At 54.8% G+C, this 56,004-nt stretch carries 46 protein-coding genes and 2 tRNA genes (1 of these 48 running past the window's edge); 38 read left to right on the plus strand and 10 right to left on the minus strand.

What is annotated here, in order from left to right:
* From SMB34_RS18250 to queG, 10 genes are all read left to right on the plus strand, one after another.
* Positions 1–1,141, plus strand: partial view of an AsmA family protein gene (locus tag SMB34_RS18250; protein ID WP_037992210.1) — the 3' portion only. The gene continues 2,459 nt to the left of window position 1, outside the view; only the last 1,141 of its 3,600 coding nucleotides appear in the window; its start codon lies off the left edge, out of view; its stop codon occupies positions 1,139–1,141.
* Positions 1,142–1,311: 170 nt separating this feature from the next.
* Positions 1,312–2,841: an inorganic phosphate transporter gene (locus tag SMB34_RS18255; protein ID WP_007089681.1), complete on the plus strand. Its 1,530-nt coding sequence runs from the start codon at positions 1,312–1,314 to the stop codon at positions 2,839–2,841.
* 261 nt (positions 2,842–3,102) lie between these two features.
* A complete protein-coding gene (locus tag SMB34_RS18260; protein ID WP_037992212.1) occupies positions 3,103–3,648 on the plus strand; it encodes a queuosine precursor transporter in 546 nt (181 codons plus the stop codon).
* Between the two features lie 103 nt (positions 3,649–3,751).
* Positions 3,752–4,801 carry a tRNA preQ1(34) S-adenosylmethionine ribosyltransferase-isomerase QueA gene (gene queA, locus SMB34_RS18265; protein WP_037992213.1) on the plus strand — a complete coding sequence of 350 codons (1,050 nt, stop codon included), beginning with the start codon at positions 3,752–3,754 and terminating at the stop codon, positions 4,799–4,801.
* Positions 4,801–5,943: a tRNA guanosine(34) transglycosylase Tgt gene (gene tgt / locus SMB34_RS18270; RefSeq protein WP_037992215.1), complete on the plus strand. Its 1,143-nt coding sequence runs from the start codon at positions 4,801–4,803 to the stop codon at positions 5,941–5,943. Before queA ends, tgt begins: the two co-directional genes overlap by 1 nt.
* Before the next feature lie 4 nt (positions 5,944–5,947).
* Positions 5,948–6,415: a preQ(1) synthase gene (gene queF / locus SMB34_RS18275; protein ID WP_037992216.1), complete on the plus strand. Its 468-nt coding sequence runs from the start codon at positions 5,948–5,950 to the stop codon at positions 6,413–6,415.
* Positions 6,416–6,616: 201 nt separating this feature from the next.
* On the plus strand, positions 6,617–7,141 hold the full coding sequence (locus SMB34_RS18280) for an RNA polymerase sigma factor (RefSeq protein WP_037992217.1): 525 nt from the start codon (positions 6,617–6,619) through the stop codon (positions 7,139–7,141).
* A gap of 97 nt (positions 7,142–7,238) precedes the next feature.
* Complete coding sequence (locus SMB34_RS18285; protein WP_051682412.1) at positions 7,239–8,303, plus strand: FecR family protein; 1,065 nt, start codon at positions 7,239–7,241, stop codon at positions 8,301–8,303.
* 164 nt (positions 8,304–8,467) lie between these two features.
* Positions 8,468–10,945 carry a TonB-dependent siderophore receptor gene (locus SMB34_RS18290; RefSeq protein ID WP_051682416.1) on the plus strand — a complete coding sequence of 826 codons (2,478 nt, stop codon included), beginning with the start codon at positions 8,468–8,470 and terminating at the stop codon, positions 10,943–10,945.
* 112 nt (positions 10,946–11,057) lie between these two features.
* The gene (queG, locus tag SMB34_RS18295; protein ID WP_037992219.1) at positions 11,058–12,212 is read left to right on the plus strand and encodes a tRNA epoxyqueuosine(34) reductase QueG; all 1,155 of its coding nucleotides are present in this window, start codon (positions 11,058–11,060) and stop codon (positions 12,210–12,212) included.
* Between the two features lie 2 nt (positions 12,213–12,214).
* Here queG and SMB34_RS18300 read toward each other — a convergent pair whose 3' ends face one another.
* Positions 12,215–12,991: a phosphodiesterase gene (locus SMB34_RS18300; protein WP_037992220.1), complete on the minus strand. Its 777-nt coding sequence runs from the start codon at positions 12,989–12,991 to the stop codon at positions 12,215–12,217.
* 78 nt (positions 12,992–13,069) lie between these two features.
* Here SMB34_RS18300 and SMB34_RS18305 point away from each other — a divergent pair, with 78 nt between their 5' ends.
* Both SMB34_RS18305 and SMB34_RS18310 read left to right on the plus strand, forming a co-directional pair.
* A complete protein-coding gene (locus SMB34_RS18305; RefSeq protein ID WP_037992222.1) occupies positions 13,070–13,342 on the plus strand; it encodes a ribbon-helix-helix domain-containing protein in 273 nt (90 codons plus the stop codon).
* On the plus strand, positions 13,343–15,262 hold the full coding sequence (locus SMB34_RS18310; protein WP_037992223.1) for an asparagine synthetase B family protein: 1,920 nt from the start codon (positions 13,343–13,345) through the stop codon (positions 15,260–15,262).
* Positions 15,263–15,411: 149 nt separating this feature from the next.
* Here SMB34_RS18310 and SMB34_RS18315 read toward each other — a convergent pair whose 3' ends face one another.
* The gene (locus SMB34_RS18315) at positions 15,412–16,506 is read right to left on the minus strand and encodes a response regulator (protein WP_037992224.1); all 1,095 of its coding nucleotides are present in this window, start codon (positions 16,504–16,506) and stop codon (positions 15,412–15,414) included.
* Positions 16,507–16,782: 276 nt separating this feature from the next.
* On the opposite strand from SMB34_RS18315, the gene SMB34_RS18325 reads away from it, so the two are divergent.
* From SMB34_RS18325 to SMB34_RS18365, 9 genes are all read left to right on the plus strand, one after another.
* Positions 16,783–17,685, plus strand: coding sequence for a MurR/RpiR family transcriptional regulator (locus tag SMB34_RS18325; protein ID WP_037992227.1), 903 nt, complete (start codon positions 16,783–16,785; stop codon positions 17,683–17,685).
* Positions 17,682–19,043, plus strand: coding sequence for an aspartate aminotransferase family protein (locus SMB34_RS18330; protein ID WP_037992228.1), 1,362 nt, complete (start codon positions 17,682–17,684; stop codon positions 19,041–19,043). Before SMB34_RS18325 ends, SMB34_RS18330 begins: the two co-directional genes overlap by 4 nt.
* Positions 19,043–19,873 carry a beta-keto acid cleavage family enzyme gene (locus SMB34_RS18335; protein ID WP_037992229.1) on the plus strand — a complete coding sequence of 277 codons (831 nt, stop codon included), beginning with the start codon at positions 19,043–19,045 and terminating at the stop codon, positions 19,871–19,873. The genes SMB34_RS18330 and SMB34_RS18335 overlap by 1 nt, the downstream gene beginning before the upstream one ends.
* 207 nt (positions 19,874–20,080) lie before the next feature.
* Entirely contained in the window at positions 20,081–21,058 is a 978-nt protein-coding gene (locus SMB34_RS18340; RefSeq protein WP_037992231.1) for a TAXI family TRAP transporter solute-binding subunit, read from the plus strand.
* A gap of 208 nt (positions 21,059–21,266) precedes the next feature.
* Positions 21,267–23,858: a TRAP transporter permease gene (locus tag SMB34_RS18345; protein WP_037992283.1), complete on the plus strand. Its 2,592-nt coding sequence runs from the start codon at positions 21,267–21,269 to the stop codon at positions 23,856–23,858.
* 14 nt (positions 23,859–23,872) lie between these two features.
* Positions 23,873–24,301 carry a universal stress protein gene (locus SMB34_RS18350; RefSeq protein ID WP_037992232.1) on the plus strand — a complete coding sequence of 143 codons (429 nt, stop codon included), beginning with the start codon at positions 23,873–23,875 and terminating at the stop codon, positions 24,299–24,301.
* Between the two features lie 91 nt (positions 24,302–24,392).
* Positions 24,393–24,728, plus strand: coding sequence for a hypothetical protein (locus SMB34_RS21090; RefSeq protein ID WP_156962713.1), 336 nt, complete (start codon positions 24,393–24,395; stop codon positions 24,726–24,728).
* 317 nt (positions 24,729–25,045) lie between these two features.
* A complete protein-coding gene (locus tag SMB34_RS18360; protein WP_037992234.1) occupies positions 25,046–25,915 on the plus strand; it encodes a formylglycine-generating enzyme family protein in 870 nt (289 codons plus the stop codon).
* A gap of 139 nt (positions 25,916–26,054) precedes the next feature.
* Positions 26,055–26,795 carry a DUF6969 family protein gene (locus SMB34_RS18365; RefSeq protein ID WP_037992235.1) on the plus strand — a complete coding sequence of 247 codons (741 nt, stop codon included), beginning with the start codon at positions 26,055–26,057 and terminating at the stop codon, positions 26,793–26,795.
* A gap of 75 nt (positions 26,796–26,870) precedes the next feature.
* Here the strand turns inward: SMB34_RS18365 and SMB34_RS18370 are convergent, their stop codons facing one another.
* Positions 26,871–27,266, minus strand: coding sequence for a c-type cytochrome (locus SMB34_RS18370; protein ID WP_037992286.1), 396 nt, complete (start codon positions 27,264–27,266; stop codon positions 26,871–26,873).
* A 265-nt stretch (positions 27,267–27,531) separates the two neighbouring features.
* On the opposite strand from SMB34_RS18370, the gene spbR reads away from it, so the two are divergent.
* Positions 27,532–28,668, plus strand: a complete 1,137-nt coding sequence (spbR, locus tag SMB34_RS18375; protein ID WP_037992236.1) for a SpbR family protein — start codon at positions 27,532–27,534, stop codon at positions 28,666–28,668.
* Between the two features lie 132 nt (positions 28,669–28,800).
* Here spbR and SMB34_RS18380 read toward each other — a convergent pair whose 3' ends face one another.
* From SMB34_RS18380 to SMB34_RS18405, 6 genes are all read right to left on the minus strand, one after another.
* Entirely contained in the window at positions 28,801–30,192 is a 1,392-nt protein-coding gene (locus tag SMB34_RS18380; protein ID WP_037992238.1) for a TRAP transporter large permease, read from the minus strand.
* Between the two features lie 23 nt (positions 30,193–30,215).
* A complete protein-coding gene (locus tag SMB34_RS18385; RefSeq protein ID WP_007089655.1) occupies positions 30,216–30,806 on the minus strand; it encodes a TRAP transporter small permease subunit in 591 nt (196 codons plus the stop codon).
* A 114-nt stretch (positions 30,807–30,920) separates the two neighbouring features.
* On the minus strand, positions 30,921–31,982 hold the full coding sequence (locus tag SMB34_RS18390; protein ID WP_007089654.1) for a TRAP transporter substrate-binding protein: 1,062 nt from the start codon (positions 31,980–31,982) through the stop codon (positions 30,921–30,923).
* A gap of 674 nt (positions 31,983–32,656) precedes the next feature.
* Positions 32,657–32,733 (minus strand) — tRNA-Pro (locus SMB34_RS18395).
* Between the two features lie 204 nt (positions 32,734–32,937).
* A tRNA-Pro gene (locus SMB34_RS18400) sits at positions 32,938–33,014 on the minus strand.
* Between the two features lie 100 nt (positions 33,015–33,114).
* Positions 33,115–34,125: a polyprenyl synthetase family protein gene (locus SMB34_RS18405; protein ID WP_037992287.1), complete on the minus strand. Its 1,011-nt coding sequence runs from the start codon at positions 34,123–34,125 to the stop codon at positions 33,115–33,117.
* A 234-nt stretch (positions 34,126–34,359) separates the two neighbouring features.
* On the opposite strand from SMB34_RS18405, the gene SMB34_RS18410 reads away from it, so the two are divergent.
* From SMB34_RS18410 to ppdK, 9 genes are all read left to right on the plus strand, one after another.
* Positions 34,360–34,617, plus strand: a complete 258-nt coding sequence (locus SMB34_RS18410; RefSeq protein WP_037992240.1) for a putative signal transducing protein — start codon at positions 34,360–34,362, stop codon at positions 34,615–34,617.
* Between the two features lie 23 nt (positions 34,618–34,640).
* Positions 34,641–35,426, plus strand: a complete 786-nt coding sequence (locus tag SMB34_RS18415; protein ID WP_037992241.1) for a tRNA1(Val) (adenine(37)-N6)-methyltransferase — start codon at positions 34,641–34,643, stop codon at positions 35,424–35,426.
* A gap of 85 nt (positions 35,427–35,511) precedes the next feature.
* Complete coding sequence (locus SMB34_RS18420) at positions 35,512–35,745, plus strand: hypothetical protein (RefSeq protein ID WP_037992242.1); 234 nt, start codon at positions 35,512–35,514, stop codon at positions 35,743–35,745.
* A 139-nt stretch (positions 35,746–35,884) separates the two neighbouring features.
* Positions 35,885–37,027, plus strand: a complete 1,143-nt coding sequence (locus tag SMB34_RS18425) for a DNA cytosine methyltransferase (protein ID WP_037992243.1) — start codon at positions 35,885–35,887, stop codon at positions 37,025–37,027.
* Positions 37,024–39,990, plus strand: coding sequence for an ATP-binding protein (locus SMB34_RS18430; protein WP_037992245.1), 2,967 nt, complete (start codon positions 37,024–37,026; stop codon positions 39,988–39,990). Before SMB34_RS18425 ends, SMB34_RS18430 begins: the two co-directional genes overlap by 4 nt.
* Positions 39,983–41,839, plus strand: a complete 1,857-nt coding sequence (locus SMB34_RS18435; RefSeq protein WP_037992246.1) for a response regulator receiver domain — start codon at positions 39,983–39,985, stop codon at positions 41,837–41,839. Before SMB34_RS18430 ends, SMB34_RS18435 begins: the two co-directional genes overlap by 8 nt.
* A gap of 406 nt (positions 41,840–42,245) precedes the next feature.
* Entirely contained in the window at positions 42,246–43,136 is an 891-nt protein-coding gene (locus tag SMB34_RS18440) for a glycine--tRNA ligase subunit alpha (protein WP_007092414.1), read from the plus strand.
* A 3-nt stretch (positions 43,137–43,139) separates the two neighbouring features.
* On the plus strand, positions 43,140–45,203 hold the full coding sequence (glyS, locus tag SMB34_RS18445; RefSeq protein WP_037992247.1) for a glycine--tRNA ligase subunit beta: 2,064 nt from the start codon (positions 43,140–43,142) through the stop codon (positions 45,201–45,203).
* A 58-nt stretch (positions 45,204–45,261) separates the two neighbouring features.
* Complete coding sequence (gene ppdK, locus SMB34_RS18450; protein WP_037992248.1) at positions 45,262–47,925, plus strand: pyruvate, phosphate dikinase; 2,664 nt, start codon at positions 45,262–45,264, stop codon at positions 47,923–47,925.
* 85 nt (positions 47,926–48,010) lie between these two features.
* Here ppdK and ygfZ read toward each other — a convergent pair whose 3' ends face one another.
* Complete coding sequence (gene ygfZ, locus SMB34_RS18455; RefSeq protein ID WP_037992250.1) at positions 48,011–48,925, minus strand: CAF17-like 4Fe-4S cluster assembly/insertion protein YgfZ; 915 nt, start codon at positions 48,923–48,925, stop codon at positions 48,011–48,013.
* 148 nt (positions 48,926–49,073) lie between these two features.
* On the opposite strand from ygfZ, the gene SMB34_RS18460 reads away from it, so the two are divergent.
* The 7 genes from SMB34_RS18460 (at position 49,074) to SMB34_RS18490 (ending at position 55,972) form a co-directional block, all read left to right on the plus strand.
* Entirely contained in the window at positions 49,074–50,114 is a 1,041-nt protein-coding gene (locus SMB34_RS18460; RefSeq protein WP_037992251.1) for a glycosyltransferase, read from the plus strand.
* Between the two features lie 3 nt (positions 50,115–50,117).
* The gene (locus tag SMB34_RS18465; protein WP_037992252.1) at positions 50,118–51,062 is read left to right on the plus strand and encodes a glycosyltransferase family 9 protein; all 945 of its coding nucleotides are present in this window, start codon (positions 50,118–50,120) and stop codon (positions 51,060–51,062) included.
* 27 nt (positions 51,063–51,089) lie between these two features.
* Positions 51,090–52,022 carry a glycosyltransferase gene (locus SMB34_RS18470; protein WP_051682413.1) on the plus strand — a complete coding sequence of 311 codons (933 nt, stop codon included), beginning with the start codon at positions 51,090–51,092 and terminating at the stop codon, positions 52,020–52,022.
* Positions 52,023–52,151: 129 nt separating this feature from the next.
* The gene (locus SMB34_RS18475; RefSeq protein ID WP_007092421.1) at positions 52,152–52,427 is read left to right on the plus strand and encodes a hypothetical protein; all 276 of its coding nucleotides are present in this window, start codon (positions 52,152–52,154) and stop codon (positions 52,425–52,427) included.
* 56 nt (positions 52,428–52,483) lie between these two features.
* Positions 52,484–52,855 carry a YkvA family protein gene (locus SMB34_RS18480; RefSeq protein WP_037992254.1) on the plus strand — a complete coding sequence of 124 codons (372 nt, stop codon included), beginning with the start codon at positions 52,484–52,486 and terminating at the stop codon, positions 52,853–52,855.
* Between the two features lie 83 nt (positions 52,856–52,938).
* Entirely contained in the window at positions 52,939–53,937 is a 999-nt protein-coding gene (acuI, locus tag SMB34_RS18485) for an acrylyl-CoA reductase (NADPH) (protein WP_037992255.1), read from the plus strand.
* 76 nt (positions 53,938–54,013) lie between these two features.
* Positions 54,014–55,972: a response regulator gene (locus SMB34_RS18490; protein ID WP_139328265.1), complete on the plus strand. Its 1,959-nt coding sequence runs from the start codon at positions 54,014–54,016 to the stop codon at positions 55,970–55,972.
* Positions 55,973–56,004 lie beyond the last annotated feature (32 nt).

A 56,004-nucleotide genomic window follows, 5' to 3' on the forward strand; every position in this document is an offset into this window, starting at 1 on the left:
CGCGAAGTTCGGGATCGGTCCGTTTGAAACCAGGGGTGACGTTGATTTCGACGCCACCGGGGCGCAGCCGAAACTGGCCGTGGCCCTGTCGGGCGGGGTATTGAATGTTGATCCGTTCGTGCCTGCGGCAAAACGGGCCGGACTGATGCCCGAAGGCGGTAGCGGTGCGCGCCGGGCGGCTTTCAATATGCCGACCACGATGAAGGTTACGACTGTTGATGCCCGTGACGGCACGCCGTGGGATGATACGGTGATTGATGTGTCGGCCCTGCGGTCGATTGATGCCGATATCACGGTCGCACTTGATCAGCTTGATTTCGATACCTACAGCCTTGTGAAGCCGGACCTTAAGGCGACACTCGTGACCGGGCTTCTGACCATTCAGAAATTCACCGGCCTTCTGGGCGATGGTGATCTGTCGATTGATGGCACGTTTGATGCGCGTAATTCCGATACGCCGAAGCTGGCCCTTAAAGGCAATCTTGATGGTGCCGATATCGCCAAACTGGCCCCGATCCGGGTTGCCAATGACATGGTGATCGGCGGGGCGGCGACCAGGTTCGATGTGAATGCATCGGGCAATACATCGCGCAAGCTGGTCAGTGCGTTGAATGGCACGGCGAACCTTGTTCTGAATAATGTCCGGTTCAGCAATGCCGATAAACGGTCTGCTGATCCGAAGCTGAACATCCAGGCATTGTTGCAGCAGGGCCCGCAGGCGATGGTGGTTGAAGGGGTCGGTAACAACGATCTGGTTCAGACCCTTGAAGCCGACATTGCCATCACCAACGGGATTGCCAAAACCACCCGTGTGGAAGCGACATCGCGTGTGGGGACGGCGGATGCCGATGCGACCCTTGATCTGCCGAAATGGCAGATGGATACACAGGCCGATTTCGATTTTTCCGAGAAAATCGAAGAATTGCCGCCATTTAGTGTTTACGCCAAGGGCAATATCAGCAACCCGGCGATTACCGGCCGCATGGACAAGGTCGCGATCAAGGTTCTGGATAATATCCTTGATAAGGCACTGGGCGGGAGTGGTTCATCCGATAACGGATCGGGAAGTTCGGGCAAGGATGCGGCCAAGGATGCGGCCAAGGATGTTCTGAAAGGGCTTCTGAACCAGTTCGGTCGATAGCTTTTCACAACTGTTCCAAACGTAAAACGGCCCTGCAGTGCGGGGCCGTTTTGCTATTGGCGGGATGCGGTCGGGACATGGCTGTCATAAAAAGGCAAAAAAACCTTAACAAACCGGGTTTGCTTCGACATGATCCGCGCGTCGATTCCCTTTTTAAGTAACGGTTGATCATGGTCGCAAAGAAAACCGCTCTGGATAAGGATCTCAAATGGCAGCGCCGCATGGATGCGGGTGCCGGAGAGACTGCCTCCCTGAGTGCGAAGCTCGGACTTGCGCTTGTCTTTCTTTTGGCGTGCAGCGCCTTTGTCGCCTTTCACATGGGCGGCCTGCCGCAAAGCGGATTTCTGATCGCCGCTGCGGTGATCGGCGGTTACATGGCACTGAATATCGGTGCAAATGACGTGGCCAACAATGTTGGTCCGGCGGTTGGTTCAAAGGCGCTGACCATGGTTGGCGCCCTTTTGATTGCAGCCGTGTTTGAAGCAGCCGGGGCGATTATCGCCGGTGGCGATGTTGTCGGCACGATCAAGAACGGCATTATCGACCCGACCCAGATGCCCGATGCACAGACCTTTGTCTGGGCGATGATGGCGGCCCTTCTGGCGGCTGCCCTTTGGCTTAACCTTGCTACATGGCTGGGCGCGCCGGTATCGACCACCCATTCCATCGTTGGCGGTGTGATGGGGGCGGGGATGGCAGCCGTCGGCATTGGCGCGGTCAATTGGCCGACCATGGGCACGATTGCCGCAAGTTGGGTGATTTCACCGGTTCTGGGTGGCGTGATCGCAGCCGCGTTCCTTGCCTTTATCAAGTTCAAGATTCTGTATACCGAAAATTGCGTCGAAGCGGCTCGCAAATGGGTGCCGATTTTGGTCGGTGTGATGGTATCGGCCTTCACCATGTATCTGATGATGAAGGGGATCAAAAAGATCTGGGCTGCTGATACGTGGCAGGTCATTGTTATCGGTATCGCAGCCTTTTTCGTCACCCTGTTGCCGACCCGCAAGGCCGTGCTGCATGCGTCGCGTAACATGACCGGGCGGCGCAAGGAAATCGCATCGCTGTTTCGCATTCCGCTGGTCGTGTCCGCAGCCCTTCTGTCATTCGCGCATGGATCAAACGATGTGGCGAATGCCATTGGACCGTTGGCCGCCATCGTTTCGGGTGTTGATAGCGGCGAGATCGTGACATCGGCCCCGATCCCGATCTGGGTGATGGTGATTGGGGCGATTGGTATTTCTGCCGGTCTGATCCTGTTCGGGCCGAAACTGATCAAGACGGTCGGATCGAAAATCACCAAGCTTGATCCGATCCGGGCCTATACCGTGGCGCTGTCGGCGGCATTGACGGTGATTGTGGCATCCGCGCTGGGTCTTCCGGTCAGTTCGACCCATATTGCGGTCGGTGCGGTGTTTGGGGTCGGGTTTCTGCGTGAAACGCTAAGCCATCGTCGCCGGATGGATAGTGCGCCGATGCTGGTCGGTGCGGAACAGGAAAGTGACGAACAGAAACAGCATATCGAAGCCCTGCGCCAGCTTGACCCGGCACAGGCCGAAAAGGCCGAGAAGAAACTGCGCAAGCGGTTGCTGGTGCGGCGTCGGTATGCGGTGACGATTGCGACCGCGTGGGTGATCACGGTTCCGGCCGGGGCGTTCCTTGGCGCGTTGCTGTTTTTCACCATTCGCGGGATCATGCTTTAATTCCGTCGGAATTAGGCGCAGAATTGACGTTTCGCGGCACGGTGCTCCTCCTTTTCCCCGGAGCAGCTTGTGGCGATCTGCAGCGGCGGTCAGGCTTTGTCTGACCGCCGTTTTTCCTTGACGCCTGGGGCCTGCAAGCGTAATTACCCCAACCATAATTTGGATAAAACCCGTGCCGAATCGTCGCCCAATCAAAGTGGGCCGCGAGATTTCCTATGCGTGCGTTCTGCTTTTGGTCAGGATTTTGGTTAAGGAAAAACGATGAAAGCCATCATTATTGGCGTTCTGGCAATGGCCGTGACGGTTGTTGCATCGAACATTCTGGTTGAATATCCGCTGCCGGGCGTTTTGGCCGATTGGCTGACTTATGGGGCGTTTACCTATCCGGTGGCGTTTCTGGTGACCGATCTGACCAACCGCGCACGCGGGGCAGCGGCGGCACGCCTTGTCGTGCTGGCCGGGTTTGCGATTGCGGTTGTTCTGTCGTTGATCGTTGCCGATACGCGTATTGCGATTGCATCGGGCACGGCGTTTCTGATTGCGCAGATGCTTGACGTGACGGTGTTTGACAGGCTGCGCCGGGCGGTCTGGTGGAAAGCCCCGCTGATTTCATCGGGGATCGGGTCGGCAGTGGATACGGCCTTGTTCTTTTCCATCGCGTTTGTCGGTACCGGGCTTCCGTGGCATACATGGGCGATGGGCGATTTCAGCGCCAAGATCATCATGGCGCTGACCTGTCTGGCACCGTTCCGTTTGCTGATGGCAATCATTACCCCGCGCCTGAATATCGAACCGGCAAAAGGGTGATGCAGGGCTGATATTCCGACGCGATGCCTTGAGGTTTTGCAAAGGGGGGCGGTATAAGGCGCCCCTCTGATTTTTTCTGATAATTGCAGGTTTTGTTTTTCTGATGAAAGTCGATCTGTTCGATTTCGATCTGCCGCGTGAGTGCATTGCCGAACATCCGGCCAACCCGCGTGACAGTGCCCGCATGCTTGATCTGACGGGCGGGCAGACGCATGACCGCATCGTTCGTGAATTGCCCGAAATCCTGCGGCCCGGTGATCTTCTGATTTCCAATGATACCCGCGTGATCCCGGCGCGCCTGTTTGGCAAGCGCGGGGATGCGGGCATTGAAGTGACCCTGCACAAGCAGGAAGGTCTTGCGCAATGGCGCGCCTTTGCCAAACCGGCCAAGAAGCTGCGCGTTGGGGAAACCTTCAAGGTCGCCGATGATTTCGAAGCCGAGGTCATGGAAAAGAAAGACGGCGGCGAGGTGTTGCTGCGCTTTAACGTTGCCGGGGCTGATCTGATTGCCGCGCTTGAAAAATATGGCGTGATGCCGTTGCCACCCTATATCCGGCGCGACAAGGGTGGGGATCATCAGGACAGATCGGATTATCAGACGATTTTCGCCCAGCATGACGGCGCGGTGGCAGCCCCGACGGCAGGTTTGCATTTTACCCCGGAATTGCTGGCAGCGATTGATGCGCGCGGCATTGCGCGGCGCACGATCACGCTTCATGTCGGGGCGGGCACGTTTTTGCCGGTCAAGGTGGATGATACCGAAGACCACAAAATGCACGCCGAATGGGGCAGCATATCGCCCGAAATCGCCAGCCTGATCAATGAAACGCGCGCCAAGGGCGGGCGGGTTGTTGCGGTGGGCACCACGTCGCTTCGGTTGCTTGAAAGTGCAGCGCGCGAGGACGGGGTGGTTGAACCGTTCGAGAACGAGACCGACATCTTTATCACGCCGGGCTATAAATTCCGGGCAGTGGATATGCTGCTGACCAATTTCCATCTGCCACGGTCAACACTTTTCATGCTGGTATCGGCCTTTGCCGGGTTTGAGCGCATGAAGGCGGCCTATGGCCACGCGATTGAAAACAAGTACCGTTTCTATTCCTATGGCGATTGCAGCCTGCTTGAATGCGCCAGCAAGATTGAAAAAAGCTGATGACTGAATTCCGTTATGAACTTCTGGCGACCGACGGCAAGGCCCGTCTCGGCCGCATTCATACCGCCCACGGCGTGATCGATACCCCGGCCTTCATGCCGGTTGGCACGGCTGCCACGGTCAAGGGCATGTTGCCGGAAAATGTCGCCGATACGGGTGCGCAAATCCTTTTGGGCAATACATACCACCTGATGCTGCGCCCCGGTGCGGAACGCATTGCACGCCTTGGCGGTTTGCACAAATTCATGAATTGGGACAAGCCGATCCTGACCGATAGCGGCGGGTATCAGGTGATGTCGTTATCCAAGCTGCGCAAGATTACCGAAGACGGTGTTACGTTCAAAAGCCATATCGACGGGCGCAAATTTGCCCTGTCGCCGGAACGTTCGATGGAAATCCAGCATCTGCTGGGATCGACGATTACCATGGCGTTTGACGAATGCACCCCGTTCCCGGCGACCGAACAGCAGGCCGCAGATTCCATGCGCATGTCGATGCGCTGGGCCAAACGGTCCAAGGATGCGTTTGTCGAGCGCGAAGGCTATGCGCTTTATGGCATTCAGCAGGGCAGCGTTTTTGAAAATCTGCGGCGAGAAAGTTCCGAAAAGCTGGCCGAGCTTGATTTGCCGGGCCATTCGGTCGGCGGTCTTGCAGTTGGCGAGGGCCAGCAGATCATGTTTGATACGCTTGATTTCTGTGTCGATATGCTACCCGCCAACAAGCCCCGTTACCTGATGGGGGTTGGCAAGCCATCGGACCTTGTGGGCGCGGTGATGCGCGGGATTGACCAGTTTGATTGCGTTTTGCCGACCCGGTCGGGCCGCAATGCGCAGGCCTTTACCCATCGCGGCACGCTGAACCTTAAAAACGGGCGGCATCGCGATGATGACCGTCCGCTGGATGATCAATGCAATTGCCCGGCCTGCACCAAATATTCGCGCGCCTATCTGCATCACCTGATCAAGGCGGGGGAGATTTTGGGCGCGGTTCTGCTGACCTGGCATAACCTTGCCTATTATCAGGATCTGATGCGTGGCATGCGCGAGGCCATTGCCGCGGGCCGCATGGAACAGTTCGCCCGTGATTTTTATGCAGGCCAGGAAGGCGGGGATATTGATCCCGTGCCGATCATCGAGGATTAATCACATGGCTGATCAAACCATTTACGACAACCTGACTATGCTGGGCGGCACCACCGAACAGCCCGCCAGCCCGGATGAAGCGGTTCTTGAACGGGTGCAGAACCCGCAGGCCGGAACCGATTACTGCGTGCGGTTTGTCGCACCGGAATTCACATCGCTTTGCCCGATTACCGGTCAGCCGGATTTTGCCCATCTGGTGATTGACTATGTGCCGGGGGATTGGCTGGTGGAAAGCAAGTCGCTGAAGCTGTTTCTGACGTCGTTTCGCAATCATGGATCATTCCACGAGGATTGCACGGTCAAGGTCGGCAAACGGATTGCCGATATGATTGATCCGAAATGGCTCCGCATCGGCGGATACTGGTATCCGCGCGGCGGCATTCCGATTGACGTGTTTTACCAGACCGGCCCGGCCCCCGACGGGGTGTGGATCCCCGATCAGGGTGTTGCGCCCTATCGCGGGCGTGGCTAGTAGCTGGGCTCACCGGAATTGATGCGAAATCAAGGGCTGCTGTCGGGAAACCGGTGGCAGCCTTTTGTTTTGGGGCATTACCGGTATGTATAGTTATTAACAATGCGAATTATTCTCATTGTTTTGGGTTTTGGTTCTTGCTAATAGACGGGCGGGCAGGATGACCTGCGACACTTGGCAACGATATGTTTGGGCAAGGCCATGGCGCGCAACAGCGCATCGGTTCTGATCGCAAGCTTTCAGGAAAATTACGAACAGCTTTTCCGGTTTCTGACCCGAAAGCTGGGCGGGGACCATGAACGCGCAGCCGATGTGGTGCAGGATACCTATGTGCGGCTTGCCGATGCCCCCGATCAGGGCGACGTGATCGACAATCCGCGTGCCTATATCTATCGGGTGGCCGGGAACCTTGCAATTGACGGGATCAGGCGGGAAAAACGCATCACCGCCCATCACGATATGGACGAGGATACCAACGCGATCCACGATCCCAAACCCGGCCCGGAAAACATCGTGCTGGATCGCGAACAGATTTTACTGCTTGATAAAGCATTGGAAAAGCTGCCAGAAAAGCCACGTATGGCGTTGCTGATGTTTCGGGTCGACGGGTTGTCACACAGTGAAATTGCCGCGCGTCTTGGCGTATCAAACAGCATGGTCGCGAAATATATCGTGCGCGCCCTGCAACATTGCCGTGACGAGCTTCTGCGCGAGGGCGAAAAATAATGGCAAAAATCATTGTAGATTTGCCCATGCCCAAACGTCTTAACAATATGGGCCATGCATTGGTGGCCGTGCGGGACCATTTTCGGGGTATCGGGTTTTGAAGACCGGGTTATCGGATCAGCAACCAGCCAGCAGGCCATTGACCGCCGATCTTGGCGATCAGGCGATTGAATGGCTGGTGATGCTGCAATCAGGCGATGCCACGTCGCGCGATCATGCGGCCTTTGCCGACTGGTGCGCGCAAAGCCCCGATCACGCCCGTGCCGCGGCCGAGGCCCAAAGCCTTTTTGCCGCCATCGGTCAAACCAAAGTCGCGCAGCAATGGCAGGAAAATCCCGACATTCAGAACGAGATCGGCAGTTTCCGATCCCCCGCGCCGGGGGCCGCAGCGCCCCGCAGACAACGTAGGCTGCAACCGGCACGAAGCCGGGCAGTTTGGCTCCGGCCCGGACGCCTTGCCATTGCGGGGGCAATGATTTGCGCCTTGATGCTGGCGATCTTTGGCGGGTTGGAAGCAACCGGGCCGATTGCGCGCTGGACATCGGATTACAGCACGGCCATCGGGCAGCAGCGGGTGGTGACGCTGCCCGATGGATCGATTGCACACATGAACACTGCATCGGCCCTTTCCGTTGATTTTTCCGGCCCACGCCGCGAAATCCGCCTTGAAGCGGGCGAAGTGATTTTTGACGTGGCAAAGGATGCCGATCATCCGTTTATTGTTTCCGCCAATGGCGGGGCGGCGCGCGCGGTTGGCACGGTTTACGGGGTGCGGCTTGAGGACGGTGGGGCGAATGTCACCGTGCGCGAAGGCATTGTCGAAGTGACCCGTGGCGACAGTGAGCCGGTGCGGATCACCGTCGGGCAGCAGGCGCATTATGACACCGATGGTGGATTGAGAAAGATTACGGATGCCGATCTTGCGGCCTATGGCAGTTGGCAGCGCGGTAAGCTTATTTTCAATCAGCGGACGCTTTCGGATGTGATGGCGGAACTGCAACGCTACCAGCCGGGCAGGATCGTTGTGGCGCGCGATACGTTGCGCGACCTTAAGGTTACGGGTGTGTTCGAAACGACTGACCTTGATGCGGTTTTTGCCTCTATCGCGCAAACGACATCCGCACGCGTTACCCGGTTGCCGTTGCTGACGATCATCTATTGATCCTTCTGGCGAAGGCCACGGGTTCCGGGCTTTTTCCCGATCTGAAAATTTTTTGAATTTTTTACTGCAAATCACGTTAGCCGGTTTCGTCTCAGAAATAACAGCGAATGATTTCGGTTCTTAATTTCATTCGCATTGGGGTTTCTGACGAAAAGGCTTATGGAATGAATACAAACGTTTGTGTGGCCCGGCGGATGATGCTGATGGGCTGGAAACGCCGTCTTGCGGTAACCACGGTGATTTCCGGCGTTGTTGCTATTGCACCGTTTTGTGCGACGGCGGCCGATATTGCCGCGTCGCGCGACAATGCCGAAATCGCACAGGCGAGCGTGATTGATTTCAACATCCCGGCACAGGACCTTGATCGGGCTCTGACCAGCCTTGCCGATCAGGCAGGCGTGCGTCTGTTCTTTCCGTCCGGCGGAATTTCCGGTGTTCAGGCATCCGCCCTTCAGGGGGAAATGACGGTTGATCAGGCGCTGGGCCAGCTTCTGAGCGGGACGGGTTATACGTGGCGCTTTACCGAGGATAACACGGTCACGATTGAACAGATCGCCGCCAGTGGTGAAACGGTGCTTGATCCGGTGCGGGTCGAAGCCAATGCGGTCACCGAAACCGCAGATGGCCCGGTGGACGGCTATGTCGCGACCCGGTCGCGTGCGGCGACCAAAACCGGCACACCGATCCTTGAAACAGCGCAAAGCATTAGCGTGGTGACCAAGGAGCAGATGGAAGATCAGGGATCGCAGACGGTGATGCAGGCGATGCGCTATACCCCCGGTGCCTTCACCGGCCAGGTCGGTGCGTCAAACCGGTACGATTACATTATCCTGCGCGGCCTGGTGGATCGCAGCATCGATAATATCTATCTCGATGGCCTGAAAACCATGAGCGATGATTCGACCTATAGCTCGATGCAGATCGATCCCTATTTCGTCGAACGTGCCGATGTGGTCAAAGGACCGGCATCGGTGCTTTATGGTCGCAGTTCGCCCGGTGGTCTTGTGGCACTATCAAGCAAGAAACCGCAATTCGAACAGCAGGGCGAGGTCGAACTTTCCTATGGCAATCGCAATCAGCGCGGGGTCGGTTTTGATTTCACCGGTCCGCTGGACGAGGCAGGCAAGCTTGCCTATCGCGTTGTTGGCAAGGCGGACGCCTCCGACACCCAGTTCGAAGGTACTGAAGAAGAACGTTATGCCATTGCCCCGTCGCTGACCGCCAATATCAGCGATGATACGCGCCTGACCCTGTCGGGTTATTTCCAGAAAGACCCGGAAGGCGGCACCCATAATGGCCTGCCGTCCGAAGGCACGCTTTTCCCGCGTAACGGCCAGTATATCTCGAACACTTTCTTTGACGGTGATCCGGCATTGGAAAGTTATGAGCGTACCCAGAACATGGTTGGTTACGAGTTTGAACATGATTTCGACGATACCTGGACGGTGCGCCAGAACTTCCGCTTCCTTGATGCCGATGTGCATCTTGACCAGATTTACCAGACGGGCTGGAGCGGTACCTCGAACGAGTTGACGCGAACCTATGGTGGCGGGGATGAAAGCCTTCGCGCCTTTACGGTGGATAACCAGGCCGAAGCCAATTTTGCCACCGGTGGCGTTGATCATAAGGTTGTGATGGGTTTTGATTATCAGGACCGCAAAAGCGAAAACAAATGGCTGTTTACCGGGGCATCGAACATTGATGCCTTCAATCCGGTCTATGGCAGCCCCGGGGTTGCTTTGGGAACAATCACCAACAGCAACAGCCGGTCCCTTGAACAGGCCGGGCTTTATGCCGAAGATCAGCTGGCATATGAAAACTGGCGTTTCTCGCTGGGTCTTCGGCAGGATTGGCTGGAAACCAGCAACCTGAACCGTTTGACCAATGTTGAACAGGGTGAAGACCGCAGCAAGCTGACCAAACGTGCCGGGGTTCTTTATCTGTTTGATAACGGCATCGCGCCCTATTTCAATTATTCGGAATCCTTCAATCCCAGCCTGTCGAGTGACGCATCGGGCAAGCCGCTGGAGCCGACCGAAGGTACGCAATATGAAGTCGGCGTAAAATTCCAGCCTGAAGGCAGCAAAACGATGCTGAGTGCGGCGGCATTCCATATCGAACAGGAAAACGTTGCGGTTTATAACAACCTGACAACGGCATGGGAGCCGGTTGGAACGATTGAGTCCCAAGGTATTGAGCTTGAGGCACGCACCGAACTGACCGATAATCTTAGCGTGCTGGCCGGTTACACTTATACCGATGCGTCCTTTGATGCGCCGGGGTCAGTCAAGGATGGCAATCGCCCGCAGCAGGTGCCCGAACATATGGTGTCGCTTTGGGGGCATTACCGCTTTGATCAGGGGGCGCTTGACGGGCTCGGCATCGGGGCGGGTATCCGCTATGTCGGTGAAACGGCTGCGAATGAGGCCAACACCCTTATGGTTCCGGACTACACGCTGGTTGATGTCGTGCTGAACTATGATCTGGCGCAGGTTGGCATGAACAATGCCGATTTCCGGCTGAATGTGAATAACCTGATGGACGAGGAATATGTCGCGTCCTGTCTGATTACGCAGTGGTCGGATAACTGTTATTATGGCGAGGAACGCACAATTCTGGCGACGCTGCGATATCGCTTCTGATTTCGCCCGGTGTCGACTTAAAGGCCGCAGCCATGTGCTGCGGTCTTTTGCGTTTCGGCGACAAACCTATATAAGGCAGCACAGAGAGAGAAAACGACCCAGATGTTTTGCCATGACGGTTGCTGCTGCCATCACCCTTGAAAGCCTTCAGGCCAAAGCCCGTGAAATCGGCTTTGATGTCTGTGGCGTGGCGCGCCCGCAGATTGACGAACGCAATCAGGCGCGGCTCGATGAATTTGTCGCCGCTGCCGAATATGGCACCATGGACTGGATGAATGACCCGGAACGGCTGCCGCGCCGTCGCGATCCGAAAATGCTGTGGCCGGATGTCAAATCCGTCATTGTTCTGGGTTCCAACTATGGCCCTGCGGAAAATCCGCTAACCCTTCTGGATCATCCCGACCGGGCGATGATTTCGGTCTATGCCAGAAACCGCGACTATCACGATCTGATCAAGAAACGCCTCAAACAGCTTGCGCGCTGGATGATGGAACAGGCGCAGAAAGCGGGTGCTGATGGCGAACAGGTCAAGGTGTTTGTCGATACCGCTCCGGTGCTGGAAAAGCCGTTGGGGCAGGCCGCCGGGATTGGTTGGCAGGGGAAGCATACCAATCTTGTGTCGCGCGAATACGGCAGCTGGCTGTTTCTGGGCGAGGTTTTCACGACGCTTGAATTTGATCTGGCGGCGCCGGAAATCGATCATTGCGGGTCGTGCGACAAATGCCTTTCGGCCTGCCCGACCGATGCGTTTCCGGGGCCCTACAAACTTGATGCGCGCAAATGCATTTCGTATCTGACGATCGAGCATGACGGCTTGATCCCGCCCCAGTTTCGACGCGCCATGGGCAACCGGATTTATGGCTGTGACGATTGTCTGGCGGTATGCCCGTGGAACAAGTTTGCCAGCCGGACACAGGAAATGGCCTTTATCCCGCGCGCCGAACTGACCGCGCCAAGGCTTGCCGATTTCCTTGATCTGGATGACGAGACATTTCGCAGTTTCTTTACCGGATCGCCGATCAAGCGGATCGGGCGGGCGAAGTTTTTGCGCAATGTTCTGACGGCGGTGGGCAATAGCGGGGCGGTCAATCTTGTGCCACATGTCGAGAGCCTTTTGACCGACGAAAGCCCGCTTGTGCGCGGATCGGCGGTCTGGGCGCTGTCGCAATTGATGGATGGCAAGGCGTTTGACGCCCTGCGATCCCGTCATGAACGCATGGAAAGTGATCCGGTGGTGCTGGCGGAATGGGCGCGCCCCGCGCCGTGATCCTAGTCGAACGGCACTGTTTCATAATGATAGCGCACATTGCCCGACGGATCGGTCAGTACGATGCCGAACATCGGCTTTAACGGGGCGCGTTCAACCAGTTCTTCTTCCTTTTCATGGCGCATGTCGAGAGGCTCGCCCTTCTGGCTGCTGCCACCGACATTGAACGGAATACCCTGCCAGATGCCGTTGCAGGGACGGTGCAGGTGGCCAAGGAAGATGTGCCTGATCTGCGGATGGTCTTTGACGATGACGGCCAGTTCGACGTCTGCATCCATCCGGATCGAGTCAAGGAACGGCAGGCCCATATCAAGCGGCGGGTGATGCATGAACAGGAAGGTTGGCAGGTCTTGGTGGTCTGCCAGTTCGTGTTTCAGCCAGTCAAGCCGGGCGTCGCACAATGTGCCGTGATGGGCATCGGGGACGATGGTATCGAGCATCACAAAGCGGATGCCGCCGATTGTCTGACCATGATTGATAAAGCCGTTTTCATCGCGCGGCGTATCGGGAAAGGCGGCGAGCATCGGTTCGCGGATATCGTGATTGCCGGGGATCATGATGAACGGCATGGCAAGGGTCGCGAACAGTTCGACCGCGTGGTCATATTGTTCCGGGCGGCCATGATGGGTGATGTCGCCGGTAATCACGCAGATCGTTGCATCGCTATGATATTCATTGATTTCGGCAATGACGGCACGCAGCGTATCACCCGCATGTGGTGGGCGCGAAAGGTCATCACGGGCCAGCAGATGCGTATCGGAAAGATGTATGAATTTCATAGGGATGCCTTATCATGATCGGGTGACGCCACCGGCACGATGATCGAGTTGCCGAGGATTGGGAAGATATACAGGCCGATGAGCAGCGACGTTCGCAAAAGATCTGTGACAATTGCCGGACACCGGACGAGTTTCTCGCTTGAAGATGCATTCTGGTCCGAACTTCAGGGCATCGCAACACGGCGCGACATGGCAATTGCCGAACTGGTTGCCGAGGTTGACGAAGGCCGCGACGGCAACCTTTCAAGCGCCTTGCGGTTATATGTGCTGGCGGATTTGCAGGGGCGGTTGGGGCGGGATCGTGACCCTGATATGCCATCGGGTCACGAAGAAGCAACGGAAGATCAATAAATGTGTGGACTGGCAGGGGCGACAGCCAGCGGGGAGCAACCACGTGTTCACGCAGCACTGAATGCACTTGTCCATCGGGGGCCGGATGGTGAAGGGTGTTGGTCTGATCCCGCAGGTGGGGTAACGCTTGGCGTGCGTCGGCTGATCACGACCGATCCGGGGGCTGCGGCAAATCAGCCCCTGATTTCACCCGATGGCCGGTTTGTTCTGGCGTTTAACGGTTATATTGCCGGGCATCGGCGGCGTATTTTGTCTTTGCGTGAAAAAGGTTCCGTCGTTGAAAGCGACAGTGATGCGGCGCTGGTTCTGGCGGTTCTTGGCAATGCCCTGCGTGATGGTGGTGATCCTGCCAAACCGCTTGGCGATCTTTCCGGGCAGTATGCCTTTGCGCTTTGGGATTGCGCCTTGCGGCAGCTTTGGCTGGGGCGTGATCCGGTCGGGATAAAGCCGCTTTATTTTGCGGGGTACGGCAGTGGGAATGTGGCTTTCGTGTCGGAAATTGCCGCCCTGCGATGCATCGTACCGGCCATGCCGGACCAGAATGTTTTTCCGCATTATCTTGCACATCTGTTTGTCCCGGCACCGGCGACCGGCTTTGCCAATATCCGGCAGTTACGGCCGGGGGAGCTGATCTGCTGGCAGGATGGGACCTTTGACAGTCGGGTCATTCAGCCGACCGCCTGCCATCAAGTTCGCGGGGATAACATAGTGGCCGACCTGCGCGGGGCCATTCGCCAGTCCGTCGCGGATGCGATGGATGCGGATCGGGATGTTGGTCTGCTGTTGTCCGGTGGGATGGATAGCGGTGCAATTGCCGCGATGGCATCAGACGTTGCACGTGAACGCGGGCAAAAGCCGCCACCGGGATTTGTCATGCAGTTCCGCGATGCCGGGATGGATGAAACACCACGTGCGCGGCAATTGGCAAAACATCTGGGGACGGAGCTGCATGTCGTCGTGGCACCTGACGGGCCCGAAGAAATTCTGGCGCATCTGAATGATGGCCTGCGGGCTTTTGGGTCGCCCTTTGGCAATCCGTCGGTTGTTTTGATGCAGGCGCTTGGTGCGGCGGTATCAAGGCACGTGCCGATCTGTCTGGCAGGGGATGGCGGGGATGAGCTGTTTGGGGGCTATCCGCGCTATCAGGCGGCCGCGATATTCGGCGCGTGGCAGTCTGTTCCGGGTTTCATCCGACGAAAGATGGCAGGCAATATTGCCCGGTTGCTGCCGCGCGGGGGGGCGCGGTTTGTTCGGGGCGGGCAGGGCGACGCACAAAGGGCGTTTCAATACTGGAATGATCGTTGTGGATTGGCGGAATTGGGCGCGCGGTTAGTGGTACCCGAAGATTTGTCAGAAGGTGATTTGTGCGATCAGATGATGGCGTTTGACCGACGGGTGACATTGCCGGGCAATCAGCTTGCGATGTCGGACCGGTGTGGCATGGCGTACGGGCTGGAATGCCGGGTGCCATTGCTTGGCCATGAGGTGATGGCAATTGCCAAAAGTGTTTTGGCACAGGGGCATCTGCGTGGCGGGGCCAAGTCGTTATTGCGTGCGGCCATCGCGCCGATGATGCCGGATGGTCACCTGAGCTCAGCTAAAGTCGGGTTCAATCCGCCGGTGGCTGACTGGCTGGCGAAGCTTGGGGGGCTTTTGTGGGGGCGCGAGGCCCGGATTATCGAGATGCTGTTTGCCGATCTGCCGATACGGGATCGCACGCGGCAGGATTACTGGCGCAGGGCAACACGGCATGGCGAGCAGGATATGGCGCTTGGCCTTTGGGCGCTAATCGTATGGCGGATCTGGCAGATGCATCTTGCAACGGATCGCCGGGCAGAGATCATGCGTGCAAAAGGCAGCGTAGATGGATCGATAAAGGCAGTGGTTCAGGAAAAAACGGTGCCCAAGGCCGCGATATGAAAATCGTGCATTTGGTTTGGGCTGGGGGCTTGGACTGAGGTTTTTGACGAGGTTTGGGGCTCAGTCCTTAATTCTGCCTCAAGCCTAAGCTTGGCCCCGGCCTCGGCAATAGGTGTGCCCGGGGTGGCGAGAGTTGTCGTGGGGGCAGGCTATTGAGGCCCTTGCGGATTGCCCCAGCCGCGTGAACGGCGATAAAGATTAAGCGCGGTCAGGGCCGTTGGTGCCAGTTGCACCACCTGGCGTGACAGGGCAAGGATGCGGCCTTCGTCGATATCGTCTTCTTCAAAGAAATTCTGTGTGACCCCGCACAAATCGGAAAGCTGGCGCAAGCCAAAGGTGCCCGAGGTGCTTTTGAGCACATGGACTTCGTCCCGGACGGTTGCGAGGTCGTCATTTGACAGCGCGTTGTCAATTTTGACCAGACGGGTTTCGGTTTCATTGATGAAAAGGTCGATACCGCATGATGCGCCTTCGTCCCCGGCGTCGGCATAAAGCTGTTCGAGGGTGCGGATATCAAGCACCGGGCTTGAAGGCGGATCAAGGCGTTCCGGGCGGGTGATGCGTGCCCCCTTGGATCGCAATACCGGCGGCGGCGAAAGGCGCGGGGCGGAAGCCGCACCCTCCGGGGACCGGCTGATGAGGTCGCGGATGGTATCAAGCAGCTTGGCGCGCTGGATCGGTTTGTTGATAAATTCATCAACCCCGGACTGACGCGCAATGACGTTCCAGTCGCGCGACTGGTGAGCAGACAAGGCAATGATGGGGGTATGGGCAACCGGCCCCTGCATGTGGCGGATGCGGCGCGTCGTATGCAATCCGTCCATATCGGGCATTTCAACATCCATCAGGATCAGATCGGCCGTCACCCCGCGACGCAGCATGTTCAGCACGGTCTGCCCGTTGGTGGCCTCGACAATGCCGTATCCTTCGGCTTGCAGGATGCGGCGCGCGACCATGCGGTTGCTTTCGCTGTCATCGGCGATGATCACGGTACCGATTTTACTGTCATTGGCCGATGCCGGAAGGGCAATCGGGTGGGGATGCTCCGCCTGCGGCTTGACGAAGCAGACGGAAATCATTCCGCCATCGGCAAGCTCGGTCTCGGAAAACAGCAGGTCTTCCTCAGCAACGCCGGTAATCAGCTGTTCCCATGCCGGGTTCGCATAGATGATCCGTTCATTGCTGTCAAAAAGAGCGATGCCCGCACTTGTCTGTGCCAGTGCATCGATGATCTGATTATTCATTGGCCACCTTATCGATTCGGTGCCCAGTCCCACATCGCGAATGTAGATTTATATCTTTATATGAAACGTAAACGTTCCTGCCGCGAATTTGGTATTGTTACATCTTTTTCTTATAAGTCCATGGTTTTTACCAATTGCAGCCTTAAGGGGTACTGCGGCCATGAAACATTTTGCGAAACAAGCGTTTCATTAAGTCATGTAATTGAAACATTCGTTGCAAATCCGGTGGCGCTGTGGCGTAGTTTTCCGATCAATTGATCACAGGAACCCGGGAAAATGGGTGTTTACACCGATTTGCGCGAAAAGCTGATTTCCGATTATGCGACGCTGAGCCCGCAAATGCAGAAGGCGGCGCGCCATATCCTTGATCATCCCAATGATGTGGCCCTGCGTTCGATGCGCGCCCTTGCGCGGGCGGCCAATGTGCCGCCCAGTACGGTTACCCGCCTGATGGCAGCGATTGGTGTCGATACCTGGCAGCAGTTCCGCGACAGTTACCAGAACCGGTTGCTTGACCTGCCGGCAAGTTACGCACACCGGGCGCGCGCGTTGCAAAACAGCGAAGCCGATATCCATCGCGATGCACATCTGCTGGAAAGGATCGCGCAGGCCGAGATTGCCAATATCGGTCAGGCATTCGCACCGGAAATGTGCGAACGCATGAAGGATGCGTGTGAACATATTGCGCGCGCCCGTCAGGTTTTTGTCGTCGGGCGTGGTGCGGCCTATCCGGCGGCGTATCAGTTTGCCTATGCCTATCGGCTGTTTAACGAAAATGGTGTTCTGGTTGACGGGCATGCAGGGGCATTCGGGGATCAGTTGCGCGGGATTGGCCCGCGGGACGTTCTGATTGCCGTCGGGGCACGGCCCTATATTCGCGATACGGTGCGCGCGGTCGCGTTTGCCCGCAAACAGCATTGCCCGGTGATTGCGGTTTGTGATTCGGACGTTGCGCCGATTGCGGTCGATGCGGTTGCAAAGCTGGTCGTATCAGACAGTTCCCCATCCTTTTTCCAAAGCTTTACCACCAGCGTTTCGGTCATGCAGGCGCTTGTCGCCCTTCTGGTTGCGCGCGGCGGTCAAAAGGTACTGCAACGGATTGCCGTTGCGGAAGAACAACTTGCGGCTTTCGATACCTATCATGAAGAAGCCGCCTCCACCCGGAATTCCCGATCATGAACCAGCCCCACAGCAAGCCCGAAACCTTTGTCCTTCATCGCAGCAGTGTCGCGATCCCGCCGCGTGCGGTGCGGGGCGAAGGTGTTTATATCTTTGATCAGAATGGCAAAAGTTATCTGGATGCCAGCGGTGGTGCCGCGGTTTCATGCCTTGGGCATTCCGACCCGGTGGTGCGTGCGGCCATGCATGCCCAGATCGATCAGATTGCCTATGCCCATTCGGGTTTCTTTTCCACTGATGCGATGGAAGAACTGGCCGAAGACCTTGTAATCCATGCCCCCGAAGGCATGGCAAAGGCGTATTTCGTTTCGGGCGGGTCGGAGGCGACCGAGGCGGCGCTTAAAATGGCACGGCAATATTTCCTTGAAATCGGGCAGCCGGACCGGAAATATGTGATTGCGCGCCGCCAGTCTTATCATGGCAATACGCTGGGCGCGCTTTCGGTTGGCGGCAATATGTGGCGTCGCAAACAGTTCGAGCCGCTGCTGATTACGGCAAGTCATATCGCGCCCTGTTATCCGTATCGTGACCAGTTGGCGGGCGAAAGTGACGCGGCATATGGTTTGCGGGTCGCCAACGAACTTGAAACCGCGATCCTTGAACTGGGGGCCGACAGCGTTGCCGCCTTTGTTGCCGAACCGGTTGTCGGCGCAACATCGGGTGCCTTGGCCCCGGTGCCGGGTTATTTCAAACGCATCCGCGAGATTTGCGATCAGTATGGTGTGCTGCTGATCCTTGACGAGGTCATGTGCGGGATGGGCCGCACCGGCACCCTGCATGCGATTGAACAGGAAGGCATTTCGGGTGATTTGCAAACCATCGCCAAGGGGCTGGGTGCCGGATATCAGCCGATTGGTGCGATCCTGGTGTCGAAGAAAATCGATGATGCGATTGCCAATGGATCGGGTTTCTTTCAGCACGGCCATACCTATCAGGGGCATGCAACCGCCTGTGCCGCAGCCCTTGCAACCCAGCGAACCATTCGCGAACGCGACCTTTTGACCAATGTCGTCAGGCAGGGCGAATTGCTGGCCGATGGATTGCGCGAACGGTTCGGGCAACATCCGTTTGTGGGGGATATTCGCGGTCGGGGATTGTTCTGGGGGCTTGAGCTGGTCGCGGATCGCGAAACCAAAGACCCGTTTGATCCGGCGCGCAAGATCAACGCCAAGATCAAGAAGGCAGCCTTTGCGCGCGGGTTGATGGCCTATCCGATGGGCGGCACGATTGATGGCGTGCGGGGTGACCATGTGCTGTTTGCGCCGCCCTTTATCGTGACCGGGGATGATGTCGCAAGGATCGTTGATCTGTTTGAATTGGCGATGAATGACGTGTTTACCGCCGAGGGGCTTTTGTAATGTCTTATGGTGAAACCCCGTTTCTGATCGCATCGGCCCCCAATGGGGCGCGCAAAACCAAGGCCGATCTGCCCAGCATTCCGATTACACCAGCGGAACTGGCGCAAGAAGCCGCCAACTGCAAGGCCGCCGGGGCGGCAATGATGCATCTGCATGTGCGTGATGATGACCAGAAGCACAGCATTGATGTGGGCCGGTATCGTGAAATGCTGACCGAGGTGCGCGCAAGTGTTGGTGATGACATGCTGTTGCAGGTCACGAGCGAGGCGGTCGGCATGTATGGCGCGCAGGATCAGATGGCGATGATCCGCGAACTTGTGCCCGAGGCGGTATCGATTGCAGTGCGCGAAATTGCGCCGGAAAATGCCGATCTTGATGAACTGCGCGATTTCTTTGCCTTCATGCGCGAGGCGGATATCCTGCCGCAATTCATCCTTTATGCGCCAGAAGACGTGATCCGGTTCAACCAGCTTGTGCGTGATGGTGTCATTCCGGGGGAAAAGCTGCCGGTACTTTATGTTCTGGGCCGTTACACCACGGGGCAGGTATCCGATCCCAAAGACCTTTTGCCGTATCTTGGGACGTCGCCATTTGTATCGGAATGGATGGTGTGCGCCTTCGGGGCACATGAAAATGCCTGTGCGTTGACGGCGGCCGGATTGGGTGGTCATGCGCGCATTGGTTTTGAAAATAATCATCTTTTGGTTGACCGTTCGGGTGCGGTCGACAATGCTGCTTTGATCGTTCAGGCGCGCGAAGGCGCGTATCTTATGGGTCGGACTGTTGCGACCGGCGATCAGGCGCGAAAAATCATGCAACCGCAGTGGTAGACTCTGGCGCGCCAATGAAAACAGAATGGTTACCTGACATAAAAGTATCAGGGGGTTTCGGGGTTATAGGGTTTCAATTCTTGGGGCTCGTCATTATAATCCCCTCGCTGAAACATCTGATTTATCTGATGTTTCCATGTTTTTCCGCCACATCCTCGCGGTGTGGTTGAAAACTTTATAACAGGGTGTAATAGGGAGCTAATCCTGATGAAGAAACTTATTGCTGTAGCGGGTGCCATTGCCACCTTGGCAGGTGCGTCGCTGTTCGCCGGACAGGCATCGGCACAGGAAAACCGTTTTATCACCATCGGTACCGGTGGCGTGACGGGCGTTTATTATCCGACCGGTGGTGCAATCTGCCGTCTGGTGAACAAAGACCGTAAAGAGCATGGCATTCGTTGCTCGGTCGAGTCCACTGGTGGTTCGTCCTACAACATCAACACCATTCGTTCGGGCGAACTGGATCTTGGCGTTGCCCAGTCTGACGTTCAGTACTATGCCCTGAATGGTGAAAAAGCATTCAAAGACGTCGGCCCGTTCCCGGAACTTCGTGCCGTCTTCTCGATCCATCCGGAGCCGTTCACCATTGTTGCCCGCGCTGATTCCGGCATCAAAACCTTTGATGACCTTAAAGGCAAACGTGTCAATATCGGTAACCCGGGTTCGGGTAGCCGCGACACCATGGAAATCGTGATGAACGCCAAGGGCTGGACCCTTGACGATTTCGCACTGGCATCCGAACTGAAGCCGGCTGAACAGTCGCAGGCGCTTTGCGATAACAAGATCGATGCGATGCTTTATGTCGTTGGTCATCCGTCCGGTTCGATTCAGGAAGCTGTATCTTCCTGTGATTCTGTTCTGGTCGAAGTTGCCGGTCCGGAAATCGACAAACTGGTTGCCGATAACCCGTATTACCGTGTTGCCACCATTCCGGGCGGCATGTATCGCGGTAACCCGGACGACGTTCAGACCTTCGGTGTCGGCGCGACCTTCGTGTCCTCGACCGCAACCGATGCGGACGTCGTTTACAATGTTGTCAAAGCAGTCTTTGAGAACTTCGACGACTTCAAAAAGCTGCACCCGGCTTTTGCGATCCTCAAAAAAGAAGAAATGGTCAAAGACGGCCTTTCGGCACCGCTGCATGACGGCGCTGTCAAATACTTCAAAGAAGCTGGCCTGATGTAAGTCAGGTTGAAACGGGGGGCACGCCGTGCCTCCCGTTTTGTTTTCTTCCGTCCTGCGGGCATCTTAAAAAATTTGATCAAAATGGCGCACAATGATGTGCCGATATGCTCCGTGGGCGACCGGGTAAGTGTCGACGGAGGTTTTTTGTTTCTGGGCTATCGGTTTGGGCCGCCCGAAACAGAAACCGCGTTCAGACCGGGAGTTTGCAATGACCGACGATAAAAGCGCGACACAGGGTCCATCGGACCAGGATCTTCAGGATCTGATCGCGGAAAATGATACAGGCGCGCGCCAGCCGACCGGCATGACGGCAATAATTTTGCTGTATGTTGCCGTAGCCTGGTCGCTGTTCCAGCTGTGGCTGGCATCGCCACTGCCCTATATTGTCAGTTTTGGGGTTTTCAATTCGACCGAAGCACGGTCGATCCATCTGGCTTTTGCCGTGTTCCTGGCGTTTCTGGCCTATCCGGCTTTCAAGAATTCACCGCGAAGTTATATTCCGGTTTTTGACTGGGTCCTGGCGGCTGCCGGGGCATTCTGTGCTCTTTATATCTTTATTTTCTACCGCGAGCTGTCATCACGCCCGGGCTTGCCGATCACGCAGGATCTTGTGGTGGCCGGTGCCGGTCTGGTGCTGTTGCTTGAAGCAACGCGCCGCGCACTTGGTCCGCCCCTTATGATCGTGGCCATGGTGTTCCTTGCCTATGTATTCTTTGGCAATGCGCCGTGGGTGCCCGATGTCCTGCAATGGGCGGGTGCAAGTTTCTCCAAGGCGATGTCGCATCAGTGGATCACCACCGAAGGCGTGTTCGGGATTGCGCTTGGCGTTTCGACCAGCTTCGTGTTCCTGTTTGTGCTGTTTGGCTCGTTGCTCGATAAAGCCGGGGCAGGCAACTATTTCATCAAGGTGGCATTTGCCGCCCTTGGTCACATGCGTGGCGGTCCGGCAAAGGCTGCCGTTCTGGCATCGGCAATGACCGGGTTGATTTCAGGCTCCTCGATTGCCAACGTGGTAACGACTGGGACCTTTACCATCCCGCTTATGAAGCGTGTCGGTTTCTCGGGCGAGAAGGCCGGTGCGGTCGAAGTCGCATCGTCGGTCAACGGGCAGATCATGCCGCCGGTCATGGGGGCTGCTGCCTTTTTGATGGTGGAATATGTCGGCATTCCTTACCCGGAAGTCATCAAGCATGCCTTCCTGCCGGCGACGATTTCCTATATCGCGCTGATTTATATCGTCCATCTTGAGGCGCTTAAGGCCAATATGAAGGGCCTGCCGAAACGTCAGACATCGACCGTGCAGCAAGTGCTGATGCGTTCGCTTCTGTTCGTGCTGTCGCTGGTTATTCTTGCGGGTGTGATTTACTACGCGATCAATTTCCAGAAACAGATATTCGGTAACGCGGTGGGCTGGATTGTCGCGGTCGAATGTGCCGTGATCTATTTTGCCGGTCTGTATTATGCGGCGAAATATCCTGATCTTGAACTGGATGATCCCAACAAGCCGGTGCTGGAGCTTCCGGCGCTGGGCGAAACCGCCAAGTCCGGCCTGCATTATCTGCTGCCGGTCGTGGTTCTGGTCTGGTTCCTGATGATCGAGTTGAAATCACCCGGATTGTCGGCCTTCTGGGCGACGGTTCTGATGCTGTTCATCATGCTGACCCAGCGTCCGGTCAAGGCGTTCTTCCGCAAGCAGCCGGATTATATGGCAAGCGTAAAGGAAGGCATTGCCGATGTGATTGACGGTTTTGCCACCGGGGCGCGCAACATGATCGGGATCGGGGTGGCGACCGCGGCGGCCGGTATCATTGTGGGTACGGTGTCGCTGACCGGGATCGGTCAGGTGATGGTCGAGTTCGTGGAACTGATTTCGGGCGGCAATCTGATGCTGATCCTGATCTTTACCGCGATCATCAGTCTGATCCTTGGCATGGGGCTTCCGACCACGGCGAACTATATCGTGGTGTCGAGCCTGATGGCACCGGTGATTGTTGAACTGGGGGCTGCGAACGGCCTGATCGTGCCGTTGATTGCGGTGCATCTGTTCGTGTTCTATTTCGGCATCATGGCCGATGTGACACCACCGGTTGGTCTGGCATCCTTTGCCGCCGCCGCGGTTTCAGGGGCCGACCCGATGAAGACCGGCTTCGTCGCATTCTTTTACAGCATGCGTACCGCCGTTCTGCCGTTCCTGTTCCTGTTCAACACGCAGCTTCTGCTGATCGGGCTTGATCATCCGTTTGAAGTGGTGATGGTGATCTTTGTCGCGATTGTTGCGATGCTGGTCTTTGCCGCAGCGACGATGGGGTATTTCTTCACCCGCTCTAAACTGTGGGAAAGTGCGGCACTTCTGCTGATTGCCTTTACCCTGTTCCGTCCGGGTTTCTGGCTTGATCTGCTGGAGCCGCCCTATGAAAACCTGCCCGCAACCGAGATTGTTGAAAAGGCGGCCGATATGCCCGCCAATACCAGCATTCTTCTGGATGTCGAGGGCATCAGTCTTGAAGGCGACGAAGTCAGCAAATCGGTGATGTTGCCATTGGGGCCGGAAGCATCGGGTGAAGATCGTCTTTACAATGCGGGCATTGCGGTTCGCAACGAAGACGGCAAGGTCTTTATCGATGATCTGGTATTTGGCGGTCCGGCCGAGAAAGCGGGACTTGATTTCGACTTTGAAATCACCGCGATCAAGATCGAAGCCGACCGCATGCCCAAAGAGGTGTTCTTTATCCCGGCGTTTATTCTGCTGGGCGGGATCATCGTATTGCAACGCCGTCGCCGTCGTGCCGAAGCGGCCTAAGGAGGGCCAAGTCCATGTATAAGGATATTCTGGTTACAGTGGATCTTGATCACGATCTGTCCTGGAAAAAAGCCATTCCGGTCGCGATCAGGCAAGCCCAGGCATTCAATGCGCGCCTTCATGTCCTGACCGTGGTTCCCACGGTCGGGATGTCGATGGTCGGGCAGTTTTTCCCCAAGGGTTACGAGAAAAAGGTTCTTGATGCCTATAACGAAAGACTGCACCAGTTCGTTTCCGAACATATTCCGTCCGACCTTAAGGTTCAGCATATCGTGGGCCAGGGCACGGTCTATGAAGTGATCCTGAAAATGGCGAAAAAGACCAATTGCGATCTGATCGTCATCGGGGCACACCGCCCGGAATTGAAGGATTACCTTCTGGGGCCGAATGCCGCGCGGGTTGTTCGCCATGCCGATTGTTCGGTGATGGTGGTTCGCGACTGATTGCTATCGTTCCGGACAGACACGAAAAAAGGGGCAGCGCCAAAAGCACTGCCCCTTTTGCATGGTCAGGACGACGGATCGCCCCGGTTATTTGGCAGCACAGGGATTTGCCGCACACGGATTGGCAGCGCAGGGGTTAGCCGCCGCGCAAGGATTTGCAGCACAAGGGTTGGCCGCGCACGGGCTGCAGGGATTGACGACCTTTTTGGCCGCGCACGGGTTTGCGGCACAGGGGGTTGCGGCACAGGGGTTGGCCGCGCAAGGATTGGCTGTGCACGTCGCGACTTCGGCGGTCGGTGTCGGAAGCGGGGCCGCCATTGCCATCGGGGCTGCCATGACAAGGCCGGCACCAACGGCAATCGCGGGCATCAGGGCCGACTGGGAGAAGAAGCTGGATTTTTTGGACATTGATTGCCTCACTGATTAAGCGTTCATTTCGATCTGACTTAGGGACTTTTGAATGTTTTTCGTCCGATGCAGGCCAATATGCGCCAAATCAGGTCGCCCGGAACGTCACATGGTTTCACTGTTATGTGAGAGAGCCGTGTGAGAGAAGCGGTCAAAATATGCCCTTGGTTGAATGAGTCGCGAACAATTCATGTTTGATTTTTTATGCTTTGGTATCAAAACGATTGAAAAATCGATAGATTTTACGCATTTAAGAAATCAGGGATACGGGGAGCGGAGCATGGCTTACGGTTGAATAAACCGTGAGAACAGCCATCACGGAGACCGGAACAGACAATGAAAAAACAGCAGAGTCACATGATCGGCGGGCTTTTTGCGGCCGTTTTGGCCACGATGTCGTTGCCTGGTTCTGTGCGGGCGCAGTCCGCGGATGTACCATATGCCGATGTGGCGGAAATTCCGGCCGGTTGGTTCTTTCAGGGGTCGGATGCGATTGAACGGCAATATGCCTATCAGATTGATGAGCAGGTCTATGGCCATGACATCAGCCGCCGGAATCGCTGGTACGATGTTGAAGTCGATAAATGGCACATTTATCTGCCCGACTATTTCATCATGAAAACGCCGGTCACCAATGATCAGTATGCCGCCTTTGTCCGGGATACCGGTCGTGAAGCGCCCGATATCAGCGAGGAAGACTGGGAAAGTCTTGGTCTGATTTACGGATATGACGCGACCCGTCCCTTTGCATGGCAGAATGGCGAACCGCCGCGTGGCAAGGGCAATCATCCGGTTGTTCTGGTGTCGTGGCGTGATGCCCAGGATTATGCCACCTGGCTAAGTTCGAAAACCGGCATCAAGTGGCGAATCCCCGAAGAAATCTATTGGGAGAAGGCGGTTCGTGGTGCGGACGGCATTTTCTATCCCTGGGGCAATATTTATGACCCGCTGCAATTGAACAGTGCCGATCGCGGCCCGTTTGATACAGTCCCGGTGGGACAGTTCGAACCCGGACCTTATGGGCTGTATGACGGGGCGGGGCAGGTGTTTGAATGGACGGCCACCAGTTTGCAAGCCGGATACCGTATTGTTAAGGGCGGATCTTGGGATGATCGGGGATGCGGTGTTTGCCGCCCCGCCGCCCGCCATGGCAGGCCGGAACATATGCAGCATATCCTTATCGGATTTCGGTTGATGCATGAATAGTGGCCTGTTTTCGAAGCAGGCTTGCACATTGTGACAGAATCACTAATTCTTGAACGGGATTAATTGGCCGTCATGGTCATGGACGGGTTATTTCTGCCGCTGCGGATAGGATTCTCATCGCAAGGTTACTGGTGTTGGAATGACCGAAATTGCAATTGACTGGACATCACTTCCGACCGGACGGCTTGAACGGATGCTGACTGCGGGACGCGATGTTATGGAATGCCACCGGGTCTTGACGGTGACCGGCGATAATATTGTCGGTGAACTGATCAAGACGGCGGGGCCTTTTTATGAATGGACGCACTATCCCGAAGGGGATGTGTATGACCGCAATTCGCACGCCCAGTTTTATTATCATGCCCATCCCAAAGACGAACAGCGCAGTTGGAACGAGCATGGACACTTCCATACCTTCCTGCGACCGCGCGGCATGCCGTCCGGGTCAAAGCCGTTACCGATTGAGGGATTTGACTATCCCGAAGGGCCAAATGACGCGTTGTCGCATCTGGTTGCGGTATCGATGGATGAATACGGTTTTGCCCAGCGTCTGTTCACCACCAACCGCTGGGTGACCGGCGAAGTCTGGTATGACGGCGAAACCGTGATCAATATGCTCGAAAACTTCATCATTGATCATGCGCAACCATCCTGGCCGGTAAATCGCTGGATATCGGGGATGATCTTTTTGTATCGGCCGCAAATCGAACAGCTGATCCGCCTGCGTGATATGGCGATCAACGAATGGCGTGAAAAACATCCTGATCGCGATGTTTACGAAGATCGCGACTTGGAAGTTACATCGACCATCGACATCCGGGTCGAGGAGCAAATCCGCGCGATCACCGAGGAACTTGGTCGGCGACGCGCCGCAGCGTGATATCTTCGCACACATGAAAACGGCCAATGCAGATGCACTGGCCGTTTTTTATTCCGGTACCGGATATCGAAAGGCTTAGTGCGCTTTCAGATATTCGATGACATCGGCAATTTCGTCTTCTTTTTTCAGCTTGAAGGTCATCTTCGAGCGTTCTTTCGAACCCGAGATTTCGCTAAGCTTGGCTGACGGATCCTTAAGATAGTCAACCAGGAAGGCTTCATCGATGGTGAAACCTTTTTCACAAGCAGCCTGATAGCCTTTGCCGTATTTAAAGTCGGCGACATGGCCACATTGCGCACCAAAGGCCCCCGCCAGCGATGGTCCGACCTTGTTCTGGCCAGGTTCCACACTGTGGCAGGCAGCGCATTTCTTGAAAACTTTTTCGCCTTTTTCGGCATCACCAGCCATTGCCGGTGCCATGCCGAGTACGGCCAGTGTGGCGGCGATGGTAAGTGTTTTGGTCAAATTCATATTGCGGCCTCTCATGGTCTGCGGTGGTAGGGTCCCCACTACATTGTGTCGTTGGTTGGTTCACAAGTGAACCGAAAAACATCAACGGAAGCAAAAATTCGCTTTTCGTTAAAAAAGATCGGCTTACTGTTGAGTTTCCCGAATTCGACACGACATTTAGCACAAGCAGGAACTGAATAATTTGCGTTTAGTCAATCGGCCCTACGGTGTATAAAGAATTACAAATGGTTGGCAGCCGATTGCTTAGCGTGCCGGGAGAACTCCATTGCCGCGTATAACCAAAGAAGATCTTAACAACCTGATTCAGGATCCTTCCGGGAAGAATCGTGCGGAAACGGCCGAGAAAATCAGCCGTGAATTTTCTGCTGAAAGCCTGAGTGACAGCGAACGCGTACTGGCCGAGGATATTTTCCGGCTGATGGTGCGTGACGCGGAAGTGCGTGTGCGCAAGGCGCTGGCCAAGAACCTTAAGCAGACCCCGCTTGTGCCCCACGATGTTGCAGCGACCCTTGCACGCGACGTTGATGATGTGGCCCTGCCGATCCTGAAATTTTCCGAAGTTCTCAATGATGAGGATCTGGTCGACATTATCGGCGACAATGCCGACAGTGTTGAAAAACAGCGTGCCATCGCATCGCGTCCGCATGTGTCGGAAATCGTTTCGGCAACCCTGGTCGATATCGGCCATGAAGACGTGATGGTCGATCTGATTTCGAATGACGGCGCACAGATCAGTGAACATTCCCTGCAAAAGGTTGTGGATGAATTCGGCGAGAACGAGCGCATCCAGAAGCCGATGATCGAACGCAATCATCTGCCGATCACGATTGCCGAACGGCTTGTGACGCTGGTGTCTGACCGGATGCGATCCGAACTGATTGCGCGCGGCCACATCCCCGAGGGGATCGTGAATGCGGTCATGACCCAGTCGCAGGAAAGTGCGACCATCGGCCTTCTGGGGGATGGCGCGGAAGAACGCGATGTCGAGCTTCTGGTCGAACATCTTCACACCAACAACCGTCTGACCAGCGGTCTGATCCTGCGCGCGCTTTGCATGGGCGATGTTGCCTTTTTCGAAGCTGCCCTTGCGCGCCGTGCCGGGGTATCGCTGATCAATACCCGCATTCTGATCCATGATAGCGGCCCGTTCGGGCTTGAAGCGATTTACAACAAGGCCGACATGCCGGCTCATTTCTTCCCGGGGGTTCGTGCCGCGGTTGAAGTCGCGCGCGAAACCGACCTTGATGGCGGGGAACGTGATCGGGAACGCTATTCGCGCCGGATGATCGAACGGGTTCTGACCCAGTATGGTGATCTTGGTGTCGAGTTTGACTCAGACGATGTCGATTACCTGATGGGCCGCATGCTGCAATTGCCAAGCGAGCGGAACCTTCAGCCGTAACCCTAACCAGCAAGCAGCTTCGTGATCTTGCAGCCGCCCGTTTCGGGCGGTTTTGCTTTGTCTGGTGTGCCTGATTGCGGGCAACAAAAAAGGCACCGTTTGCACGGTGCCTTTGATGTGACAGACATAAGCCTATTCAAGAATGGTATTTGGCATCCACAGCGCCAGTTCCGGGAAATACATCACCAGCAACAGCCCGATCACCTGCAGGATGACAAAGGGAATGATGCCTTTGTAAATCTGCTGGATGGTGATCGATTTCGGGGCGACGCCCTTAAGATAGAACAGGGCAAACCCGAACGGAGGTGTCAGGAAGCTGGTTTGCAAATTGACCGCAACCATGACGGCAAACCAGGTCAGTACCTGCGTCTCGGTCGGGCCAATCCCGGCAACGGCAAGGTGATCGCCGAAATCAAGTTGTGCAATGACGGGTGCAAAGATCGGCAACACGATCAGGGTGATTTCGACCCAGTCGAAGAAGAAGCCAAGTATGAACACGATCAGCATCAGCAGGAACAGAACGCCCCACGCCCCAAGGCCGGCGCTATCGACCAGATCGATAACCAGATCATCCCCGCCCAGTGAACGGAACACATAGGAAAAGACGGTTGCACCGGCAAACAGGAAGAACAGCATCGCCCCGGTCAAAGCCGACCGTTCGCAGACGTCCTTAAGCACATCCCATTTCAGGCGACCCTTGACCAGTGCCAGGAAGGTCGCGCCTACCGCACCAACGCCTGCGGCCTCGGTCGGGGTGGCAAAACCGGCAAAGATCGATCCCAGCACCAGCACAATCAGGAAGACCGGCGGGATGAAGCTGCGCACCATCATGCGCACCATATCCATGCCATGGAGCGCTTCGGCGTCGGGCAGGGGCGGGGCAAGATGGGGCTGCATCTGGCACCGCACAAAGATATAGATCGTATAAAGCGATGCCAGCAACAGACCCGGAATGATCGCCGCCAGGAACAGGTTCCCGACCGAAACCGACAGAAGGTCGGACATCAGGACCAGCATGATGCTTGGCGGGATCAGAATGCCGAGCGTTCCCGATGCGGCAATCGTCCCGGTCGCAAGCGACGGATCATAATTGCGGCGCAGCATGACCGGCAGGGCAAGCAGGGTCATCATCACAACCGATGCACCGATGATGCCGGTGGTGGCGGCCATGATCGTACCCATCAGGGTAACCGAAAGTGCCAGACCCCCGGGAACCTTGCGCATCAGAACGTTCAGGCATTCAAGCAGGTCTTCGGCAACGCCGCTTTTTTCCAGCATCGTGCCCATATAGATGAACATCGGAACGGCAACCATCACCATGTTTTCGGCGATGCCACCCCAGATGCGCGATACGATGTTGAAGAATTCAACGAATGAGAAGACGTCATAGGCCATGCCAAGGAAGCCAAAGGCGATCCCGATGCCCGAAATGACGAATGCGACCGGTAGCCCCGAGAAGACCAGAATGCCCAGCGAGGCAAACATGATCAGCGGAAACCAGTCTTCGATATAGAAGTTTTCCATTTGGAATTATCCCCGTTCCGCAATCAGTCTTTGAGCCTGGCGGCTTCGTTGCCAAGGTCTGCGTGATGTGTTGCGCCGACATAGTGACCCGCACGGCTGCGCAGGTTGCTGGGGCCGAACACAAAGACATAGCATTTCAGGAAGACCGAAAAACCGGCCATGGCGAGAAGGCCGAAGCCGATGGGGATGGTTGATTTGATGAGCCAGCGATGGGTCAGCCCCGTGGTCGAGGCAGAGACTTCGTGGTTTTCGAAGGATCGAAGGACAAAATCATAACCAAAATAAATCACCAGTGCGCAGAACGGCAGAATGCAGATAATCGCGCCGATCATCTCGACGATGGCGCGTGTGCGCGGGCGTAAATTGTCACGGATCAGTTCGATGCGGACATGAGAGTCACGAATATAGCCAAAACCGAAACACAGCATGAACAGGCCGGTATGGAGATGCCATTCCAGTTCCTGCAGCTTGATGGAACCCTGACCGCCGAATTTACGCTGGATCACGTCAAACATGATCGTCAGCATCAGCGGAATGGCAAGCAGGGCGGCCCATTTCCCGATGCGGGAAACGATGGCATCAATGCCGTCACTCAGTTTTAGTAGCGCTTCCATTAAAAAGCCTCCCGGGTCTTTTCTTAATCGCGGTCAAGGCCGGGGCCATTGGCGCCCGGCCTTGCCGAGACTTTTTTGTGGTCCGACACAAGGTCGCATCAGGACCGGGAAAGATTAATCGAGATATCCGATGTCTTTCCAGATTTTGTAGTTGGCACGGAAGCCCTGCAGGCTGTCATAGGCTTCTTTGAAGTCCGCATCCTGTGCAGCAAGTTCGCCTGCGACTTCTTCCCATGCACCGCGCATGGCATCAAGCATTTCAGGCGACCATTTCTTGATGTTCACGCCTTTTTCCTGAAGTTCTTTCAGGGCTGCGAACTGGATCGCTTCACCTTCGGCGAAACCATAAGCCAGGTTGTCGTTACAGACGGCTTCGATCTGTGCCTGCTGGGTCTTATCAAGACCTTCCCACTTCTCCTTGTTGATCATGAGATCGAAGAAGGTGGATTGCTGATGCCAGCCCGGGAAATAGTAGTATTTGGCGACCTGATGGAAGCCCAGTTTAAGGTCGATTGCCGGCATGGAGAATTCGGTCGCGTCAATCGTGCCGAGTTCAAGTGCCGGATAGATGTCGCCAGCCGACAGAAGCTGGGTCGAGACACCAAGCTTTTCCATCACTTTGGCGCCAAGACCAAAGAAGCGCATTTTCAGGCCTTTAAGGTCTTCAACCGTGTTGATTTCCTTGGAGAACCAGCCCGATGCTTCCGGTGCGATCAGGCCGCAGAACAGCGACTTGATGCCATGTTCGGCGTAAAGCCGGTCAAAGATTTCCTGACCGCCGCCAAATTTGACCCATGCCAGATATTCACCAGCCTGCGGACCAAACGGAACGGCACCGAAAAGCTGAAGTGCCGGAACCTTGCCCGCCCAGTAACCCGGGGTGGAGAAGGCGGCATCGATGGAACCGGTTGAAACCGCATCAAACACTTCAAGTGCCGGAACAAGTGCGCCCGGCTCATAGAATTTAATCTGAATGTTGCCGCCGGAAACTTCGTCGATCTTTTCGTCAACGCGTTTGCCAAGCGTACCAAGCTGGGTCAGGCTGCCCGGATAGGTCGAGCCCATTTTCCAGCGAACACGATCAGCAGCATCCGCATCAGGCGCAACCGTCGTCAAAGTAGCCGCTGCAAGTACGGCCACACAGGTTGCAGATTTCAAAAAACTAGAAAATTTCATTCGTAGCTTCCTCCCTAAGAAGTCCGAAATTGGTATTACCACGTCGGGGCGATAACCGCCTTTTGCTTTTATTATTGCTGGCGAAAACGTCCCGTTCCTCTTGTTGCAGGGCGAAGCTTAAGCGTATTTCGCAAGTATGAGCAAGTTTGTTTCGCCCGCTACGCAAGAAAATATCTTCGCGAACGCACAAAAATGACTTGATTTCGCTCAAAAAACCGGGATTTCCGCATGGAAATGCGTATTTATACGGGGTTCAGCATATTGCATATCTCTCATTTAAAGTTGTTATGGCAGAAAGGCCCGGTAACCCGCGCTATGGTTGCGAATCGATTGGCAAAGCAACTGCTTTCGGATTGTTGACGGGCTGTGGTGCCGTCATGTGCAAGACTGGCAAGGTGAGGGGAATCGATGCCAAAGCATGATGAGAAAGTTTGCACTTGCGAACGGTAATGCGAATTTGTTGCGGCGCGGCGCAGTGCGGCCAAGATGGTTTGATTTGATGAAGAACCGGTTTGCGAAGGGCTTTCTGGTCAGCCGTGCGGAAAGAGGACCTTGTGATGCAGGCACCCGATATAACGCATGGTTAAGGCGGGGCATGTCAGGCGGGGTATGTCAGGCGGGGAAAGCATCCGGAAATGAAAACGGGAAGCCTTTGAAAAAGGCTTCCCGACTGATGGTCGGAGCGAGAGGATTCGAACCTCCGACCCCTGCCTCCCGAAGACAGTGCTCTACCAGGCTGAGCTACGCTCCGTCAGTGGGCGGTTGTTTAGCCCGTCTTCAGGGCTGGATCAAGCATAAACCGGTCGGTGGGCCTGAAAAACTTTGCCGTTTTACGACAGATGATTTCACGGTTGCGCGGTGTGGGCATCAATCGCTTTGCGGGTGAATTCGGCGGGGTTTGTGCCAATACGCAAAAGGCCCCGAAACGTCAAACCGTTTCAGGGCCTTTGAATGATGGTCGGAGCGAGAGGATTCGAACCTCCGACCCCTGCCTCCCGAAGACAGTGCTCTACCAGGCTGAGCTACGCTCCGTCATTCTGCGAAGCCGGGTGATAATCCCAAATACCGACCGACGCAAGGATTTTTTGCGCCAATCCGCCGGGACCCCGGCATGCGATACCGGCATGCGATATCAGTATGGGCGCGAAATGCAGAACTCGACCGCTTCGATCATCGCATCCTTGATCGGGCCATCGTCAAAGCGCGTCAGGGTATCAATGGCAAGCTGGCCAAATTCACGCGCACGATCCATCGATGCGCTAAGCGCGTCATATTTGCGGATCAGTTCCTGCGCGCGATCAAGATCGCCATCCTGGAATTCCTGATCTTCCATGCAACGGCGCCAGAAGGCCTTTTCCGCGTCGTCACCCTTGGCATAGGAAATGATCACCGGCAGGGTCACCTTGCCGTCACGGAAATCATCGCCGACAGTTTTGCCAAGCGTCGCCTGATGGGCGGAATAATCCAGAACATCGTCGATCAGCTGGAAAGCCGTGCCAAGATAGATGCCATAAAGACGCAGGGCTTCTTCGTCCTCCGCTGAACGATTGGCAATCACCGCCCCGATTTGCGACGCAGCCCCAAACAGGGCGGCGGTTTTGGCGGTGATGACTTCAAGATAGGCTTCTTCGGTGGTCGCCATGTCATTGGCGGTCGAAAGTTGCAAAACTTCGCCTTCGGCAATGACGGCGGACGCCTTGGCAAGGATATCAAGAACCTTGAGCGAGCCGTTTTTGACCATCACGACAAAGGCGCGTGCAAACAGGAAGTCACCGACCAGAACGCTGGCTTCGTTGCCAAACAGGGCATTGGCCGATGCCTGACCACGGCGCAGCAGGCTTTCGTCAACGACATCGTCATGCAGAAGCGTTGCGGTGTGGATAAACTCGACACAGGCCGCAAGATCAACCGCCGATGTGCCGCCTTGATAGCCGCAAAGCTGGGCTGATGCCAGTGTCAGCATCGGGCGCATGCGCTTGCCACCAGCAGCGACAAGGTGGCTTGCCAGCTGCGGGATCAGCGCGACTTCGCTGTGCATGTTGTCAATGATGACCTGATTGACGCGCTTCATGTCGGCATCGACAAGGCGGATCAGGGAGTCCAGGCTGGGTTCGGTCGTCTGCTGCGTTGCGATATTGGTCACGCTGTAATCCGAAACAATTTCTCGCGTATTGACCCCGCCCACCGGGACGGGTAACGCTGATTTCAGTGGGCGACCTCAACATAGAGATGCCGGGTGGTGACGGTCAAGTGGACAAATGGTTGCCAGGCAGGCAACAATAACCGCTTTGCCGTCATTTTTACCCGAATATGTTCTGCCACACACATATATATGGATAACATAAACATACAATAACAACCGGGGCGCATAAATCGCATGATCGAGCTATTTCGCAGCAACGACCCGATCGAGCTCAGCTGGGCGCAATCGGTTCTCGCCGACGAAGACATCGCCAGCCATATTTTTGATTACCACGCCAGCATTCTCGAAGGATCCATCGGCGCATTGCCAAGGCGTTTGATGGTGGCCCCCGAGGAAGAAAGCCGGGCCAAATACATCCTTGATGTTGCCAGACGCGAACTTGATGCGCATAACGCACAGCATGATCCCGATACCGAGGAAGTTCAGGACTGAAAATCAGTCCGACAAAGGCATTTATGACCCGAACCGATAGCGCATTTCATGTTCCCGATTTTGCGGAAGAACGCATCAGCCACGATTTTCTGCTGGGCGGTTCGGTGACATTAAAACAGCCGGTCGATGGGTATCGCGCGGCGGTCGATGCTGTTTTGCTGGCGGCGTCCGTGTCGATCAATTCCAGACGGGATCAGAAAATACTCGATGTCGGGGCGGCTGTCGGATCGGCCGGGCTGTGCGTCGCACGCCGCCTGCCCGATGCCGAAGTGACCGGGGTGGAGTTGCAGGACGATCTCTATGCGCTGTTTTGCCGCAACATTGTCGAAAATGATCTGGTGGGTCGGGTAACGCCGGTTCATGGCGATATCAATGACCGGTCCTTGCCGCTGGTGGCCGAAAGTTTTGATCAGGTGATTTCAAACCCGCCCTTCTATGCCGGGGGAACGCGCCCGGCCAATGAAAGCCGGGCCAAGGCGCATCAGGAAGGCACGGCTGATCTCAAGGACTGGATCCATTTCTGCCTTAAGATGGTCCGCCAGAAGGGCCGGATCACCATCGTACACCGGGCGGATCATCTCGACCGGATCATCGGGCTTTTGCATGGTCGGGCAGGCGACATGACCATTTACCCGATCTGGAGCAAGGCCAGTGCCGATGCGCCGTTACGCGTGATTGTTTCGGCGCGCAAGGGCGTTTCATCGCCGGTTACCCTGCGACGTGGAATTGTTTTGCATGATGAAGCCGGGGTTTATTTGCCCGAATGCGAGGCGATTTTGCGGGTGCCATCTGCATTGCCCGGTTTCTAAATCGGGCTTGGTTTAATATAAGGGCACTATAAAGTGCGTCGCGGGTCCGTTGTGGCGCAGAAACCTTGATGCTTTGGGAAATGCCATGCTGAGTTTGTCGAAAATCCTTTTTACCGCACTGATCGTTGTGGTGGTATGGCAGGGCTTCAAGCTGTTTACCCGCAAGAGTCAGGTTTCCGGGCAGGAGCAGCCCAAGCAGACCGGGCATGACAAGAAAGCCAAACAGCAGAAACAGGAAGCTGTGGCGCATGATCTTGAAAAATGCCCGAAATGCGGTGTCTATCACGCGGAGGGCGCAGCGCACCGCTGCGACGTCTAGGAGCTATAGGACTTAGTGTCTACTCCGTTAGCGCAATATTAGGTGTTGGCCTGTTATTCCAGCGTGATATTGTCCAAAGCAGGCTGGATCCATAGGGTCAATAGTCGCAACGACGCTCTTTAAATGAACGCGATATCATATGCCGGGTAGCCCAAAGAAAAAGCCAACTGTCGTTGATTTGTTTGCTGGAGCAGGGGGATTCTCGCTCGCAGCTATCCTAGAAGGCTTTGAACTTAAATTCGCGATAGAAAACAACGCGCACGCGGTATCTACATTCCAGTCAAATATACTTAAGCGCCAAGGAGCAAAAGGCGCCAAGATTTTTGACGAAAGTATCCTGACATACAACCCCTCCAAATTGCGCATGGAAAGATTGGGCTCAGAAACATGCGATTTGCTTCTTGGGGGACCGCCGTGCCAAGGTTTTTCTACTCATAGGATACTCGATGCTGGTGTGAATGACCCTCGTAACGAACTGATACATGCCTATTTCAAGTTTGTAGAGGCGTTGCAACCCCGCGTATTTCTTATGGAGAATGTCCCAGGAATACTGTGGAAGCGTCATGAAACCTATCTAAAGAAATTCTATGAAGAAGGTGCCCGGATCAAATACGCGCTTTTTGACCCTGTGGTACTGGATGCGAGAGATTTTGGAGTGCCACAGCGTCGCAAACGGGTTTTTGTTTTGGGTATTCGGCAAGATGTTGATGCGAGTAGCTTGGTATGGCCACCAAAACCGACGCATTGTGATCCACGAAAGCCTGTTAAAGGCTTGGAATATTGGAAGTCATGTGAGACTGTGTTTAACGCAACCTATGCGGGTGATTTGAATGATGTCCATATGATTTCGGGCCCAGAGTTGGTGAAGTATTTTAAAAGGACCCCACCTAACGGCGGTAGCCGTAAGGACTCTGGGCGCGTATTGCCGTGCCACAAAGAGCATGACGGGCATAAAGACGTATATGGCCGGATTAATTCATTTGAACCTGCACCAACCATGACCACAGCATGTATCAATCCCTCAAAGGGGCGCTTTGTGCACCCAACCGAACATCATGGTATCACCGTTCGGCAAGCGGCCCGTATTCAAACGTTTCCAGATGATTTCGTTTTTAAAGGTGGTCTTACCGCTGCGGGGGCTCAAGTTGGTAATGCCGTCCCGATTGAGTTGGGTAGAGCGCTTATTTGCCATTTGAAGAAATCATTGATTGATGTGTCCGAACCGCCGCTGTCTTCGCGAGAGCGTCCGCGTAAAGAAATAGCCGAGCTCGAACTGGTATGATTGAAACACTGGCATTTCGGACGCAAGCAAGAACTGTCGATCATCTCGGACGAGAGCAGATAGCCGATTGCCCTACGGCGATTTCTGAATTGTGGAAGAATGCCTATGACGCTTACGCGCGAGCAGTGTCTCTGCATATCTTTGACGACCCGGAGCCGATCGCGGCGATATTCGACGATGGCCATGGCATGAGCTACGACGAATTTGTCAATCGCTGGCTGGTTGTTGGTACGGAATCGAAATACGAAGCGAAAGACAATATCGACGACAGAGACGGTTTGCCCAAGCGGTCGAAGCAGGGGCAAAAGGGGATTGGGCGGTTGTCCTCAGCAAACCTTGGGCCATTGCTTCTAATTGTATCTAAACGAGTTGACCACGACTTCATTGCGGCTTTGATCGATTGGCGTATTTTCGAGAATCCCTTTCTGGTGTTGTCGGATATCGAACTGCCAGTAATGACATTTACGCAGCAGCAGGAGTTGTTTGATCTTCTTCCCGAGATGTTTGATCGTCTAACGGATAACATTTGGGGCAACGAAAATGATCCGAAACGCTCAGAGCGATTGAAAATCGCTTGGGAAGCATATGACAGAATTGTTCTCGATGCAGATGCCGATGCCACAAAGCCATCTGAACTTATCGCAGGGACGATCATAAACGCGCGCTTTGATAATCGTCATTTCGAGCCATGGCCGGTTTGGATCGGCAAACGTGCACATGGCACTGCATTGGTTGTTTCTGACATCAATTACGATTTGCGTGCTCAATTGCCAAGTATTGAACCAGATGGAGATGTGCAGAGAATTAAGGACAGCTTCTTCGCAACTCTTTCAGCGTTTACCGACCCATATGTCGATAACGCGTCGAACGAGGTCAATGCTTTTGATCCCGATTTCACCTATGAAGTTCGAACATGGGTTAATGGGGTTAGTCGGCCTGTCATTGAAGACGAAAGCGAAGAGTTCAATAGATCTGTAACTGAAGAGATGGAGCATGTCCTGAGCGGCAACATCGATGCCGATGGCGTATTTAGAGGGCAGGTGAAGGCATTCGGTGAGTGGCGACATATCGGGACTGACTATGTAATTTATCCACCGAAAGACTACAAACCGCCGAAGGGCCCAACAACTTTTGTGGGGCCGGTAGGATTGCATCTTGCGACCTATGAAAGGGAACGCGTCAATTCGACACATACTGACGACCAGCATGCACGAAATAATGAATTGGCCCTGAGATATTCCGGCTTTCTTGTTTTCCGAAATGGTTTACGCGTTTTGCCATATGGCAGGATTGATAACGATTTCTTCGAGGTTGAATCTCGGCGTAGTATTTCCGCAGGGCGAGAGTTCTGGAACGCGCGAAGGATGTTTGGTCGTGTTGCTATTTCACGTGAAGCGAACCCGAATTTGCGCGACAAAGCCGGTAGAGAAGGGTTTATCGACAATCGTAGTGCAAAAGCGCTGCGTACGTTGGTCATAAACATTCTTCGGCGAGTTGCGTATGAGTATTTTGGTTCAAAATCAGATTTACGAAACGATATTTTGCCGGGAATTCAAGAAAAAAATAGAGCTGAAAAAGCCGAGATAGAACGCAAGGAGCTTGCGAAAAAAAACAGGAAGAAATTTAGTGAACGGCTTAAGAGAAATTTGCCTCTTCTTGCCGAATTTCAGAATAGTATCTCTGTTGAAGCATCGGAACTTCAAATTGAGCATGAGGGTGATCTTCAGAGTGTTCTTGAAACCGTCAATGAAGCCAATAAAAAGCTTAGCGATCTCCGATTGACGGCAGCGCCAGCCAATCTTGGTTCTAGTGAAGATGATTATCGAACCTTCAGGTCGCTATACTCAGAAGTGCAAGAACTGATCAGGCGTTTAAATGAGGCGTACTCAGAAGCTCTTGAACGGATTAAGCCAGCCAAACCAGAAGAAATCGCTGAACGGCAAATGCAAAGTCTTGCCAGTCGTTTGCAGGCAAAGCTGCGTGTCTGGCGCAAGTCAATTGCTGAAATCCAGCAGTCTGAGCAAAGCCGTGTCGACAGCTTGTTTAATGAGCGGAATAAAACATTCCATGGTCTAGCAGGCCCATTGGTCGAGCAAGTAAGGCTGGGCCGCCTGGATTTAAATGATGCTTTGGAAAAAATGTCGGAAATCCATTCCGTGTTGGATGCGGAAAATGAAGACACTTTCCAATCTTATCTGGATGCGCTCGAACTGATGAGCGAAAATGTCAACATCGAGCTTATCGCAAGTCAGGGAATTGCCGACAACATTGCTTTGCGCGATGATTTGAATGATCTCAATCAAATAGCGCAACTTGGAATCACTGTGGAGATTCTGGGGCATGAACTGAACACCAACGCACGCCTGATCAGAGAAGGATTGCGGCAGGTTAAAGCACAAGCAGAAAATCCAGGAACTGAACTGATTGAGACCGGTTTTGAGGCACTTAGCCAGCAGTTGGAATTTCTTTCTCCTTTGAAAGTATCGGGTACGCGCACACGGCGCAAAATAACCGGCTCCGAGATTGGTGAATATCTGCGGCGCTTTTTTGATACAGCCTTTCGGTCACGCGGTATTAGTTTTGATGTGACGGCAGATTTTGAACGGTTCGAGATTGTTGAGCAACCTTCGCGTTTACTCCCCGTTTTTGTGAATTTGGTCAATAACAGCGTCTATTGGCTTGTCAATTCACGAACAGAAAATCCCAAGATTTTGATTTCCTGCCAAGATCAAAAAGTAACGGTTTCCGATAATGGTCCCGGCATTGATCCTCTTGATCAGGAAAGCCTGTTCAAGATGTTCTTTACCCGTAAAGTTAGCGGTGGGCGAGGTATTGGATTGTATTTGTGTCGCGTCAACCTACTAGCTGGCGGCCACTCTATCCATTACGTCAAAAATAGAAATGAACAGCATCTCAACGGTGCCAACTTCGCAATTGATTTCAACAGGGGAAATCATGGCTGATATCAAAGCAACTTATGCAGATCTTGTTGAGGAAGCTTTCATACAGCCACTTCGATCTGTGCTGATTGTTGATGATCAGTATCCGAGTTGGGAAGAGATTCTCAACGAAGCGCTACCCGCAGACAAGCAAGCTGACGATCTGGCGGCGCGTTCCAGTGCGAAGGAATGGCGGAGCAATCCCTCAGGGCCCCTTGACGTTATCAAGCAGTTTCGCAATCGTAAACCCGGCTTCGTTATCGATATTCATGATGCCACACCGGAAAAAACTCATGAGGCCGATGAGGACGAGTTGGCAGACTATCTGCATCAGTCTGATTTGTTGGTGTTGGATTACAATCTGGAAGGGGCCGAATCTGGCTTAGGCGGGTTAAAGGCAAGAGAAATTCTAAAGTCGGTTCTTACCAACAAGCATTTCAATTTGATTGTAGTTCATACCAGCGAACATGATCTCAACGAGGTCTTCTCTGACTGTTTACTGTCTTTGATGCATAGTTGTGAGTCCAGATTTGATGAATACTTGGTTAAAGATATTCAGGCGCTCGAAGCGGAATTAGACGAGCTTGAGGATGAGGGATCGTTTGATCGGAAAGTACTTTTCGAGAAAATGACGATGGATGATTATCTTACCTTAAGGATCCCTAACGTTAGTTTAGGTGATGCCATCCGATCATTTATGAGGGCTGAGGGTGATTTGGCCAATGTTAGTGATTGGGCAAAAAAATCTGGTTTTGATGGCAAAAAGCTGAAAGATTTCTTTTATTGGGCAATCCGAGAATTTGAGAAACGACATAAAAAACTCTTCTCTGAAGGCGAGTTTGAAGGGGTTTCATGGAGTAGAGACCCAGAACGTTTGTGGTTCAGAACAGTTCGCGGTTTCGTTGCATTTGTTTCCAAAGGACCTGCTGATCTTCTTGCGGAGTTACAAAAAGCACTGGAGGCATGGCAGCCGACGCCGTCTCGTCTTCTTTCTGCCAAGTACCGGCATGAGCTAAGTAGTATCGGGGTAGAAGCGGAAGACCGGACTCTCCTTAAGAGGCATGTATTTGCACATTTCTATAAGGACTTTTGCTCTAAAGGTAACCCAAACCTAAGTGATTCAGAGGCAGAGCGTCTCAGAACGGCAAAACTTAAAAGCCATGTGTACAGCAAGTCAGAAGCTATTTCGTTTCACATTGAGGATGAAGTTGCAAGATTTGGTGAGCGAATAAGACTTGCCGATGGTGGCGATTATGGAGATTTCGCTCGGTTCTATAATCTTGACCTTTCAGACGACAAATCAGCGGAGTCAAAGAAAGCTCGTGCTCACTACAATAGTTATGTGTCTACATTGCCGTTGAAGAAGGGCGACGACCAGTTAGACAGCGGCCATATATTCAAATGGGGTGGCGATTGGTGGGTTTGCGCAACTCCAGCTTGTGATTTGCAGCCCGGTCAAAATACTACAGCGTTTGTAGGAGCGAGTTCGGAACAGCGGCCATTTACTGCACTAAAGCTTGTTGAAGTGCAGAACATGGATGATGTAGATGATCAGCATGTGAACAGTGGGCTCTTCTGTTTTGTCGAACCCATTGACCGACTTGGAACTGTAATTTGCCTTGGTTTTCAGAAAATAGAGAAATCTGAGATTGTCCCAAATGGGAAGGCGACTTGGCGAACATTTGTAGCGGAAGATAACGGTTTAATATCCCAAAACAAGATGTCGATGGTCGTTCCAAAATTCGTCGAGCAGAAGCTAAAGTTGGAATCCGCTGAAGCAGAGGTTGTTGCGAAGCTTCGATATGAATATGCTCTCAACTATATCCAAAAAATTGGGATTAGTGTAACGCGCATCGGGTTAGGTTATTCCTGATATTCGAAGATGCCGACTAGCTTTTCAGTACGGATCAGCGCAAGCATCCCCATCACTATCAAAAAAAGATCACTGGGCGGTTGTAGCACAGGTGATGGAAAGAGCCCGTGTAGTGCCATGTATCACGCCGAAGGCAGCGCGCATGTTTGCGAAGTCTGAGTTGCGCGGACGGCATATTTTCCCTTGCTGATTTCTTCGACTTTCGCCCAACAGGCCGTGATTTCGCTTTGAAAAACCGGTTGTTGCACGGATGTTGTATGCTGCAACGCGGTATGAGATTCGGCGGGACGTCATAAAAAGCGCTAAATTCAGGCCCACTCAGGGCTTTTGCGTTCTTGACCCCGACGGGGTGGGGCGGTAGCTTGCCGCTCTAAATTTACCGACAACATCAAAGTGAGTTCGCGCAATGGCGCTCGACGGGTCGCAACGTCCCCCTTCATTCCAGGAAATCATTCTCCGCCTGCAAAGCTATTGGGCCGATCAGGGTTGTGTCATCCTGCAGCCCTATGACCTTGAAGTCGGTGCCGGTACCTTCCACACCGCAACCACGTTGCGCGCGCTGGGCCCGGAAAGCTGGAATGCGGCCTATGTGCAGCCGTCACGCCGCCCGACCGATGGTCGTTACGGCGAAAACCCGAACCGTTTGCAGCATTATTACCAGTTCCAGGTCCTGATGAAGCCATCACCGGCCAATTCGCAGGAACTTTACCTTGGCTCGCTGGCCCATCTGGGCATTGACCCGATGGCGCATGATATCCGTTTCGTCGAAGACGACTGGGAAAGCCCGACTTTGGGCGCGTGGGGCCTTGGCTGGGAAGTGTGGCTGGACGGGATGGAAGTCACCCAGTTCACCTATTTCCAGCAGGTCGGCGGTTTTGAATGCGATCCGGTCCCGGTCGAGCTGACCTATGGTCTGGAACGTCTGGCGATGTATATCCAGGGCGTCGAAAACGTTTATGACCTTGATTATAACGGCAATGGCGTCAGCTATGGCGATGTGTTCCTTCAGAATGAAAAGGAACAGTCGACCTATAACTTCGAAGTCGCCAATACCGACATGCTGTTCCAGCATTTCAAGGACGCGCAGGCCGAATGTGCAGTCAATATCGAACGCGGCCTTGCATTGCCTGCTTATGAGCAGGCGATGAAAGCCAGCCATATCTTCAACCTCCTCGATGCGCGCGGCGTGATTTCCGTCACCGAACGTGCGGCCTATATCGGCCGTGTGCGCGACATGTCGAAATCCTGCTGCGAAGCATGGCTTCGTTCGCGCGGGCATTTGAAAGAGGAGGCATAAGTCATGGCCGAGTTGCTGCTTGAACTGTTTTCGGAAGAAATTCCGGCCCGCATGCAGGCGCGTGCTTCCGAAGACCTGACCAAACTGGTCACCGATGGCCTGAAGGCCGCCGATCTTGGTTTTGATAATGTCGAGGCATTGGTTACACCGCGCCGTCTGACCCTGATCATTGACGGTTTGCCTGATAAACAGCCGGACCTGCGCGAAGAACGCCGTGGCCCGCGTGCCGATGCCCCGGAAAAGGCGATTGCCGGGTTCCTCGCCGGCAATGGTGTGACGCTGGAACAATGTGAAAAGCGCGAAACGCCCAAGGGTGTTTTCCTGTTTGCGATTGTCGAACAGAAGGGCCGCGATAGCGCGGATGTCATCAAGGACATCATCGAAGACGCCATGGCAAAACTGCCCTGGCCGAAATCGATGCGCTGGGCCGATCAGAAGGTCCGCTGGGTCCGTCAGCTTGACCGGATCCTGTGCCTGTTTGATGGCAAGGTGATCCCGGCATCGTTTGGCCCGGTAACGGCAGGCAATATCACAAGCGGCCACCGGTTCCTGGCACCGGCCACCTTTAGTGTTGCCAATGCCGCCGAATACAAGGCGAAGCTTGCCTTTGCTAAGGTGATGCTCGACCGCGAAGAACGCAAGAAAGTCATTTTGGACGGTGCGCGCAAGCTTGCGCAATCAGAAGGCTTTACGCTTCTGGAAGATAACGGACTGCTTGAGGAAGTCTGCGGTCTGGTCGAATGGCCCGTACCCGTCATGGGCAAGGTCGATGACCAGTTCATGGATATCCCGCGCGAGGTTCTGGAAACCTCGATGCGTGAACATCAGAAATATTTCGTTGTCGAAGACAGCACGGGCAAACTGGCTGCGCGCTTCATCACCATTTCAAACATGGTGACGCTGGATGCGAACGCGCAGATCATTGCCGGGAACGAGCGCGTTTTGCGCGCGCGCCTGCATGATGCGAAATTCTTCTGGGATCAGGATCGGAAAGTGACGCTTGAAGCGCGTCTGCCGAAACTTGATAACATCGTGTTCCATGCCAAGCTTGGCTCGCTGGCGGAGCGTGTTTTGCGCCTGCGCGGACTGGCACGCGAACTTTCAGCCGACATTCCGGGCTGCGATGTTAAACTTGCCGATCGGGCGGCGGAAATTGCCAAGGCCGATCTGGTGTCGAACATGGTGTTCGAATTTACCGAACTTCAGGGACTGATGGGGAAATACTACGCCGAGAATGACGGCGAAGCCCCCGAAGTCGCCAACGCCATTGCACAGCATTATGCACCGGCCGGTCCGTCGGATATGTGTCCGACCGCGCCTGTTTCGGTGGCTGTTGCCTTGGCCGAGAAGCTCGATACCCTTGCCGGGTTCTTTACCATCGATGAAAAGCCGACCGGTTCAAAAGACCCGTTCGCGCTGCGTCGTGCGGCATTGGGTGTCATCCGGCTGGTTCTGGAAAACGGTTTGCGTGTGCCGCTGCGGCGTGCATTTGCCTTTGCCGTTTCCCAATATCCGGCCTCCATTCGTCGTGACGAGGCGGTTGACGAACTTCTGGCATTCTTTGCCGACCGCCTGAAAGTCCATCTGCGTGAACAGGGCGTGCGCCATGATCTGGTGTCCGCCGTGTTTGCCCTGGATGGCGAGGACGATCTTGTCCGCCTTCTGGCCCGTGTTGATGCGCTTGCCGATTTTGTATCGGGTGAAAGCGGCGTCAACCTTATGGCCGGGTACAAGCGCGCGTCCAATATCCTGCGTATCGAAGAGAAGAAGGATGAAAAATCCTATGATGCGGATGTGTCCGCCGATCTTCTGACGCAGGACGAGGAACGCAAGCTCTATGAGGCGCTCATCAATGTCCGGCATAAGGCTTTGCCGCTTCTGCGGGCCGAGAATTATGCCGCGGCTATGGCCGAATTCGCGCATCTGCGCGGACCGGTCGATGCATTCTTCGAAGGGGTCACGGTAAATAGTGACAAGGCAGACGAACGTGCCAACCGGCTTAAACTGCTGGCGCAAATTCGCACTGCCTTGCATGACATTGCCGATTTCTCGAAGATCGAGTCATAAATAAGGTCGGGGTCGCCCGGAATTCCGGAACGCCTTGACCAGATGAGGAAAAGGCAAGATGACCAAATGGGTTTACGGCTTCGGTGGCGGTAGCGCCGAAGGACGTTCCGATATGCGCGAGCTTTTGGGCGGTAAAGGTGCCAACCTTGCCGAGATGAGCAATCTCGGCCTTCCGGTCCCGCCCGGCTTTACCATCACGACCGAAGTCTGCACGGCATTTTATGACAATGACCGTGCGTACCCGGATGGTCTTGAAGCCGAAGTCGAAAAGTCGCTTGCTGCTGTCGAAGCCCTGGTCGGGCGCAAATTTGGCGACCCCAAAGACCCGTTGCTGGTTTCGGTCCGTTCCGGCGCACGTGCTTCGATGCCCGGCATGATGGATACGGTTCTTAATCTGGGCCTGAATGACGAAACGGTTGAAGGTTTGGCGGCGGTCTCTGGTGACCGCCGTTTTGCGTATGACAGCTATCGCCGCTTCATTCAGATGTATGGCGATGTCGTTCTTGGCGTCGATCATTACCATTTCGAGGAAATCCTTGAAATCCACAAGGAAGACAAGGGCTATGTCCTTGATACCGATATGGATGCCGATGACTGGCAGGCGATTGTCCAGGGCTTCAAGAAAAAGGTCGATGCCGAACTCGGGCGTCCCTTCCCGCAGGACCCGCGCGAACAGCTTTGGGGTGCCATCGGTGCGGTTTTCGGAAGCTGGATGAATGCACGCGCCAATACATACCGTCGCCTGCATAACATCCCGGCAAGCTGGGGCACGGCGGTTAACGTTCAGGCCATGGTCTTTGGCAATATGGGCGATGATTGTGCCACCGGTGTCTGCTTCTCGCGCAATCCGTCGACCGGCGAAGACCGTTTTTACGGCGAATATCTGATCAATGCGCAGGGCGAGGACGTTGTGGCGGGCATTCGTACCCCGGCACCGCTGACCAAAATCGAACGCGAAGAGTCGGGTTCGGACCTTCTGTCGATGGAAGAAGCCATGCCCGGTGTCTTTGGCGAGCTTTGTGATATTCGTGACAGGCTTGAATCCCATTATCGCGACATGCAGGACATGGAATTCACCGTCGAGTCCGGCAAACTTTACATGCTGCAGACCCGTGCGGGCAAACGCACCGCCAAGGCCGCCCTTCGCATCGCGGTCGAAATGTGTCAGGCCAATGTGATCACGCGCGAAGATGCCCTTCGCCGTGTTGATCCCGCACAGCTTGACCAGTTACTCCACCCAACCCTTGATCCCGATGCGGAACGCAAGGTGATCGGCATGGGGCTTCCGGCATCGCCCGGTGCGGCATCCGGGCAGATTGTTTTCTCCGCCGAGGTGGCCGAGGACTGGGTGCATAACCGGGGCCGCAAGGTCATTCTGGTGCGCATAGAAACCAGCCCCGAAGATATTGCCGGCATGCACGCAGCCGAGGGTATTCTGACATCGCGCGGTGGCATGACCAGCCACGCCGCCGTGGTGGCGCGCGGCATGGGGACGCCGTGCGTGTGCGGGGCCGGTCAGATCAAGATTGACTATACCAATAAAACCATGATGTCGGGCGGCGTGACGCTCAACGAAGGCGATGTCATCACCCTTGACGGTGCGAAGGGCGAGGTGATGCTGGGCGAGGTGGCGACACTGAAACCCGACCTGTCGGGTGATTTTTCCCAATTGATGGAATGGGCGGATGGGGTGCGCCGTCTTAAGGTCCGCACCAACGCCGAAACACCTGATGATGCGGCAACCGCGCGCGGTTTCGGGGCGGAGGGGATCGGCCTTTGCCGGACCGAACACATGTTCTTTGATCCGGCACGCATCATCTCCATGCGCGAAATGATCCTGGCGGATACGGAAAAGGGCCGTCGTGCGGCACTTGATAAACTTCTGCCCTATCAACGTCAGGACTTTATTGACCTGTTCCGGATCATGAAGGGCTTGCCGGTGACGATCCGTCTGCTGGACCCGCCATTGCATGAATTCCTGCCGCATGGCGACAACGAAATTGCCGAGGTCGCCAATGCGGCGGGTGTGGCAGAGATTGTCGTGCGTCGCCGGTTGCTGGAACTGTCGGAAGCCAACCCGATGCTGGGGCATCGCGGCTGCCGTCTTGGCATCAGCTATCCCGAAATCTATGAAATGCAGGCACGTGCGATATTCGAAGCCGCGATCGAGGTTTCAAAGGATGGCGGCGATCCGGTGATACCGGAAATCATGATCCCGCTGATTGTCGGCAAGAAGGAACTTGAAATCCTCAAGGCCGTGATCATCAAGGTCGCAGGCGAAGTCGAAACCGAAAAATCGGCCAAGCTCGAATTCCTTGTCGGCACGATGATCGAATTGCCGCGGGCCGCCCTTCGGGCCGGTGAAATCGCCGAAGAGGCCGAATTCTTCAGCTTCGGAACCAACGATTTGACCCAGACGACCTTTGGCCTTTCGCGTGATGACGCATCCCGGTTCCTGGATACCTATATTTCCAAGGATATCTTTGCCGGTGATCCGTTCGTATCACTGGATCAGGAAGGGGTGGGCGAACTGGTCAGCATTGCGGCTGAACGTGGCCGTAAAACGCGTTCTGACATCAAGCTTGGCATTTGCGGCGAACATGGCGGTGATCCGGCATCCATCGCGTTTTGCGAGGCACAGGGGCTGGATTACGTCTCGTGCTCGCCCTATCGCGTGCCGATTGCGCGTTTGGCCGCCGCACAGGCCGCGCTCAAGAAATAAGGCTGCTGGCGGGCAGCATTGATAAAGCAAACGGCGGCAGAAATTCTGCCGCCGTTTGCTTTTGATGAAATTATCGGTTGGCGGATCAGGCCGCCGTTTCCGGCAACTTGACCCAGTCGGGAACCTTGACCGAAATTTTGGCATCACCCGCCATCAGCTCGGCATCATCGCCAATCCGTTCCAGCCGGATCAGGGCAAGGCCCGCATTGCCATGGATGCTGCGGATCGTACCGGCTTCCTTGTCGCCATTCATGATCAGGGTGCCGATTTCCGGAGCCGGGCCGGTGATCGTGATCGGCAGCAGGCGTTTGCGCACCAGCCCGCGATATTTGGTACGCGCGGTCAGTTCCTGCCCCATATAGCAGCCCTTTTTGAAATCAACGCCACCCAGTTCCTCGAACCCGTTTTCAAGCAGGATGGCGCGGTCGATTTCCATTTCCTCGCTGCCATTGGGTAGGCCCAGCAGCACGCGATGCTGGTGATAGGTGCTTTCATCGCTTTCGGTGGCACCGATGGCTGCCATCTGTGCCAGTTCGTTTTTGGGCAGCAACACGCGCGCACCCATCGCACTCAGGCGTGGATCAACCGCCTTGATCCCGTCGGCAAACGGTGCGGTGGCACCGGGCGTATCGGGCAGGTCAAGTGCAGCCAAGGCACCATCGCCGAAGACGGCAACGACGTCATAGCTTTCGGTGACGTCGGTCAGTTCGGCCTTCGCGCGCAATTTATACATGCGCAGTTTCTTGAACAGTTCGGCCGCACGCGCACCGTCTTCGCCGCGTTCGCATTCAATCAGAAGGCTGTCCTCGTCCTGCTGATAGACAAAAAAATCGAACAGGAACTTGCCCTGCGGCGACAAAAGCGCGCCATAGCCGGAATGATCAGCCGTGATTTTTTCGATATTGTTCGACACCAGCCCCTGAAGGAAGCTGACGCGATCAGGCCCGCTGATCCGGATAACGGCCCGGTCAGGCAGGGGGGCGTATAAAGTCTCACTCATGATTCTTATGGCTCCGGTTTATCGGAATTGTTGGCCGAAATGTGGGGCAATGGGGGGCATTTGGCAAGGGGTGGTTTGGCAAAGGCAAAAGCAACCCGCCACAAGAAAAGCCTTCATAAATTGCGCGGGAACCGATAGAACGCAATGTATGAAAATATTGATGCTTGATCGTTCCATCGGCTTTGATCCCAAGGATCGCGAAGCCCGCCCGCTGGGCGCGCGCCAACGCGGATTTATCGCGCTGGCCGAGGCCCTTGTTGCCCGTGGCCACAAGGTTGAAGCCCGCCGGAACGGTGGCATTGACCTTGATCATCATGGTGTCGCCTGGCGTCAGCTTGACAGTGCCATGCCGCCCTTTGGCGGGGATCCGGTGGATCGGGTTCTGGTGTGGCGCGATGCGGAGCTGCTGCGTCATCCCTCAATCCCCGAAGGTAGCGATTGCTGGCTTTGGTTTGATGGCATGGTATCCGATCTGAATGCGGATAAGGCGCGTCTAGCGTTGCTTGAAACCGGTGCGCAGGTGATTTTCACCCACGAGGATCAGGGCAAGGCATTTGATGGCGATATCGCCAAACGCCCCATTGTGATTGCGCCGGGGGCGTGTCCGGCCTTTGCCATGGCATCAAACATGCACTGGGCGTTCGAGAGCCGCGAAAACCTTGCCGTGACGGTTGCCAACAGCAAAACCGGCATTGCCCAGATCATTCGCATCTGGTCGGCTTATGTCGCGCCCAAACTGCCCGGTGCCATTCTGGAAATTTATGCCGCCGACCTGTTCTTGGCGATGGCGGGCGAAAATGACGATGTTTCCGGCGAACTCGTCGATATGGTGCGTGACAATATCGACAAGGGTGTGCGCGTTTGCCACCCGATGCCCGAGGCCGACATGGCCGAACGTGTCGCAACCGCGCGGGCGTTTCTGCATCACGGCAAATACGGCAATGATCAGGTCGGCCAATGGATTTACGATGCCCTGGCGGCGGCAACCCCGGTTGTGTCCTATGGCGGGATTGCCACGGCGCGGGTCGAAAATGGCAAGACCGGCTATATCGTTCCCGATGAAACGGCTTATGGCAATCTGGTGATGCAGTTGCTGGCCGACCGGCAGATTTTTGCCAGCCAGTCCGAAGCGGCGCGCAACAGCCGCCGCGAATGGCTTAACGTCGCTGGCGAGCTGGAGAAACTTTAAACCGTGCGGTTACTGTTCATCACCTCGAACCGGCTGGGCGATGCCGTTCTTTCGACATCGGTGCTGCGCCACTATGTCGAAACCTATCCCGGCATCAGGGTGACGGTTGCCTGCGGCCCGGTCGCCGCCCCGATTTTTGAAGCGGTGCCGGGGCTTGAACGCATCATCGAAATGCCAAAGCAGAAACGCGGCGGCCATTGGTGGAAGCTCTGGAAGTCGGTGGCGTTTCGCTGGTGGGACATCATCGTCGATCTGCGCGGCAGTGCGACGGCTTATGTGTTGCCGGGCTGGAAGCGGGTGGTGCTCAAAGGCAACGATGACAGTGTCCACCGGGTGGAGCAGCTTGCGCGTCTGATCGGTGTTGATCGTCCTCTATATCCCAAAATATGGCTTGATCCGATACATGTGAAACGGGCTCAGGAAATTCTTTCCTCTTTTGCCGGGCGACCGCTTCTTGTGGTTGGCCCGACGGCAAACTGGGGAGGAAAGATGTGGCCGATTGATCGTTTTCAGGACCTTGTCGGGCGGCTGACGTCTATAACGGGTTCTTTGCCGAATGCGCATGTTTTGCTTGTTGGTGCGCCTTCTGAAATCGAAAAGGCGCAGGAACTGATTTCATCCATTGCGGATGATCGCAGAACGGTTGTTTTTGGAACCGAGCATTTATTGACCGTGCAAGCCTGTCTGGAGAAGGCGGATCTTTATATCGGTAATGATTCCGGCTTGATGCATATGGCGGCGGCTTCCGGTTCTCCCACCGTGGGGCTTTTTGGTCCATCCCGACCGGAAAACTATGCGCCATATGGTAAGAAGACAGCTTATGTCTGCACGGATCGCAACTATGATCAGATTTTGGCTGACGGTGTCGACTGGAAATCTCAGAAGTCTTTGATGACGGACCTGTCTGTTGACAAAGTTTTTGAATTTTCATGTAAGTTTTTAAAATGAATTATCGGTTTGTTTAAGCGGGGAAGCATGCGGATCGCCATCGTTTCAGGTTCCGACAAAAACTATTTTCCTTTGTTGATCGAAATGGTGCATTCGGTCAGACAATTCTCTGTCGACCGAAATATCGACATCTGTGTGATGGATGCAGGTTTGGCTGAATCCCAGAGGGAACAACTGTCACCTCTGGTCAACCAACTCGTTATCCCTGACTGGCCCAATGGCATTTCGGAAGAAAAATCAAAAGGTAAGGACTACCTCAAGGCGTGTATTTGCCGCCCCTTCATCCCCGAAATATTTCCCGGATATGACGTATATCTGTGGATGGACTGCGATACCTGGGTTCAGGACTGGTCATCTGTAGAGATGTTCATTCGGTCTGCTGCGAAAGGTGATCGTCTGGCGATTACGAATGGTGCAGACCGCTCTTATCCAAAGCCGATCCGTATTTCCTGGCTTGGAAGATGGCCCCGAAAAATTGGCAGTTTCTATAACGCCAATGGCAAAAAGGCGTTTGGTTGGGCGACGGCCAAGAAAATGATTCCCCATTATGTGCTGTCTGCGGCGACATTCGCGATTGCAGCAAAGGCGCCGCACTGGAAGCGTTGGCAGGAAGTTATTGTTGAAGCTGCCATGAAGGGAAAGATGTTCCCGGCCGAGCAGCTGTCTTTGGGCAAGATCATCCACATTGAAGGCTATAAGGCCGAATACCTGCCTGCCTATGCAATGTGGCAATGCCAGCACAAGCCATTCTGGGATGCAGAGAAATCGGTTTTTGTCGAACCCAACGAACCGCATGCCACCATTGGAATAATGCACCTGTCAGGTGTCGACGATATTCGGGCAGACAGAGATGTGAAAACCGAAATTGAAACGACCGATGGCAAAACGGTATCGGTCAATTATCGCTATCCCCTGTTTGCGGCAGAGAAACTTACGATCGCCAAGCCTCAAAGAGTTTAATGGCGGGCGTTCTTAAAGCTGAAATTTTAAGGTCCGGACAATCCTGTTTGCGATCAATCGGGAACAATTCGCATGCTAATGCATTTGCTTATCATGTGAATTTTGTTTCAACTGTTCCGGACCAGAAAGATGATCCGTACCGAGCATCTGACAATGATCGTGGTGTTGCTGTTTGCCGTTTCCATGGCGTGGCTTCAGGTGGCTGTGGGGGATCAGAGAACCCAGCTCAATCTTGTGCCGGTTCCTGCCTACAAATCCGGGTTTGAAATGTATGCCATCCGGTATGGGAATGCCGATAACGCATCTTGTGGCAGTCTGTGCGGTGCATTTGATCTGGAAAAGGCCAGTTCAATAGGCGGCGCATATATGCAGGTAAGCCTTCCTCTGGATACGGCGCGTCGCTGATATCGCCAAGTCGACCTGACGCGTTGGTAATGCTGGGTTAATGTCTGGAGTATCCAATGGCCAAGCCGACTGTCTGGGCGATTATTCCCAATTTGTTGCGCAGCGTGTTTCGACCGGATGTGCCACTGCGAAGCAAGATCCTGTTGCTGGCCGGGATTATCTATCTCGTTAGCCCGATTGACCTGTTGCCCGATGTCATTGCCGGTATTGGCTGGATTGATGATCTTGTTATCGTGCCCCTGTTGGGATGGCTTTCATATAAAAGCCTGCCGCCATCCGTAAAATCGGATATGGCATCAACGGATTCCGAAGGGCCGGCAAGGTCTCGTAAATGGTTATATCTTCTGATTTTGATCGTGGTTCTGATTGGCATTGTGATGCTTACAGGACCTGATGACAGCTTCCTGAAAACTCCGTCTGCTGGTTAAGACACGACTTTTGCGCCTTTGACAGTCTTTCCCGCTCCCTTTTAAGCTTGGATGCAATTCCATCATGAAACGGGGATACGACCATGGCAGATACATTTCGTGGTTTGGTTCTTTGCCAGCAGGAAAAATCAGTTCAGGCCGATTTTCAAAATCTGACCATTGATGATCTGCCTGACGGCGATGTGCTGGTTCGGGTACGATGGTCGACCCTGAATTACAAGGACGGCATGATCCTGAACGGGCTTGGCCGTCTTGTCCGGCAATACCCGCATGTGCCCGGTGTCGATTTTGCGGGCGAAGTGATTTCATCGGATGATCCGCGTTATGCGCCCGGCGATCAGGTCATCCTGACCGGATGGCGTGTTGGCGAAGCGCATTGGGGCGGATATGCACAGTATGCCCGCGTCAAAGCCGATTGGCTGGTGCCAATGCCAGATGGACTTGATGGTGCGCACGCCATGGCCATCGGTACCGCGGGCTTTACATCCATGCTTGCCGTAATGGCCCTTGAAGAGCAGGGCGTATCACCCGATCAGGATGGCGAAGTCCTCGTTACCGGGGCGGCGGGCGGTGTTGGGTCGGTCGCGGTAGGTCTTCTTTCCAATCTTGGTTATCGTGTTGCCGCCTCGACCGGGCGTGCTGACACGCATGACTATCTTCGAAGCCTTGGTGCGCATTCAATTCTGGATCGATCAGAGTTAAGCGAGGCAAGCAAGCCCTTGCTGAGCGAGCGTTGGCTGGGGGCTGTTGACAGTGTCGGCAGCACGACATTGGCGCATGTCTTATCGGAAATGAAGTATCATGGCGTGGTTGCTGCTTGCGGGTTGGCTGGCGGGCCGGATTTACCTGCAACGGTTCTCCCGTTTTTGCTGCGCGGGGTCCGGTTGATCGGAATTGATTCCGTGATGTGCCCCTATGAAAAGCGCGTCACAGCCTGGAAACGTCTGACACAGGAATTGCCAATGGATCAACTGGATGCTGTGACAACAAAGGTTGGACTTCGTGATATCCTGCCGTGGGGTGAAAAAATCCTCAAAGGGCAGGTTCGGGGGCGTTTGCTGATTGATGTGCAGGATTGCTAGCAGAGGCAAATATATGCAGAATCAGTCTGATCCGAGCTGCCAATCCTGAAATTCTGAAATGAATGGGCCGTGCCATATGACCGAAAACCGGTTTCGCATCCTTCTGGTCGAAGATAATCCCGGCGATGCGTTTCTTGTAAAAACATTGCTGGAGGAAACCGGTGAGCAATTCGGTATCGAACATCGGTCCGATCTTGCTTCGGCCATGGCCCTGCTGAATGATCCGTCACCGGATGGACAGTTTGATGTTGTCCTGCTGGATTTGACGCTGCCCGATTCATCGGGGGTTGAGACCATCCGCCGAATTCGCGGTTGCGCGCATAGTGCACCGGTTGTTGTCCTGACCGGGCACAAGGACGAAGAACTTGCCTTTGAAGCCCTTCAGCACGGCGCAGAAGATTACCTGACCAAAGAATTCCCCGACGGCAGGACCATTCGCCGATCCATCCGTTATGCGATTGAACGGTCGCGTGCCGAGCAGGCTTTGAAGGAAAGCGAAGAACGGTATCGCAAGCTGGTGGAACTGGCACCGGAACTGATTTCGGTGCTGAGCGGTGAGGAAATTACCTATATCAACCAGCAGGGCGTTGCCATTCTGCATGGGAACGACAGTTCCGAACTGGTCGGGCGCAGCTTTATGGAAATGGTCCATCCCGACAGCCGCGAAATCATGAGCGAATATATTGCCCGTTACGCTGGCGGTTATACGGGGCGGGCGGATTTTGTCATCATCTGCCGACGGGGCGACGGCGAGAATGTCGAGCTTGAAGTATCCGCCATCGCCTTCACCCACGAAGGGGCACCAGCCATGCTGATGCTGGCCGAGGATGTGACGGAAAAGCGCAAAATCGAACGGCAACTGGTTCAGACCTCGAAGCTTGCGACACTTGGCGAGATGGCCGCATCTGTCGCCCATGAAATGAACCAGCCGCTTAATGTCATTCGGATGGCGGCTGATACCTGCGCGCTTCAATATGAACTTGAAAAGGTTCAACCCTCGTTTCAGAGAGAGCGACTGTCCCTGATCAGCGGGCAAACCCAGCGCATGGCCGAAATTATTCGACATTTGCAGATATACAGTCGGCCGGACGAGGATGATTTCGAGCTTTTCGATCCGATGCGCGCGGTCACCCGTGCGGTGGACATGATCGAGCATGATTGCCGTTTGGCGGGGATCGTCGTCGATGTCGTTCCATCCGCACAAAGTTGCCAGGTGCTTGGGCGACAGGTCCAGCTTGAACAGGTTCTGGTCAATATGTTGACCAATGCGCGTGATGCAATCACGGAAAACGGCGATGATACCGGCGGGATTGGCGGGCTCATTCGATTAACAGCCATGCTTGATCCCGATCAGGAAGTGCTTCGAATTGCGATTAATGACAATGGCGGCGGCATCCCCGAGGACGCCATTGGCCTTATTTTCCATCCGTTCTTTACGACCAAGGATGTCGGAAAGGGAACGGGGCTTGGCCTTTCGGTAAGCTATGGCATCGTCGAGGGAATGGGCGGGCATATTGATGTTCGCAATGAAGGAGACGGTGCCTGTTTCGAGATTGTTCTGCCTGCGACGCATATCGGCGAAACGCAGGGGGATGAAAATGACCCGTCTGATGATGCCCCTTTATTGCCTCAGCAGGAAAAAGTTCCGGAGGCAAGGTCGCGCGATTTGCGGATCATGGTTGTCGATGATGAAATTGATGCGATGGAGATCATCGCAGCCTATCTCGAAGCGCAGGGATTCTCGGTTTCGGCGGCAAGCGACGGCGAAGATGCGCTTGCACTGGCCGGTGTTGTGCAGCCCGATATCCTGATTACCGATATCCGGATGCCGCAGATGGATGGCAATAGTCTGGTTCGGGAACTGCGTTCACGCAATCCCGCCTTGCCGGTGATCGTTATGACCGGTCATCCGGGGGATGCCGACAGACCGACAGAGGATGGGGATGATGCGCCGGTCATGGTGATGGCAAAGCCGCTTGATTTAAAAGAGCTTCTGGCCACGCTTGATGAAATTTCCGAAGTCGTTGCCGGCTGAAATACAAAAAAACCCGGCCAAGGGGCCGGGTT

The organism is Thalassospira permensis NBRC 106175 (assembly GCF_000714555.1).
GTDB lineage: Bacteria > Pseudomonadota > Alphaproteobacteria > Rhodospirillales > Thalassospiraceae > Thalassospira > Thalassospira xiamenensis.

Coding starts and splice junctions, on each gene's coding strand:
- SMB34_RS18330 (WP_037992228.1), top strand. CDS start 17,682: ATGAACCAGCCCCACAGCAAGCCCGAAACCTTTGTCCTTCATCGCAGC.
- SMB34_RS18300 (WP_037992220.1), bottom strand. CDS start 12,991: ATGAAATTCATACATCTTTCCGATACGCATCTGCTGGCCCGTGATGAC.
- queA (WP_037992213.1), top strand. CDS start 3,752: ATGAAAGTCGATCTGTTCGATTTCGATCTGCCGCGTGAGTGCATTGCC.
- SMB34_RS18390 (WP_007089654.1), bottom strand. CDS start 31,982: ATGAAATTTTCTAGTTTTTTGAAATCTGCAACCTGTGTGGCCGTACTT.
- SMB34_RS18260 (WP_037992212.1), top strand. CDS start 3,103: ATGAAAGCCATCATTATTGGCGTTCTGGCAATGGCCGTGACGGTTGTT.
- SMB34_RS18430 (WP_037992245.1), top strand. CDS start 37,024: ATGATTGAAACACTGGCATTTCGGACGCAAGCAAGAACTGTCGATCAT.
- ygfZ (WP_037992250.1), bottom strand. CDS start 48,925: ATGAGTGAGACTTTATACGCCCCCCTGCCTGACCGGGCCGTTATCCGG.
- SMB34_RS18255 (WP_007089681.1), top strand. CDS start 1,312: ATGGTCGCAAAGAAAACCGCTCTGGATAAGGATCTCAAATGGCAGCGC.
- SMB34_RS18410 (WP_037992240.1), top strand. CDS start 34,360: ATGATCGAGCTATTTCGCAGCAACGACCCGATCGAGCTCAGCTGGGCG.
- SMB34_RS18310 (WP_037992223.1), top strand. CDS start 13,343: ATGTGTGGACTGGCAGGGGCGACAGCCAGCGGGGAGCAACCACGTGTT.
- SMB34_RS18325 (WP_037992227.1), top strand. CDS start 16,783: ATGGGTGTTTACACCGATTTGCGCGAAAAGCTGATTTCCGATTATGCG.
- queF (WP_037992216.1), top strand. CDS start 5,948: ATGGCTGATCAAACCATTTACGACAACCTGACTATGCTGGGCGGCACC.
- SMB34_RS18290 (WP_051682416.1), top strand. CDS start 8,468: ATGAATACAAACGTTTGTGTGGCCCGGCGGATGATGCTGATGGGCTGG.
- SMB34_RS18460 (WP_037992251.1), top strand. CDS start 49,074: ATGAAAATATTGATGCTTGATCGTTCCATCGGCTTTGATCCCAAGGAT.
- SMB34_RS18420 (WP_037992242.1), top strand. CDS start 35,512: ATGCTGAGTTTGTCGAAAATCCTTTTTACCGCACTGATCGTTGTGGTG.
- SMB34_RS18470 (WP_051682413.1), top strand. CDS start 51,090: ATGCGGATCGCCATCGTTTCAGGTTCCGACAAAAACTATTTTCCTTTG.
- SMB34_RS18475 (WP_007092421.1), top strand. CDS start 52,152: ATGATCCGTACCGAGCATCTGACAATGATCGTGGTGTTGCTGTTTGCC.
- SMB34_RS18280 (WP_037992217.1), top strand. CDS start 6,617: ATGGCGCGCAACAGCGCATCGGTTCTGATCGCAAGCTTTCAGGAAAAT.
- glyS (WP_037992247.1), top strand. CDS start 43,140: ATGGCCGAGTTGCTGCTTGAACTGTTTTCGGAAGAAATTCCGGCCCGC.
- SMB34_RS18380 (WP_037992238.1), bottom strand. CDS start 30,192: ATGGAAAACTTCTATATCGAAGACTGGTTTCCGCTGATCATGTTTGCC.
- queG (WP_037992219.1), top strand. CDS start 11,058: ATGACGGTTGCTGCTGCCATCACCCTTGAAAGCCTTCAGGCCAAAGCC.
- SMB34_RS18435 (WP_037992246.1), top strand. CDS start 39,983: ATGGCTGATATCAAAGCAACTTATGCAGATCTTGTTGAGGAAGCTTTC.
- SMB34_RS18315 (WP_037992224.1), bottom strand. CDS start 16,506: ATGAATAATCAGATCATCGATGCACTGGCACAGACAAGTGCGGGCATC.
- tgt (WP_037992215.1), top strand. CDS start 4,801: ATGACTGAATTCCGTTATGAACTTCTGGCGACCGACGGCAAGGCCCGT.
- SMB34_RS18490 (WP_139328265.1), top strand. CDS start 54,014: ATGACCGAAAACCGGTTTCGCATCCTTCTGGTCGAAGATAATCCCGGC.
- SMB34_RS18370 (WP_037992286.1), bottom strand. CDS start 27,266: ATGAATTTGACCAAAACACTTACCATCGCCGCCACACTGGCCGTACTC.
- SMB34_RS18345 (WP_037992283.1), top strand. CDS start 21,267: ATGACCGACGATAAAAGCGCGACACAGGGTCCATCGGACCAGGATCTT.
- SMB34_RS18385 (WP_007089655.1), bottom strand. CDS start 30,806: ATGGAAGCGCTACTAAAACTGAGTGACGGCATTGATGCCATCGTTTCC.
- SMB34_RS18335 (WP_037992229.1), top strand. CDS start 19,043: ATGTCTTATGGTGAAACCCCGTTTCTGATCGCATCGGCCCCCAATGGG.
- SMB34_RS18340 (WP_037992231.1), top strand. CDS start 20,081: ATGAAGAAACTTATTGCTGTAGCGGGTGCCATTGCCACCTTGGCAGGT.
- SMB34_RS18305 (WP_037992222.1), top strand. CDS start 13,070: ATGAGCAGCGACGTTCGCAAAAGATCTGTGACAATTGCCGGACACCGG.
- SMB34_RS18415 (WP_037992241.1), top strand. CDS start 34,641: ATGACCCGAACCGATAGCGCATTTCATGTTCCCGATTTTGCGGAAGAA.
- SMB34_RS18425 (WP_037992243.1), top strand. CDS start 35,885: ATGCCGGGTAGCCCAAAGAAAAAGCCAACTGTCGTTGATTTGTTTGCT.
- SMB34_RS18365 (WP_037992235.1), top strand. CDS start 26,055: ATGACCGAAATTGCAATTGACTGGACATCACTTCCGACCGGACGGCTT.
- SMB34_RS18440 (WP_007092414.1), top strand. CDS start 42,246: ATGGCGCTCGACGGGTCGCAACGTCCCCCTTCATTCCAGGAAATCATT.
- SMB34_RS18360 (WP_037992234.1), top strand. CDS start 25,046: ATGAAAAAACAGCAGAGTCACATGATCGGCGGGCTTTTTGCGGCCGTT.
- SMB34_RS18350 (WP_037992232.1), top strand. CDS start 23,873: ATGTATAAGGATATTCTGGTTACAGTGGATCTTGATCACGATCTGTCC.
- SMB34_RS18480 (WP_037992254.1), top strand. CDS start 52,484: ATGGCCAAGCCGACTGTCTGGGCGATTATTCCCAATTTGTTGCGCAGC.
- ppdK (WP_037992248.1), top strand. CDS start 45,262: ATGACCAAATGGGTTTACGGCTTCGGTGGCGGTAGCGCCGAAGGACGT.
- acuI (WP_037992255.1), top strand. CDS start 52,939: ATGGCAGATACATTTCGTGGTTTGGTTCTTTGCCAGCAGGAAAAATCA.